At 32.9% G+C, this 57,671-nt stretch carries 74 protein-coding genes (1 of these 74 running past the window's edge); 10 read left to right on the forward strand and 64 right to left on the reverse strand.

Annotation, left to right across the window (positions count from 1 at the left end; genetic code table 11):
• The coding region (locus tag LQ668_RS02675) for a transposase (RefSeq protein ID WP_182476979.1) at positions 1-148 on the forward strand (148 nt) is incomplete at its 5' end.
• Between the two features lie 461 nt (positions 149-609).
• On the opposite strand, the gene LQ668_RS02680 is transcribed toward LQ668_RS02675, so the two are convergent.
• From LQ668_RS02680 to LQ668_RS02700, 5 genes are all read right to left on the reverse strand, one after another.
• Positions 610-1,071: a DinB family protein gene (locus tag LQ668_RS02680; RefSeq protein ID WP_107510187.1), complete on the reverse strand. Its 462-nt coding sequence runs from the start codon at positions 1,069-1,071 to the stop codon at positions 610-612.
• Positions 1,072-1,087: 16 nt separating this feature from the next.
• Complete coding sequence (locus LQ668_RS02685) at positions 1,088-1,459, reverse strand: VOC family protein (RefSeq protein ID WP_078357091.1); 372 nt, start codon at positions 1,457-1,459, stop codon at positions 1,088-1,090.
• A gap of 81 nt (positions 1,460-1,540) precedes the next feature.
• A complete protein-coding gene (locus tag LQ668_RS02690; protein WP_078356926.1) occupies positions 1,541-1,750 on the reverse strand; it encodes a helix-turn-helix domain-containing protein in 210 nt (69 codons plus the stop codon).
• 10 nt (positions 1,751-1,760) lie between these two features.
• On the reverse strand, positions 1,761-2,240 hold the full coding sequence (locus tag LQ668_RS02695; RefSeq protein WP_239775894.1) for a hypothetical protein: 480 nt from the start codon (positions 2,238-2,240) through the stop codon (positions 1,761-1,763).
• Positions 2,241-2,348: 108 nt separating this feature from the next.
• Positions 2,349-3,173, reverse strand: coding sequence for a PhzF family phenazine biosynthesis protein (locus LQ668_RS02700; protein ID WP_107510169.1), 825 nt, complete (start codon positions 3,171-3,173; stop codon positions 2,349-2,351).
• A 449-nt stretch (positions 3,174-3,622) separates the two neighbouring features.
• On the opposite strand from LQ668_RS02700, the gene LQ668_RS02705 reads away from it, so the two are divergent.
• The gene (locus LQ668_RS02705) at positions 3,623-5,341 is read left to right on the forward strand and encodes an ABC transporter ATP-binding protein (protein ID WP_239700587.1); all 1,719 of its coding nucleotides are present in this window, start codon (positions 3,623-3,625) and stop codon (positions 5,339-5,341) included.
• A gap of 292 nt (positions 5,342-5,633) precedes the next feature.
• Here LQ668_RS02705 and rpsI read toward each other — a convergent pair whose 3' ends face one another.
• The 35 genes from rpsI to rpsJ all read right to left on the reverse strand — a co-directional run bounded on the left by rpsI (position 5,634) and on the right by rpsJ (position 24,399).
• Positions 5,634-6,026, reverse strand: a complete 393-nt coding sequence (gene rpsI / locus LQ668_RS02710; protein ID WP_078356937.1) for a 30S ribosomal protein S9 — start codon at positions 6,024-6,026, stop codon at positions 5,634-5,636.
• A gap of 19 nt (positions 6,027-6,045) precedes the next feature.
• A complete protein-coding gene (rplM, locus tag LQ668_RS02715; protein ID WP_078356938.1) occupies positions 6,046-6,483 on the reverse strand; it encodes a 50S ribosomal protein L13 in 438 nt (145 codons plus the stop codon).
• Between the two features lie 211 nt (positions 6,484-6,694).
• Positions 6,695-7,498: a tRNA pseudouridine(38-40) synthase TruA gene (gene truA / locus LQ668_RS02720; protein ID WP_107509255.1), complete on the reverse strand. Its 804-nt coding sequence runs from the start codon at positions 7,496-7,498 to the stop codon at positions 6,695-6,697.
• 10 nt (positions 7,499-7,508) lie between these two features.
• Entirely contained in the window at positions 7,509-8,306 is a 798-nt protein-coding gene (locus tag LQ668_RS02725) for an energy-coupling factor transporter transmembrane component T family protein (RefSeq protein ID WP_078356940.1), read from the reverse strand.
• Complete coding sequence (locus tag LQ668_RS02730) at positions 8,299-9,162, reverse strand: energy-coupling factor transporter ATPase (RefSeq protein WP_078356941.1); 864 nt, start codon at positions 9,160-9,162, stop codon at positions 8,299-8,301. The genes LQ668_RS02725 and LQ668_RS02730 overlap by 8 nt, the downstream gene beginning before the upstream one ends.
• Entirely contained in the window at positions 9,159-9,965 is an 807-nt protein-coding gene (locus tag LQ668_RS02735; RefSeq protein WP_107509254.1) for an energy-coupling factor transporter ATPase, read from the reverse strand. The genes LQ668_RS02730 and LQ668_RS02735 overlap by 4 nt, the downstream gene beginning before the upstream one ends.
• A 335-nt stretch (positions 9,966-10,300) precedes the next feature.
• Entirely contained in the window at positions 10,301-10,666 is a 366-nt protein-coding gene (rplQ, locus tag LQ668_RS02740) for a 50S ribosomal protein L17 (RefSeq protein ID WP_078356943.1), read from the reverse strand.
• A 16-nt stretch (positions 10,667-10,682) separates the two neighbouring features.
• Complete coding sequence (locus LQ668_RS02745) at positions 10,683-11,627, reverse strand: DNA-directed RNA polymerase subunit alpha (protein WP_078356944.1); 945 nt, start codon at positions 11,625-11,627, stop codon at positions 10,683-10,685.
• Positions 11,628-11,709: 82 nt separating this feature from the next.
• Positions 11,710-12,099, reverse strand: a complete 390-nt coding sequence (gene rpsK, locus LQ668_RS02750) for a 30S ribosomal protein S11 (protein ID WP_078356945.1) — start codon at positions 12,097-12,099, stop codon at positions 11,710-11,712.
• A gap of 22 nt (positions 12,100-12,121) precedes the next feature.
• Positions 12,122-12,487: a 30S ribosomal protein S13 gene (gene rpsM, locus LQ668_RS02755; protein ID WP_078356946.1), complete on the reverse strand. Its 366-nt coding sequence runs from the start codon at positions 12,485-12,487 to the stop codon at positions 12,122-12,124.
• A gap of 20 nt (positions 12,488-12,507) precedes the next feature.
• Positions 12,508-12,621: a 50S ribosomal protein L36 gene (gene rpmJ / locus LQ668_RS02760; protein ID WP_003156543.1), complete on the reverse strand. Its 114-nt coding sequence runs from the start codon at positions 12,619-12,621 to the stop codon at positions 12,508-12,510.
• 32 nt (positions 12,622-12,653) lie between these two features.
• The gene (gene infA / locus LQ668_RS02765) at positions 12,654-12,872 is read right to left on the reverse strand and encodes a translation initiation factor IF-1 (protein ID WP_001118443.1); all 219 of its coding nucleotides are present in this window, start codon (positions 12,870-12,872) and stop codon (positions 12,654-12,656) included.
• Positions 12,873-13,179: 307 nt separating this feature from the next.
• Positions 13,180-13,827: an adenylate kinase gene (locus LQ668_RS02770; RefSeq protein ID WP_078356947.1), complete on the reverse strand. Its 648-nt coding sequence runs from the start codon at positions 13,825-13,827 to the stop codon at positions 13,180-13,182.
• Positions 13,828-13,845: 18 nt separating this feature from the next.
• Complete coding sequence (gene secY / locus LQ668_RS02775; protein WP_078356948.1) at positions 13,846-15,147, reverse strand: preprotein translocase subunit SecY; 1,302 nt, start codon at positions 15,145-15,147, stop codon at positions 13,846-13,848.
• Positions 15,147-15,587: a 50S ribosomal protein L15 gene (rplO, locus tag LQ668_RS02780; RefSeq protein WP_107509253.1), complete on the reverse strand. Its 441-nt coding sequence runs from the start codon at positions 15,585-15,587 to the stop codon at positions 15,147-15,149. Before rplO ends, secY begins: the two co-directional genes overlap by 1 nt.
• 30 nt (positions 15,588-15,617) lie before the next feature.
• Positions 15,618-15,797, reverse strand: coding sequence for a 50S ribosomal protein L30 (gene rpmD, locus LQ668_RS02785; RefSeq protein ID WP_078356950.1), 180 nt, complete (start codon positions 15,795-15,797; stop codon positions 15,618-15,620).
• Between the two features lie 16 nt (positions 15,798-15,813).
• Positions 15,814-16,314, reverse strand: coding sequence for a 30S ribosomal protein S5 (gene rpsE, locus LQ668_RS02790; RefSeq protein WP_078356951.1), 501 nt, complete (start codon positions 16,312-16,314; stop codon positions 15,814-15,816).
• Positions 16,315-16,332: 18 nt separating this feature from the next.
• A complete protein-coding gene (gene rplR / locus LQ668_RS02795) occupies positions 16,333-16,695 on the reverse strand; it encodes a 50S ribosomal protein L18 (protein ID WP_078356952.1) in 363 nt (120 codons plus the stop codon).
• Between the two features lie 28 nt (positions 16,696-16,723).
• Positions 16,724-17,260: a 50S ribosomal protein L6 gene (rplF, locus tag LQ668_RS02800; RefSeq protein WP_078356953.1), complete on the reverse strand. Its 537-nt coding sequence runs from the start codon at positions 17,258-17,260 to the stop codon at positions 16,724-16,726.
• A gap of 29 nt (positions 17,261-17,289) precedes the next feature.
• Positions 17,290-17,688 carry a 30S ribosomal protein S8 gene (gene rpsH, locus LQ668_RS02805; RefSeq protein WP_078356954.1) on the reverse strand — a complete coding sequence of 133 codons (399 nt, stop codon included), beginning with the start codon at positions 17,686-17,688 and terminating at the stop codon, positions 17,290-17,292.
• 29 nt (positions 17,689-17,717) lie between these two features.
• Complete coding sequence (locus LQ668_RS02810) at positions 17,718-17,903, reverse strand: type Z 30S ribosomal protein S14 (RefSeq protein ID WP_016998812.1); 186 nt, start codon at positions 17,901-17,903, stop codon at positions 17,718-17,720.
• 27 nt (positions 17,904-17,930) lie between these two features.
• Complete coding sequence (gene rplE / locus LQ668_RS02815) at positions 17,931-18,470, reverse strand: 50S ribosomal protein L5 (RefSeq protein WP_078356955.1); 540 nt, start codon at positions 18,468-18,470, stop codon at positions 17,931-17,933.
• A gap of 25 nt (positions 18,471-18,495) precedes the next feature.
• Complete coding sequence (rplX, locus tag LQ668_RS02820; RefSeq protein ID WP_078356956.1) at positions 18,496-18,816, reverse strand: 50S ribosomal protein L24; 321 nt, start codon at positions 18,814-18,816, stop codon at positions 18,496-18,498.
• A gap of 43 nt (positions 18,817-18,859) precedes the next feature.
• Positions 18,860-19,228, reverse strand: a complete 369-nt coding sequence (gene rplN, locus LQ668_RS02825) for a 50S ribosomal protein L14 (protein ID WP_016911102.1) — start codon at positions 19,226-19,228, stop codon at positions 18,860-18,862.
• Between the two features lie 33 nt (positions 19,229-19,261).
• Positions 19,262-19,525, reverse strand: a complete 264-nt coding sequence (gene rpsQ / locus LQ668_RS02830) for a 30S ribosomal protein S17 (protein WP_016911101.1) — start codon at positions 19,523-19,525, stop codon at positions 19,262-19,264.
• A 23-nt stretch (positions 19,526-19,548) separates the two neighbouring features.
• Positions 19,549-19,764, reverse strand: coding sequence for a 50S ribosomal protein L29 (gene rpmC / locus LQ668_RS02835; RefSeq protein WP_016998808.1), 216 nt, complete (start codon positions 19,762-19,764; stop codon positions 19,549-19,551).
• Positions 19,754-20,188: a 50S ribosomal protein L16 gene (gene rplP / locus LQ668_RS02840; RefSeq protein WP_016911099.1), complete on the reverse strand. Its 435-nt coding sequence runs from the start codon at positions 20,186-20,188 to the stop codon at positions 19,754-19,756. Before rplP ends, rpmC begins: the two co-directional genes overlap by 11 nt.
• 2 nt (positions 20,189-20,190) lie before the next feature.
• On the reverse strand, positions 20,191-20,844 hold the full coding sequence (gene rpsC, locus LQ668_RS02845; RefSeq protein ID WP_025906790.1) for a 30S ribosomal protein S3: 654 nt from the start codon (positions 20,842-20,844) through the stop codon (positions 20,191-20,193).
• A 28-nt stretch (positions 20,845-20,872) separates the two neighbouring features.
• Positions 20,873-21,232: a 50S ribosomal protein L22 gene (gene rplV / locus LQ668_RS02850; RefSeq protein WP_078356957.1), complete on the reverse strand. Its 360-nt coding sequence runs from the start codon at positions 21,230-21,232 to the stop codon at positions 20,873-20,875.
• A 25-nt stretch (positions 21,233-21,257) separates the two neighbouring features.
• Complete coding sequence (gene rpsS / locus LQ668_RS02855) at positions 21,258-21,536, reverse strand: 30S ribosomal protein S19 (protein ID WP_078356958.1); 279 nt, start codon at positions 21,534-21,536, stop codon at positions 21,258-21,260.
• Positions 21,537-21,600: 64 nt separating this feature from the next.
• Positions 21,601-22,434, reverse strand: a complete 834-nt coding sequence (rplB, locus tag LQ668_RS02860; protein ID WP_078356959.1) for a 50S ribosomal protein L2 — start codon at positions 22,432-22,434, stop codon at positions 21,601-21,603.
• Between the two features lie 31 nt (positions 22,435-22,465).
• Positions 22,466-22,744 (reverse strand): 50S ribosomal protein L23, encoded by a 279-nt coding sequence (rplW, locus tag LQ668_RS02865; RefSeq protein ID WP_025906794.1) that lies wholly within the window; start codon positions 22,742-22,744, stop codon positions 22,466-22,468.
• The gene (gene rplD, locus LQ668_RS02870) at positions 22,744-23,367 is read right to left on the reverse strand and encodes a 50S ribosomal protein L4 (protein ID WP_078356960.1); all 624 of its coding nucleotides are present in this window, start codon (positions 23,365-23,367) and stop codon (positions 22,744-22,746) included. The genes rplW and rplD overlap by 1 nt, the downstream gene beginning before the upstream one ends.
• 29 nt (positions 23,368-23,396) lie before the next feature.
• On the reverse strand, positions 23,397-24,059 hold the full coding sequence (rplC, locus tag LQ668_RS02875) for a 50S ribosomal protein L3 (RefSeq protein WP_078356961.1): 663 nt from the start codon (positions 24,057-24,059) through the stop codon (positions 23,397-23,399).
• A 31-nt stretch (positions 24,060-24,090) separates the two neighbouring features.
• Positions 24,091-24,399 (reverse strand): 30S ribosomal protein S10, encoded by a 309-nt coding sequence (gene rpsJ, locus LQ668_RS02880; RefSeq protein ID WP_016998799.1) that lies wholly within the window; start codon positions 24,397-24,399, stop codon positions 24,091-24,093.
• A 316-nt stretch (positions 24,400-24,715) separates the two neighbouring features.
• On the opposite strand from rpsJ, the gene LQ668_RS02885 reads away from it, so the two are divergent.
• On the forward strand, positions 24,716-25,084 hold the full coding sequence (locus LQ668_RS02885) for a hypothetical protein (protein ID WP_107509252.1): 369 nt from the start codon (positions 24,716-24,718) through the stop codon (positions 25,082-25,084).
• Positions 25,085-25,570: 486 nt separating this feature from the next.
• On the opposite strand, the gene LQ668_RS02890 is transcribed toward LQ668_RS02885, so the two are convergent.
• Both LQ668_RS02890 and LQ668_RS02895 read right to left on the reverse strand, forming a co-directional pair.
• Entirely contained in the window at positions 25,571-26,905 is a 1,335-nt protein-coding gene (locus LQ668_RS02890; RefSeq protein ID WP_107509251.1) for an NCS2 family permease, read from the reverse strand.
• A gap of 192 nt (positions 26,906-27,097) precedes the next feature.
• Positions 27,098-29,233: a DNA topoisomerase III gene (locus LQ668_RS02895; protein ID WP_078356964.1), complete on the reverse strand. Its 2,136-nt coding sequence runs from the start codon at positions 29,231-29,233 to the stop codon at positions 27,098-27,100.
• 142 nt (positions 29,234-29,375) lie between these two features.
• Here LQ668_RS02895 and LQ668_RS02900 point away from each other — a divergent pair, with 142 nt between their 5' ends.
• The 3 genes from LQ668_RS02900 (at position 29,376) to LQ668_RS02910 (ending at position 32,071) form a co-directional block, all read left to right on the forward strand.
• Positions 29,376-30,242 (forward strand): GNAT family N-acetyltransferase, encoded by an 867-nt coding sequence (locus tag LQ668_RS02900; RefSeq protein WP_107509249.1) that lies wholly within the window; start codon positions 29,376-29,378, stop codon positions 30,240-30,242.
• Positions 30,243-30,398: 156 nt separating this feature from the next.
• Positions 30,399-31,256, forward strand: coding sequence for a GRP family sugar transporter (locus LQ668_RS02905; protein WP_107509248.1), 858 nt, complete (start codon positions 30,399-30,401; stop codon positions 31,254-31,256).
• A 29-nt stretch (positions 31,257-31,285) separates the two neighbouring features.
• A complete protein-coding gene (locus LQ668_RS02910) occupies positions 31,286-32,071 on the forward strand; it encodes a glucose 1-dehydrogenase (protein ID WP_078356967.1) in 786 nt (261 codons plus the stop codon).
• Positions 32,072-32,746: 675 nt separating this feature from the next.
• On the opposite strand, the gene LQ668_RS02915 is transcribed toward LQ668_RS02910, so the two are convergent.
• Together LQ668_RS02915 and ybaK are read right to left on the reverse strand one after the other, a co-directional pair.
• Positions 32,747-33,658, reverse strand: coding sequence for an AEC family transporter (locus LQ668_RS02915; protein WP_078356968.1), 912 nt, complete (start codon positions 33,656-33,658; stop codon positions 32,747-32,749).
• 104 nt (positions 33,659-33,762) lie between these two features.
• Positions 33,763-34,245: a Cys-tRNA(Pro) deacylase gene (gene ybaK / locus LQ668_RS02920; RefSeq protein WP_107509247.1), complete on the reverse strand. Its 483-nt coding sequence runs from the start codon at positions 34,243-34,245 to the stop codon at positions 33,763-33,765.
• A 48-nt stretch (positions 34,246-34,293) separates the two neighbouring features.
• Here ybaK and LQ668_RS02925 point away from each other — a divergent pair, with 48 nt between their 5' ends.
• Positions 34,294-34,461 carry an SE1832 family protein gene (locus LQ668_RS02925; protein ID WP_016911506.1) on the forward strand — a complete coding sequence of 56 codons (168 nt, stop codon included), beginning with the start codon at positions 34,294-34,296 and terminating at the stop codon, positions 34,459-34,461.
• Positions 34,462-34,476: 15 nt separating this feature from the next.
• Positions 34,477-34,797: a membrane stabilizing protein MspA gene (gene mspA / locus LQ668_RS02930; protein ID WP_078356970.1), complete on the forward strand. Its 321-nt coding sequence runs from the start codon at positions 34,477-34,479 to the stop codon at positions 34,795-34,797.
• A gap of 65 nt (positions 34,798-34,862) precedes the next feature.
• On the opposite strand, the gene LQ668_RS02935 is transcribed toward mspA, so the two are convergent.
• From LQ668_RS02935 to LQ668_RS02950, 4 genes are all read right to left on the reverse strand, one after another.
• Positions 34,863-36,023 (reverse strand): aminotransferase class I/II-fold pyridoxal phosphate-dependent enzyme, encoded by a 1,161-nt coding sequence (locus LQ668_RS02935; protein WP_107509246.1) that lies wholly within the window; start codon positions 36,021-36,023, stop codon positions 34,863-34,865.
• Positions 36,024-36,187: 164 nt separating this feature from the next.
• Complete coding sequence (locus tag LQ668_RS02940; RefSeq protein WP_107509245.1) at positions 36,188-39,340, reverse strand: efflux RND transporter permease subunit; 3,153 nt, start codon at positions 39,338-39,340, stop codon at positions 36,188-36,190.
• Between the two features lie 114 nt (positions 39,341-39,454).
• Positions 39,455-40,705 (reverse strand): lipid II:glycine glycyltransferase FemX, encoded by a 1,251-nt coding sequence (locus LQ668_RS02945; RefSeq protein ID WP_078357094.1) that lies wholly within the window; start codon positions 40,703-40,705, stop codon positions 39,455-39,457.
• A 437-nt stretch (positions 40,706-41,142) separates the two neighbouring features.
• A complete protein-coding gene (locus LQ668_RS02950; protein ID WP_078356974.1) occupies positions 41,143-42,342 on the reverse strand; it encodes a putative multidrug effflux MFS transporter TcaB in 1,200 nt (399 codons plus the stop codon).
• Positions 42,343-42,491: 149 nt separating this feature from the next.
• Here LQ668_RS02950 and LQ668_RS02955 point away from each other — a divergent pair, with 149 nt between their 5' ends.
• Complete coding sequence (locus LQ668_RS02955; RefSeq protein WP_107509243.1) at positions 42,492-43,532, forward strand: SDR family oxidoreductase; 1,041 nt, start codon at positions 42,492-42,494, stop codon at positions 43,530-43,532.
• Positions 43,533-43,642: 110 nt separating this feature from the next.
• On the opposite strand, the gene moaA is transcribed toward LQ668_RS02955, so the two are convergent.
• The 6 genes from moaA to LQ668_RS02985 are packed head-to-tail and all read right to left on the reverse strand — an operon-like array spanning position 43,643 to position 47,702.
• Positions 43,643-44,665, reverse strand: a complete 1,023-nt coding sequence (gene moaA / locus LQ668_RS02960; protein WP_239775895.1) for a GTP 3',8-cyclase MoaA — start codon at positions 44,663-44,665, stop codon at positions 43,643-43,645.
• Positions 44,666-44,692: 27 nt separating this feature from the next.
• Positions 44,693-45,286: a molybdenum cofactor guanylyltransferase MobA gene (mobA, locus tag LQ668_RS02965; RefSeq protein WP_078356977.1), complete on the reverse strand. Its 594-nt coding sequence runs from the start codon at positions 45,284-45,286 to the stop codon at positions 44,693-44,695.
• Positions 45,287-45,293: 7 nt separating this feature from the next.
• Complete coding sequence (gene moaD, locus LQ668_RS02970) at positions 45,294-45,527, reverse strand: molybdopterin converting factor subunit 1 (RefSeq protein WP_078356978.1); 234 nt, start codon at positions 45,525-45,527, stop codon at positions 45,294-45,296.
• The gene (locus LQ668_RS02975) at positions 45,527-45,976 is read right to left on the reverse strand and encodes a molybdenum cofactor biosynthesis protein MoaE (RefSeq protein WP_078356979.1); all 450 of its coding nucleotides are present in this window, start codon (positions 45,974-45,976) and stop codon (positions 45,527-45,529) included. The genes moaD and LQ668_RS02975 overlap by 1 nt, the downstream gene beginning before the upstream one ends.
• Positions 45,977-45,984: 8 nt before the next feature.
• Positions 45,985-46,446, reverse strand: a complete 462-nt coding sequence (gene mobB / locus LQ668_RS02980) for a molybdopterin-guanine dinucleotide biosynthesis protein B (RefSeq protein ID WP_078356980.1) — start codon at positions 46,444-46,446, stop codon at positions 45,985-45,987.
• Positions 46,443-47,702: a molybdopterin molybdotransferase MoeA gene (locus tag LQ668_RS02985; RefSeq protein WP_107509242.1), complete on the reverse strand. Its 1,260-nt coding sequence runs from the start codon at positions 47,700-47,702 to the stop codon at positions 46,443-46,445. Before LQ668_RS02985 ends, mobB begins: the two co-directional genes overlap by 4 nt.
• Before the next feature lie 68 nt (positions 47,703-47,770).
• On the opposite strand from LQ668_RS02985, the gene moaC reads away from it, so the two are divergent.
• Positions 47,771-48,250: a cyclic pyranopterin monophosphate synthase MoaC gene (gene moaC / locus LQ668_RS02990; protein ID WP_107509241.1), complete on the forward strand. Its 480-nt coding sequence runs from the start codon at positions 47,771-47,773 to the stop codon at positions 48,248-48,250.
• Here moaC and LQ668_RS02995 read toward each other — a convergent pair whose 3' ends face one another.
• The 10 genes from LQ668_RS02995 to LQ668_RS03040 form a co-directional block, all read right to left on the reverse strand.
• Complete coding sequence (locus tag LQ668_RS02995; protein WP_078356983.1) at positions 48,251-48,751, reverse strand: MogA/MoaB family molybdenum cofactor biosynthesis protein; 501 nt, start codon at positions 48,749-48,751, stop codon at positions 48,251-48,253.
• An 11-nt stretch (positions 48,752-48,762) separates the two neighbouring features.
• Positions 48,763-49,764 (reverse strand): ThiF family adenylyltransferase, encoded by a 1,002-nt coding sequence (locus LQ668_RS03000; RefSeq protein ID WP_078356984.1) that lies wholly within the window; start codon positions 49,762-49,764, stop codon positions 48,763-48,765.
• A 105-nt stretch (positions 49,765-49,869) separates the two neighbouring features.
• Entirely contained in the window at positions 49,870-51,030 is a 1,161-nt protein-coding gene (locus LQ668_RS03005) for a nitrate/nitrite transporter (protein WP_078356985.1), read from the reverse strand.
• A 317-nt stretch (positions 51,031-51,347) separates the two neighbouring features.
• Positions 51,348-51,998: a nitrate respiration regulation response regulator NreC gene (nreC, locus tag LQ668_RS03010; RefSeq protein WP_078356986.1), complete on the reverse strand. Its 651-nt coding sequence runs from the start codon at positions 51,996-51,998 to the stop codon at positions 51,348-51,350.
• A 16-nt stretch (positions 51,999-52,014) separates the two neighbouring features.
• On the reverse strand, positions 52,015-53,049 hold the full coding sequence (locus LQ668_RS03015; RefSeq protein ID WP_107509239.1) for a sensor histidine kinase: 1,035 nt from the start codon (positions 53,047-53,049) through the stop codon (positions 52,015-52,017).
• Positions 53,046-53,489, reverse strand: coding sequence for a nitrate respiration regulation accessory nitrate sensor NreA (gene nreA, locus LQ668_RS03020; RefSeq protein ID WP_239775896.1), 444 nt, complete (start codon positions 53,487-53,489; stop codon positions 53,046-53,048). The genes LQ668_RS03015 and nreA overlap by 4 nt, the downstream gene beginning before the upstream one ends.
• A gap of 32 nt (positions 53,490-53,521) precedes the next feature.
• Complete coding sequence (gene narI, locus LQ668_RS03025; RefSeq protein WP_078356989.1) at positions 53,522-54,202, reverse strand: respiratory nitrate reductase subunit gamma; 681 nt, start codon at positions 54,200-54,202, stop codon at positions 53,522-53,524.
• Positions 54,195-54,770, reverse strand: coding sequence for a nitrate reductase molybdenum cofactor assembly chaperone (narJ, locus tag LQ668_RS03030; protein ID WP_239775897.1), 576 nt, complete (start codon positions 54,768-54,770; stop codon positions 54,195-54,197). Before narJ ends, narI begins: the two co-directional genes overlap by 8 nt.
• Complete coding sequence (gene narH, locus LQ668_RS03035; RefSeq protein ID WP_218702857.1) at positions 54,763-56,319, reverse strand: nitrate reductase subunit beta; 1,557 nt, start codon at positions 56,317-56,319, stop codon at positions 54,763-54,765. The genes narJ and narH overlap by 8 nt, the downstream gene beginning before the upstream one ends.
• Positions 56,309-57,671: the 3' end of a nitrate reductase subunit alpha gene (locus tag LQ668_RS03040; protein WP_239738064.1), read on the reverse strand. Its footprint extends 2,309 nt past the window's final position; 1,363 of the gene's 3,672 nt are visible here — the last part of the coding sequence; the start codon falls outside the window, past its right edge; its stop codon occupies positions 56,309-56,311. Before LQ668_RS03040 ends, narH begins: the two co-directional genes overlap by 11 nt.

Genomic DNA, 57,671 nt, shown 5'->3' on the forward strand with positions numbered 1-57,671 from the left:
TATTGAGAACATCAATATGCAAGTTAGAAAAAGAGAGAAAGTCATTAAGACTTTCCCTAATTTAGACTCTGCTTTTAGATTAATTGGTGCTGTACTTATGGATATCCAAGAAAATTTTGATAGTTCAAAACGACCTTTTATTACTTAGAATTACTACTAATTTTTTTAAAATTAGTAGAGATTAACAAAATATATCAGCTAAAAACCAAGCATATATATTTTGTTAATACCATAGAAAAACCAATGGTTGATTACATCTAAAGATATTACACAAAATTATGGACTTGACTGATTTATAAGCAATTTTGCTGAGAACTGCTTTTAATACACCTCTTATCAGCAATTTTGCTGGGAACTGCTTTTTATCCACCTCTTATCAGCAATTTTGCTGGGAACTGCTTTTTACGCATCCCTTATCAGCAAGTTTGCTAGGAACTGCTTTTAATGCACCTCTTATCAGCAAGTTTGCTAGGAACTGCTTTTAATGCACCGTCTTTTTATACCAACTTCTTTAAAAAGCATGCCTATAATAGAAGTTACACAGAAATCTACTGCCTATAATATAACAAGAGGCTGCGACAATAAATGTCACAGCCTCTTTTCTATTTTTTATACGCCTTGATCTAATTTAGTTAACATTGTTTTCATTAAATTAATTTGACCGATATGATAATTTGTATGCGTAATAGCAAATGAAATTGTTTCACCAAATGTAGTCATATTTGCTAATGGTTCTTTTCTTGATTTATCCATTTGAACATCTAAAGCATTTAATATTCTTTCTAACTGTTGATTTAAAATACCTTTCAATTCCTGGAAAGTTGGTTCAACACCCGTGAAACTTTCTGGTGAAGTGCCCGGTGAGAATGATTTACCTAATTTTTCACCAAGTATATTTCCTTCTTCTTTACTACCAAATACGAATGACTCATTCGCCATAATTAAATGACCAAGTTGCCATTTAATATTATTTTTAGCCAATTCTAACTGAAAATCTGCTTGTTTCTCATCAACGTCTTTAATAATATTTGATAGCATATTATATGAAATTTGGAACTGTTGTTCTAACATGTAAATTCCCTCCAGCTTATTCTGTTATAGCAAAGTAATTACCTTGCTTGTCATGAAAGTTGAATACTCTACCCTCAGGCATTTCAATGATATCATGACCTGTTAATCCTTGTTCGTTTAACGACTTGTACAACTCATCAAAGTTTGATGCTTTGAACATTAACGACGGTGTCTCCATACTAACCTCAGGACTGTACTTTTTAATAAATGCTTTATCAAATAATACAAACGAAGTCTCAGCATGTTCATTAGGTGCTATCTCTACAGATTTAAACCCATCAGGTAACTCATCTTCAGACTTAACTACAAAGTTTAATACATCTTTCCAAAATTCTATAGCTTTTTCTTGATTATCAACATATAACATAACTTGATGTAACTTTTCTATCATAAACATCACCTACATTCATTTAATACCTTAAGAATACGCTATATAAAAATGAAGTGCAAAAAATACAAATATAAAATTTCATTCAGAATCTTTCTCATAAATTATAATATCACCAGGTTGGCAATCCAAATATTCACATATCGCCTCTAGCGTACTAAATCTCACAGCCTTTGCTTTACCAGTCTTCAGAATAGATAAGTTAGCAATCGTAATATCAACAGATTGGGCGAGTTCAGTCAAAGATACATTTCTTTGTTTCAAAATTTCATCTAATTTGATTTTTATCATTTTCTCACCCTCAAATAGTTAAATCATTTTCCTTTTTAATGGATTCTGATTCATTGTATATAGATAGAAAGTTTAGCATCATTGACGCAATATTCAATAACAAAATAGTCGTAAAAGGCGCTGTATTTAATAACGCTTTATATGTTACATCAATATCTATAATCCCTTTCATAGAATTCAAAGTAGCATATACAATAATTAATATCGAAGAAAAGAATATCTTATTATAATTCCTTGAATTAAAGAAATCCTTTTTATTTATAACCTTTAAAAATCTTAAAACTATAATAAAAAATGTAATAACTAATAATGTTTGAATAATAAAGCATATCAAATAGAAAAACACACCATTTTTCATATCAAAAACTGTATCTAAAGGTACTTTTTTAAAAAAGGCAACTAGATTCACAACTAAAATTGCAATACTTAATATCATTGTAACTAGTATAAACCAGTAATTTCTTTCTTCATATTTATTGGTCGTATTCATATTTTCCTCTCCTTTTATCGTTATTCAATAAAATTTTAACATCTTATTTATTGTTTATCAATAAAAGTTATTGTTTTTCGATAAATACATTATTATTCATCACTTACCCTACCTGATAACCGCTTGTCCAACTACGCTGTTAGTATTACCATTTGGAGCTACTAATATTTTGCTTGGTCTGTTCATTGCAAATCCTTGGTAAATAGTGATTTCATCATATTTATGATTAAGTACTTGTTCTATATATATCCCTAATGCTGAGGCTGCAACACCTGTTGCTGGATCTTCGTTATATCCATTATTGTTAGGAAATTGCCTTGCATGATATATGCCTTCATCTACTCGAACAAATGGATAAAATCCTGTTGAACCAATTTGAACACATACTTCCCATAAATAATCAAATTGAGGATTTAAATTATTTAATGTTTCAAGTTCATTTAATTCAATAATCGTTTTAAATCTAGATGTTGAAACATTTTTTATTGGATTGTTTGAGACTTCATTTTCTGAAATATTTAATGCTTTTGCTATTGCTGACTTATCAATAATTTGACTACTAACTTTCGCTTCACCTTGTTTTACTTGTACTTTAAAATCAGAGTCATCTCCGATAATATCGATGCTTAACGTTCCAGATAAAGTTTCGACTAATAAATGGTCTTTATTTAATAGTCCTTCTTTTTTTAGAATCGTGACACATGCTATCGTTGCATGCACACACATTTCCATTTCTCTTTTAGGTACAAAGTATTTAAATTGGTAATCGCATGTTGCATCACTATTTTTCAGCACAAAACCAACTTCAACATTATACTCTTTAGCGACATTGATCATTGCATCAAAAGACAAATCGTCTGCATCTAAAATGACCGGACAGGGATTACCACCTTCGTTATTGTATAAGAAAACATCTGTATGATAAATATTCATTTATAGCCTCCTATGTATGTTCTTATTCTTATTATACATCATCATTTGTTCTTAACATTTTAATGATACCTGCATAGAGTAAAGCTATAAAAATACGTACAAAAAAGTACACCTTGATATATCTGCGTACAACTGATTCCAAAATTCATTTTGCTTTCTTTTCTGATCAAATAAATCATCTACTACTTTTAATAAATCATCATTATTTGTAGTCATAACAACAATATTATTCTGACTTTTCAGAAAACTTATTGATTTAATTTGTTAAGTTACATATAATGAAATAGACAAAAATCTTGTTAATAACATATAGGAGGATTTCTAAAATGCCAGTAAACAATAATAAATTAACGGTAACTTCAGCCAACGAGGTCGTTTACCTATAAAACTTAATACTGCTTTTAGGTTTATTGGTAAACGACACCAATAAAACTTAAGGAGTAATTTAATTGAAACTACAAAAATTTATTTCTTATTACAAACCATACAAAAAAATATTTAGCTTAACATTATTATGTTCACTCTTTGTAACGGTTAGCACACTATGTATACCTTTAATTATCAAGTATATTACCGAGAACTTAATTAGTAATTTTAATGATCAAAATGTTAAATATGTTTATCTTCTCGGTGGTTTAATGCTGCTACTCATCTTCATTCAGTTTTGTTGTCATGTCTTTATCGATTACTATGGACATGTTATGGGTGCCAAAATGGAAAAAGATATGAGTGAAGAATTATATGAACATATACAAAAACAACCACATAGTTATTTTGATAACACTAGTACTGGTAGTTTAATGTCTCGATTAACAAAAGATTTAGAGAATTTATCAGAGTTGTATCATCATGGACCAGAAGATTTATTAATGTATATGGTAAGGTTTGTTGGTGCCATTATTATCTTATCTTTTATAGATATTAAATTAACAATAATCCTAATATTTTTCGTTCCTTTATGCATAATAATCTATTTTTATTTTCTAAAAAAATTATCTGCAATATATGAACAAGATAAAGAAAAGACTGGTCAGATACACGGTGAGTTAGAGAATTCTTTATCAGGTATAAAAGTTACAAAGTCATTTACAAGTGAACAATATGAACATGAAAAATATATGACATTAAATGAAGAATCTATAAATATTAAAAAGAAAGTTCACAAATTAGAAGCTTACTACAGTGAAATTGTGGGTTCCTTAATGCAGGCAATGCCTGTTGTCATTATTATTGCAGGTTCTCTATTAATCATAAAAGATGAATTAACTATACCCGCGTTACTTACTTTTATATTATACGTAGGTAATATTACAGCCCCCATCGATGTGTTTGTGCGATTATCAGTACAATATAATGAAGGGATTTCTGGTTTCAATCGATTTCATTCATTAATGGGATTAGAACCGAAGATTCAAAACAATAGTGAATTGAAATTAAATTCTATTGAACAAATTGAGTTTAAAAATATTAATTTTAAATATGATGATATACATGTACTCAATAATTTTAATTTATCTCTACCAAAAGGACAATTTGTTGCATTGGTGGGACCTTCTGGATCTGGAAAATCAACTATTGCTAACTTACTTCCAAGATTTTATGACGTTGATAGCGGTCAAATCTTACTTAATGATCTTGATATTAGAGACATAAATTTAAATTATTTGAGAAATGCGATTGGTCTAGTACAGCAAGATGTGTTTATATTTTCAACTTCAGCTTATGAAAATATTAAATACGGTAATCCAGATGCTACGATGGAAGACATAATTCAAGCTTCTAAACTCGCAAATGCTCATGAATTTATTTCTGATTTACCAGATGGTTATCATACTTTACTTGGTGAAAAAGGTGCTAAATTATCTGGAGGGCAAAAACAACGTATCAGTATCGCTCGTATGTTTCTAAAGAATCCAGAAATCGTTATTTTCGATGAAGCTACGAGTGCTCTAGATAATTTCAGTGAGCAATTAGTGCAGCAGTCCCTTGAACAATTATCCCAAAATAGAACAACCATTGTTATTGCGCATAGATTAACAACAATACAAAATGCTGATATTATCTATGTAATCACTAAAAATGGTATCGTTGAAAGTGGTACTCACAGTGAGCTCATGAATAAAGATGGATTATATAAAAAAATGTATTTACAAAATACAAGCAAGTAAATATTAAAGCACATCTTGGATACATCCCAGATGTGCTTTATACATATATTCAATTAATTATTTTATGATATTACTATTCTTTTCATAAGTTTATCCATTTTCATTCAGAATGAAAAGATGTCGAGAAGCCGCTGAAATACGTTTATATTTATTCATTAAAATTTCAAACAAAAAAGCACTCCTCGAATAATTTCGAGAAGTGCTGTAAACGTATTTTCAATTGAACACAAACTGCACGTGCAATTTGCGGACTCCATCTGTGAGCGAATAAAATCGCAACAGTTTGGCAATATTAACGTTTTGAGAATTGTGGTGAACGACGAGCACCTTTAAGACCAGGTTTCTTACGTTCTTTCATACGTGGGTCACGAGTAAGTAATCCAGCGCGTTTTAAAGAACCACGGTATTCTGGATCTGCTTCTAACAATGCACGTGCAATTCCGTGACGGATAGCTTGTGCTTGTCCTGTGAAACCTCCACCTTGTACGTTAACTAAAACATCATAGTTTCCTTTAGTTTCAGTTACATCAAATGGTTGGTTTAAATCTAAAATTAATGATTCAAATGGTAAGTAGTCACGTACGTCACGTTTGTTAATTGTTACGTTACCTTCACCAGGTACTAAACGTACACGTGCTACTGAATTTTTACGACGACCTGTGCCTTGATATTCAACTTGTGCCAATGTAGTATCCTCCTCTTAATTAACCACGTAACTCGTAGTTTTCAGGTTGTTGTGCAGCATGTGGATGCTCTGCACCAGCATATACGAATAATTTTTTACCTTGTTTTTCACCAAGTTTATTTTTAGGTAACATACCTTTAATAGATGTTTCTAATAAACGAATTGGGTTTTTCTCTTTTAATTCACCAGCAGAAACTGATTTGATTCCACCTGGGTGATTTGAGTGACGGTAGTAAATTTTATCTTGTTCTTTGTTACCTGATAAGTAAATTTTTTCAGCGTTAATAATAATAACGTTATCTCCTGTATCAACGTGTGGTGTATAAGTTACTTTATGTTTACCGCGTAAGATTGTTGCGATTTCTGATGATAAACGACCTAACGTTTGTCCTTCAGCATCAACAACATACCATTTGCGATCGATGTTTGCTTCATTAGCCATAAATGTTTGACGCATTGTAGTGTCCTCCTAAAATTTAAAAAAGTTCTTGGTTAAGATGTATGAATTAACCTGTACCAAAGAAAAAAACATACATCTTAAATTCCGTTATCTGATTCCTGCTTCTATATCTTAAAACACAATAAGATTCCGGGGCTTATCGTGGTGGTGGATATAAAACAATACCGTTAACTATAATATAATTTATTTAGCTTTTTGTCAATTGGTTTTAAACATTTTCTGATGAATTTTTATTATATATTTCGATATTTCTTCCAAATTCATTAATTAGTTCTTCTTTGTCTAAATATATTTTTTCTAAATACAGTCCATGTGCTGGAGCTGTATGGGGTATTTTTTTTCTATCGCGCTCTTCAAGTAAAGTATGAATTTCGTTGCCGCTTCTCTTTTCTTCACCTACAAGTATTAGATAGGCAACCATCACACGGACCATGTTATAAAGAAAACCCGACCCAGTTACGACAAATTCAAACCCATCTTGTGTTTCGTTTACTTCACTTTGATAGATTGTACGAATTTTATTTTGCACTTCCGTTTTTTGAGAACAAAAACTTGTGAAATCATGTGTTCCTAAAAAGTGTTTTGCTGCTTCTTTCATCTCTTGTATATTTACCGGTTTCTTTTGTTGAACTTTTGTATCATGTTCAAATATATGTTTTGCTTCGTCTATATACACTTTGTACCGATATTTCTTACCTACACAATCATATCTACAATGAAAATCATCTTTAATTTGTTCGACACTTTGTACATATATATCTTTAGGCAATGCAGAATTAAAAGCATACATCCATCTATCTGGCGCGATATTTAAATGTGTATCAAAATGAAAATATTGTTCGATTGCATGAACACCTTTATCTGTTCTACTTGAAGGGTGTATTCTAACAAATGTCTGATGCATTCTCTTTAGAATTCTTTCAAATTCATATTGCACGGTACGCTCATGATGTTGAACTTGAAATCCCATAAACTGACCACCGTGATATGAAATTTTAACTAACATCCTCAAAGTTTGCACCTCAATTCCTTAATAAATATAATAATATGGCTATTAGAAGAATAGTTGCTAATGCAAGGCTATCTCGTAATTTCCATTTTAGTTTACGATATGTTGTTCGTTGATTGGAAGCATTATAGCCTCTAGATTCCATGGCCACTGCTAAATCATCAGCTCTTTTAAACGCTGAAATAAACATCGGTATCAATAAAGGTATAATAGCTTTTAGTCTACTAAAAATACTTCCTGCTGTTACATCTGATCCTCTTGAAGTTTGAGCTTTAATAATTCTATCTAATTCATCCATTAAAGTTGGAATAAATCTTAGTGATATAGACATCATCATAGCTAATTCATGTACTGGAAACTTTATTTTTTTAAGTGGTCTTAGCATAGATTCTATAGCGTCTGTTAAGCTTATCGGACTTGTAGTTAATGTCATAATTGTTGAAATCATCACTAATAATACAAGTCTTAATACAATAAACGCACCTTGCTTAATACCGTTCTCTTCAATTGTAAATATCTTTAAATCTAAGACAACAGGTCCACCTTTAGTTACAATTAAATGCATAATAAATGTAAAAATAAATAAAATCATAACCGGAGTTAAACCTTTAATAAGAAACCAAAATCTTATTTTAGATAAATACATAATAACGAATACAGACAAGAGCATAAATGCATATGAAGCCCAAGTGTTACAAAAGAAAATTAATACCATAAATAAAAATACGTATATCATTTTCATTCTAGAATCTAAACGATGAATGATTGTATCTCCAGGTATATAACGACCAATTATCATTTTATCAGTCATAACGTTTCACCTGCTTTTCATACATATCTTTAAACATCTCTTCAGAAGTTGCTATCTGATCAAACTTCATATTGTATTTATTTTCAACTGCTCTTTGAAGTTGAATAATTTTAGGCGCTTGCAGGTGAGTTTGATTAAGTAGTTCTTGATTCATAAATATATTAACAGGTTTATCCTCTGCTACTATTTCACCAGCTTTTATAACTTTAACCTCATCTGCATACTTAAGTACAATATCCATTTGATGAGAAATGAGTATTATTGTAATACCTAGAGTTTGATGAATTTCATTAAACAATTCCATCATGTCATGTTGTCCTCTTGGATCTAAGCCAACTGTAGGCTCGTCAAGGACAAGTATCTCAGGTTCCATAGCTAATACACCTGCGATTGCAATCCTTCTCTTTTGGCCTCCTGAGAGCTCAAAAGGAGATCTCTTTAAAATACTTCTTTCCATTCCTAATAAATCTATTAATTCTTCAGCTTTATTAATAGCAGCTTCTTTTTCTATTCCATAGTTAAGAGGACCAAATATAATATCCTTTTCTACTGTATCTTCAAATAATTGGTGTTCAGCAAATTGAAATACGATACCAACCTTCTTACGAACTGGCGCTAACTTCTTAGACTTTGTCTTTTTAGTAATAATCGTATCATCAATTATAAGTTGTCCTTCAGTCGGCTTTAAAATAGCATTTAAATGTTGAATCAATGTTGATTTACCAGAACCGGTTTGGCCCACTATTGCATAAAATTTAGATTTATCGAATGTTGTTGAAATGTTTTTTAAAGCTCTATATTGAAACGGTGTTTTTATACTATAATCATAAGTTACATTATCAAAGATTATTTTCATAGACGATTCACCAACTGTTCAAAAGTCGTGAATTTATAGTTGTTATGCAACAAATAATTCATTCTCATTGAGAAAGGCAAGTCTAATCCAATTTCATTTAAATATGCGCCGTCTTTAAATATTTCTTGTGGCACATCTTGTTTATATACTTGACCTTTATTCATTACGATAATTTCATCTGCATTGATAGCCTCTTCCAAATCATGTGTGATAGATATTACAGTTAACTGATGTTGATCTTGAATAGATTTAATTAAATTCATGATACTTTCTTTTCCTTCAGGATCTAACATAGCTGTAGCCTCATCAAGAATCATAATATCTGGAGACATTGCCAAAATACCAGCAATCGCTACTCGTTGTTTTTGACCACCAGATAAATGACTCGGCTCAAAGGACTTCATATCAGTCATATCGACTTCATTTAAAACTGAGTCAACAGTTTGATGCATGATGTCATACTCAACACTTTGATTTTCCATACCGAAAGCAACGTCATATTCTACTGTAGAACCAATAAATTGATTATCTGGATTTTGAAAGACTATACCAATATGTTTTCTGACTTCATCTATTGAGTCTTCAGAAAGTGTTAGTTCACCTACATTAATGTTGCCAATATATTTTTGATTAATACCCATCAATAATTTAGCAATTGTAGATTTCCCTGAACCATTATGCCCCACAATTGACGTCCACTTACCTTTTTCGATATCAAATGTAACATCGCGTAGTGCAGCTGGTTCATTTTCATCATATTTAAATGTAACATTAGCGAACCTAATAATTTTTTCCTGCACCATTTAAATTCATCCTTCAACAAGTTAATTACTTCTTTATTTTACAGCATACATACGAAAATGTAATCATTAATTGCCTCAAAAGTATGATGAGTTATAGCAGATAAATTTATGCATAAAAAAAATCCGTATAAACGGATTTGAAAATAAAAAAGCGCGCACTCCACCATAGACGAGTTCACGCGATAAGTCATTCAAATGTGGTGGAGTACTCTGAGCTAGACAATATCTATGTGTGGTAAACATTATCATTGCACTCATTTGCTTTGTGTGTGTTAAATAAACTGTATTTATAAAGAATGATTGAAGTGACTTACGCCACTTCAATAAAGAATAAATTATACTAATTCAATAATTACTGATTCAGCACCGTCACCGCGACGTGGACCAACTTTCATGATACGAGTATATCCACCTTGACGCTCTTCATAGCGTGGCGCAACATCATTGAATAATTTTTGTAATACTGTAATTGTTTTGTCATCTTCTAAGATTTTAACGTCACGTAAAGTTTCAGCTGCTCTACGACGTGAAGCTAAATCACCTTTTTTACCTAAAGTAATTAAGTTATCAACAACTTTACGTAGTTCTTTTGCACGAGCTTCTGTAGTCTCAATGCGTTCAGAAACGATAAGTTGAGTAGCTAAGTCACGTAACATTGCTTTACGTTGATCAGAAGTACGACCTAATTTTCTGTAACCCATGAATTAACCTCCTTTATTAGTCTTCTTTTCTTAAACCAAGACCAAGATCTTCTAATTTATATTTAACTTCTTCAAGAGACTTACGACCTAAGTTTCTAACTTTCATCATATCTGCCTCAGATTTGTCTGCTAATTCTTGTACAGAGTTAATACCTGCACGTTTTAGACAATTATAAGAACGTACTGATAAATCTAATTCTTCAATAGACATTTCAAGTACTTTTTCTTTTTGATCTTCTTCTTTTTCAATCATGATTTCAGCATTTTGTGCTTCATCAGTTAAATTAACAAAAATGTTTAAGTGTTCAGTCATGATTTTAGCACCTAAAGAAACTGCTTCTTGAGGAGATAAAGATCCATCTGTCCAAACATCAAGTGTTAATTTATCATAATCACTACTTTGCCCTACACGCGTATTTTCAACTGTGTAGTTAACACGATTTACTGGAGAATAAAGTGAATCAATTGGAACGACACCAATTGGCAAATCACTTGTGTTATTTTTTTCAGCTAAAGCATATCCGCGACCTTTATTAGCAATTAAGCGCATCTTTAGGTGTCCACCTTTAGAAACAGTTGCAATTTTTAAATCTGGATTTAAAATTTCAACATCACTATCATGCATGATATCTTTCGCAGTAACTTCACCTTCATCTTTAATATCGATTTCCAGTGTTTTGTCTTCTTCTGAATATATTTTAAGAGCTAATTTCTTGATGTTCATAATGATAGTTGTAACATCCTCAACTACATTTTCAACTGCTGAGAATTCGTGAAGAACACCTTCAATTTCGATATTTTTAACTGCCGCACCTGGTAATGAAGATAATAGGATACGACGTAAGGAGTTGCCTAGTGTTGTACCATAACCACGTTCTAGCGGTTCAACAACGAACTTACCGAATGTAGAATCATCACTAACTTCTATTGTTTCAATTCTAGGTTTTTCGATTTCAATCATTTAAATATATCCTCCTTATAAACGTCGATTAAACTTTATTAATTTCTATCCAGTGACTCTTGAACGTTAGAACTAACAAAAATTATACACGACGACGTTTTGGTGGACGACATCCGTTATGAGGAACTGGTGTTACGTCTCTGATAGCTGTAATTTCTAATCCAGCAGATTGTAACGCACGGATCGCTGATTCACGACCTGGGCCAGGACCTTTAACTGTAACTTCTACAGTTTTCAAACCATGTTCCATAGCAGCTTTTGAAGCTGTTTCTGAAGCCATTTGAGCTGCAAAAGGAGTTGATTTTTTTGAACCTTTGAATCCTAACGCACCTGCTGAAGACCATGATAATGCATTACCAAACTCATCAGTGATCGTTACGATTGTATTGTTGAATGTTGAGCGAATGTGAGCCATTCCACTTTCAATATTCTTTTTCACTTTACGTTTACGAGATACTTGTTTACGTGCCATTTATATGTGCCTCCTTTACTTATTATTTTTTCTTGTTCGCTACTGTTTTAACTGGTCCTTTACGCGTACGCGCATTGTTCTTAGTGTTTTGACCACGAACTGGTAAACCACGACGGTGGCGAATTCCACGATATGAAGCGATTTCCATTAAACGTTTGATGTTTAAGTTTCTTTCACGACGAAGGTCCCCTTCAACTTTGTAACCATCTACAACTTCACGGATACGACCTAATTCGTCATCAGTTAAATCACGAACACGTGTGCTTTCAGATACATTTGCTTCTTTAAGAATTTTTTGTGCTGTTGTTTTTCCGATACCATATACGTAAGTTAACGAAATTACTACGCGTTTCTCACGTGGTACGTCAATACCTGCAATACGAGCCATTTATTTACACCTCTCTTTTATTAGCCTTGTTTTTGTTTGTGTTTTGGATTTTCACAAATCACCATTACTTTACCTTTACGACGAATTACTTTACATTTTTCGCAAATTGGTTTTACTGATGGTCTTACTTTCATCTTTGTATACCTCCTTGTATTTGGAGTGACGATTATTTATAACGATAAGTGATTCTTCCGCGTGTTAGGTCATACGGAGACATTTCAACTGTTACTTTGTCGCCAGGTAGAATTCTAATATAGTTCATACGGATTTTACCACTAACGTGTGCTAAAATTTCATGTCCATTTTCTAATTCTACTTTAAACATAGCGTTTGGTAAAGTATCTAATACAGTACCTTCTAATTCGATTACATCTTGTTTAGCCATGATCATTTCCCCCTTTTTCTATTCATTCTCGTGAAATACGGATGTATTTCATGTTATAAAACCTGGTCCAAAATTAGAGACATACTTTAGGTGATTAAATCACATAGAATAAGCACAGGTTTATAAAATTGGGATGATTTAATACTTAAGATTTGCATTCGACAACACTTCAAATACTTATCGCTTCTCGTAATCACTCCGATTGTATTTCAAAAACCTAAATACTATCTTGATTCTTAAAATTGAACGCATTCACGCGTTCAAGAACCACCTAAAGTTAGGCGAATTCGGGGTGAAAGCGTCATTACTATAATGATTCAAGAATTTGAATAACATCTTCAGTAACATTATCAATTTGTCGAGAACCATCGATGTTTTTAAGGACACCTTGATTTTCATAGAAATCTAAAAGTGGTTTTGTTTGTTTAACGTTAACACTTAAACGATTTGCTACTGTTTCAGGGTTATCATCTTCACGTTGGTATAATTTACCTCCGTCTAGATCACAAACACCTTCAACTTTTGGTGGATTAAATACTAAATGATACGTTGTGCCACATACTTCACAAATACGTCTGCCAGTTAAACGATTCATAAGTTCTTCTTCAGCAACTTCAATGTTAATAACAGCATCTACTTTGCGGTCTAATTCACTTAAGATTTCATTTAATGCATCAGCTTGTTCTACTGTACGAGGAAAACCATCTAGCAAGAATCCTTTTTTTGCATCTTCTTCAGCTAGTCTTTCTCTAACGATACCTATAGTCACTTCATCTGGAACAAGTTCCCCACCATCCATGTAAGATTTAGCCTCTTTACCAAGGTCAGTCTCATCTTTGATAGCTTTACGGAACATATCACCAGTTGAGATATGAGGAATAGGGTATTTCTTAACAATTTCACTCGCTTGAGTTCCTTTACCTGCACCAGGTAAACCCATTAAAATGATGTTCATTAAAACCCTCCTACTTGCTTATCGTCTTCTAAAGCCTCTATATTCTCGTTGATTGAGTTGAGCTTCTAAAGTCTTCATTGTTTCAATTGCAACACCGATAACGATTAGTAAGCTTGTACCACCAACTTGTATTGCTTGAGGCAAACTCATTAACTTAATAGCTAATATTGGAATAATAGAAATTAAAGCTAAGAATATTGATCCCACAAACGTTAAACGATAGAGCACTCTAGTGATGTATTTTTTAGTTTGTTCTCCAGGTCTAATACCCGGTACATAACTACCTTGTTTTTGTAAGTTTTCTGCCATTTTCTCAGGATTAACCTGAACAAATGCATAAAAGTATGCGAACGCTATAATTAAAATAACATAAACAATCATACCGATATTATGAGATGGATCTGCGTAAGTCGTAACTGTTTGCGCCCAATCTTGATCAGGGAAGAACAATGTTAATGTCTTCGGAAGCATGAAAAATGCCATCGCAAATATTACAGGAATTACACCAGCTGCATTAACTTTCAAAGGTAAATATGTTGCATTTGCAGATAATGAACCACCTGTACCTTGTTGTTGACGCTTAGCATATTGGATAGGAATTTTACGAATAGCTTGAAGTACATAAACTGCACCGACTGTAAGTAAGATCATTCCAACAAATAAGCCAACCGCTTTTAACCAAGCCATAGTTGTATCATCTGCACCAACAAAACTCTGTTGGTAAAATTGAATTAATGAGTTTGGCATAGAAGATAAAATACCAGCGAAGATAATAATAGAAATACCATTACCAACTCCGAATTGAGTTATCTGCTCACCTAACCACATTAAGAAAGCTGTTCCTGCAGTTAAAACTAATGCTATTAACAAATAATTTAACACTGAAGTATTTTGAATCAAATTACCACCCAGCATATTATTAAATGAATACGACATACCTAAGCCTTGAACGAATGCTAAAACAATCGTAAAATAACGCGTAAATTGATTAATCTTTTTACGACCAACTTCACCTTGTTTAGCCCATTCAGTAAACTTAGGTACAACATCCATTTGTAATAATTGCATTACGATTGAAGCAGTAATATAAGGCATAATACCCATTGCTAATATAGAGAAGTTCTGCAAGGCACCTCCACCGAATGTATTAAACAAATCGGTAATACCTTGCGAACCTTTATTTTGATTAAAAGCTTCTGGATTAACACCAGGTGCTGGAATATAAGTTCCAACTTTAAATATAACGAGCATTGCTAGTGTGAATAATATCTTGTTACGAATATCTTTAGTCTTCAAAAAACTAACGATCGTTTCAAACATTAGATCACCTCATGCGTTCCGCCCTTACCTTCGATTGCTTCAATTGCTGAAGCTGAGAATTTATGAGCTTTTATTGTTAATTTCTTTTCTAATGAACCGTTTCCTAAAACTTTAACACCTGATTTTTCAGATTTAACAACACCTGACTCTACTAATAAAGCTGGAGTAATTTCAGTTCCATCTTCGAAACGATTTAATTGATCAAGATTAACAATTGCATATTCTTTACGGTTGATGTTAGTGAACCCACGTTTTGGTAAACGACGGAATAATGGTAATTGTCCACCTTCGAAACCTAAACGAACACCGCCACCTGAACGTGCTTTTTGTCCTTTAGTACCACGACCACTTGTTTTACCATTACCTGTAGCCATACCACGACCAACACGGTTACGTTCTTTACGAGCACCTTTAACTGGTTTCAACTCATGTAATTTCATTTTGGCACCTCCTTAATACTTTAGATGAATTTATTTTTCAGAAACTTTTAGTAAGTGACTTACTTTTTCGATTTGCCCACGAATCGCAGGATTATCTTCAACTACTACAGTTGAGTTTGTTTTTTTAAGTCCTAGCGCTTGAACTGTCTTGCGTTGTGTTTCAGGACGACCAATAACGCTACGAGTGAGGGTAATTTCTAATTTAGCCATAGTCTTTGTTCCCTCCTTAATTTAATAATTCTTCTACTGATTTACCGCGTAGACTAGCTACTTGTTCGGCATTTTTAAGTTCTTTAAGTCCTTCAATTGTAGCACGAACCATATTAATAGGTGTGTTAGAACCTAATGATTTACTTAAGATATCAGTGATACCAGCAAGTTCTAATACCGCACGAACTGGTCCACCTGCAATAACACCTGTACCAGGTGCTGCTGGTTTAATTAATACACGACCTGCACCAAAACGTCCAATAACTTGGTGAGGAGTAGTTCCTTCAACACGTGGAACTGTTACTAAATCTTTCTTAGCATCTTCCACTGCTTTTTTAATTGCTTCAGGTACCTCTTGAGCTTTACCAGTACCGAAACCTACGCGACCATTTTTATCTCCAACAACTACTAAAGCTGTAAAACGGAAACGACGACCACCTTTAACTACTTTAGCTACACGGTTAATCGTAACTACGCGCTCTTCAAATTCTTTAACTTCTTGTTCTTTACGACGCATGAGTGTCCCTCCTTTAAATTAAAATTGAAGTCCGTTTTCACGAGCTGAATCAGCTAATGCTTTGATACGTCCGTGGTATAAATATCCCCCACGATCAAATACTACAGCTTCAACGCCTTTTTCTGACGCACGTTTTGCAACGATTTCGCCTATTTTAGCTGCTGCTTCTACATTACCTGATTGCTCTAGGTTTAATTCTTTATCTAAACTTGATGCTTGAGCGATTGTTACGCCATTTAAGTCATCAATAATTTGAGCATAAATATGTTTGTTTGAACGATATACATTTAAACGTGGTTTTTCGCTTGTTCCAGCTAATTTTGAACGCACGCGAGCATGTCTTTTCAAACGAACTTTATTTTTGTCGATTTTAGCGATCATGTTAGTGCTCCTTTCTTAATGTTAATGATTACTTACCAGTTTTACCTTCTTTACGACGAACATATTCGCCTTCGTAACGAATACCTTTACCTTTATAAGGTTCTGGTGGACGGATTGAACGAATGTAAGAAGCAGTTGCTCCAACACGTTCTTTTGAAATACCTTCTACTTTAACTTTAGTGTTTTTGTCTACTGATAATGTAATTCCATCTTCAGCAACGATTTCTACAGGATGAGAATAACCAACATTTAAGATGATATTTTTACCTTGCATTTGGGCACGGTAACCAACACCAATAAGTTCTAAGTTTTTCTCGAAACCTTTAGATACACCTTCAATCATGTTAGCGATCAATGCACGAGTTGTACCATGTACAGTTTTGTGCTCTTTAGAGTCAGATGGACGTACAACTTCTAAGCTGTTGTCCTCTTGTTTATATGTCATTTCTTCATTAAAAGTACTAGTTAATTCACCTTTTGATCCTTTAACTGTAACTGTATTATCTTTGATAGTAACAGTAACATCAGCAGGGATCTCAATTATTTTCTTACCAACACGGCTCATTATGTGGGCACCTCCTTATAATTTTATAATTACCAGATATAAGCTAATACTTCTCCACCGATTCCACGTTGTCTAGCATCTTTATCAGTTAAAACACCTTCAGATGTAGAAACAAGTGCAACACCTAAACCGTTAAGAACTTTTGGAAGTTCGTCAGCTTTAGCATAAACACGTAAACCTGGTTTAGAAATACGTTTTAAACCTGTGATAACTCGCTCGTTGTTTTGACCATATTTAAGGAACATACGGATAACACCTTGCTTATCATCTTCGATATATTCTACGCTTTTTACAAATCCTTCTTTTTTAAGGATTTCAGCGATTTCTTTTTTAATGTTTGATGCAGGTAACTCTAATTTTTCGTGACGTACCATGTTTGCGTTACGCACGCGAGTTAACATATCTGCAATTGGATCTGACATTGTCATTTGTGTTTCCTCCTTTCATTCTTTTGAGTTTACCAGCTAGCTTTACGTACGCCAGGAATCTGGCCTTTGTATGCTAGTTCACGGAAACAAATACGGCAAAGTTTGAATTTACGATATACTGAGTGTGGACGTCCACAACGTTCACAACGCGTGTATTCACGAACACCGAATTTTTGTTTACGTTGTTGTTTAGCGATCATTGATTTTTTAGCCACTTAATTAGCCTCCTTTATAATTAGAGATTACTTTTGAAATGGCATACCGAATTGTGATAACAATTCACGAGCTTCCTCGTCAGTGTTAGCAGTTGTAACGATAACGATATCCATTCCTCGTACTTTACTTACTTTATCATAGTCGATTTCAGGGAAAATTAATTGTTCCTTAACACCTAAAGTGTAATTTCCACGACCGTCGAATGCTTTTTTAGAGATACCACGGAAGTCACGTACACGTGGTAATGAAACTGAGATTAATTTATCAAAGAATTCATACATTCTTTCTCCACGTAATGTAACTTTCGCACCGATAGGCATGCCTTCACGAAGACGGAAAGTCGCAATAGATTTTTTAGCTTTAGTTACTAATGGTTTTTGACCTGTGATTGTTTGAAGTTCTTCAACAGCAGAATCTAAAACTTTAGAGTTTTGAACTGCATCACCGATACCCATGTTTACAACTATTTTTTCGATTTTTGGTACTTGCATAACTGAATCATAGTTAAATTTCTTAACTAACTCAGCAGAAATTTCATTATTAAACTTTTCTTTTAAACGTGTCAAAGTGGATCCTCCTTTCACTTAATAATTATTCTTTTGATGATTTAATTTCTTCGCCAGATTTTTTAGCGATACGAACTTTTTTACCATCTACTACTTTAAATCCAACACGAGTTGGTTCATTTGTCTTAGGATCAAGTAATTGAACGTTTGATACGTGGATAGTACCTTCTGTTTCTAAGATACCACCTTCTGGATTTAACTGAGTTGGTTTTTGGTGTTTTTTAATAACGTTAACACCTTCTACCACTACGCGTTCCTTTTTAGGTAATGCTTCTAAAACTTTACCAGTTTTACCTTTATCTTTACCTGAGATAACGATTACGTTGTCACCTTTACGTACGTGCATGTGTAGGCACCTCCTTAGGAATTTTGTTTTTTATCATTATAGATTAAAGTACCTCTGGCGCTAGAGAAACGATCTTCATGAAGTTACCTTCACGTAATTCACGCGCTACAGGACCGAATATACGTGTACCACGTGGACCTTTGTCATCACGGATGATTACACATGCATTTTCGTCAAATTTGATGTAAGAGCCATCTTCACGACGTACACCTGATTTAGTACGTACAACAACAGCTTTAACAACTTCACCTTTTTTAACAACGCCACCTGGTGTAGCATTTTTAACAGTAACGACGATAACATCACCAATGTTAGCTGTCTTACGACCAGATCCGCCTAAAACTTTGATTGTTAATACTTCACGAGCACCAGAGTTGTCTGCTACTTTTAAACGTGTTTCTTGTTGGATCATCTTTGTTTGACCTCCCTTATCTTTATACTTCTATTAAATAATTACTGATTCTTCAACGATTTCAACTAGACGGAAACGCTTAGTTGATGATAAAGGACGTGTTTCTGCAATCTTAACGATATCGCCCATTTTTGCTGAATTGTTTTCATCATGTGTTTTATATTTTTTTGAATATTTTACACGTTTACCATATAATTTATGAGTTTTGTAAGTTTCTACAACTACTGTAATAGTTTTGTCCATTTTATCTGAAACTACTTTACCAACGTAAACTTTGCGGTCATTTCTTTCACTCACAGTAATGAACCTCCTCTACTTGATTATTTATTATCTGCTGCTTTCTCTTCTTCGATTTCTCTTTCACGTACGATTGTTTTAAGACGTGCAATCGTTTTTTTAACTTTTCGAATGTTAGCAGTCTCTTCAAGTTGACCAGTTGCTAACTGAAAGCGTAAGTTGAATAATTGTTCTTTAGCTTCTTTGATTTCTTTTTCAATTTCAGTAGTGGTTAAATTTCTGATATCCTTAGCTTTCATTTGTGTCACCACCCAATTCTTCACGTTTTACAAACTTAGATTTTACTGGAAGTTTGTGTGCAGCAAGACGTAATGCTTCACGTGCTACTTCTTCTTGAACACCAGCGATTTCGAACAAGATACGTCCTGGTTTAACTACTGCTACCCAACCTTCAACTGCACCTTTACCTGAACCCATACGTACTTCTAAAGGTTTTTTAGTATATGGTGTATGTGGGAATATTTTGATCCATACTTTTCCGCCACGTTTCATATAACGTGTCATTGCGATACGAGCTGATTCGATTTGACGAGATGTAATCCAAGCTGCTGTTTGAGCTTGTAAACCATATTCCCCAAATGTTACTTCATTTCCGCCTTTTGAACGACCAGTTGTTTTAGGACGATGTTGACGACGGAATTTAACACGTTTTGGTAATAACATTATTATTTTCCTCCTTCACTAGACTTCTTTGTAGGAAGAACTTCTCCACGGTAGATCCATACTTTTACACCTAATTTACCGTAAGTAGTGTCGGCTTCTTCATGTGCGAAATCAATGTCTGCACGTAGTGTATGAAGTGGAACAGTTCCTTCTGAATATTGTTCTGCACGAGCGATATCTGCGCCACCTAAACGACCAGATACTTGTGTTTTGATACCTTTAGCTCCCAATTTCATTGCACGTTGGATAGCTTGTTTTTGAGCACGACGGAAAGATACACGATTTTCTAATTGACGAGCAATGTTATTTGCTACCAATGTTGCATCTAAATCAACTTTTTTGATTTCAATAACGTTGATGTGTACTTTTTTGTTAGTCAATGCGTTTAATTTGTTACGTAATTTTTCGATTTCAGAACCGCCTTTACCAATAACCATACCTGGCTTACCAGTGTGGATTGCGATATTGATACGGTTTGCTGCACGCTCAATTTCAACACTTGAAACTGAAGCTTCTTTTAATGCTTCTGCGATATATTTACGAACTTTTAAGTCTTCATGTAAAAGTGTTGCGAAGTCTTTACCAGCATACCACTTTGCTTCCCAGTCACGAATTACACCGACACGAAGTCCGATTGGATTAATTTTTTGACCCACTATATTCCCTCCTTAATGATTTAGTTAATTATGCTTCTTTAACTTCTTCTTTAGCTTCTTTTTCGCCAACTACGATTGTAATATGACTAGTACGTTTGTTGATCGCACTTGCACGACCTTGTGCACGTGGACGGAAACGTTTTAATGTAGGTCCTTCATTAGCATAAGCTTCTTTTATAACTAATGTGTCAGGATTTAAATCATAATTATGTTCTGCATTTGCTAATGCTGACATTAATAATTTTTCAACTACAGGTGATGTTGCTTTGTTAGTTAATTTTAAGATGGCAATTGCTTCTGCCACTTCTTTACCTCTAATAAGATCTAAAACTAATCTCACTTTACGAGGTGCGATTCTTATTGTTCTAGCAACCGCTTTTGCTTCCATTGTGACTTCCTCCTCTATTTAGAAATTAGCGTTTAGTCTTCTTGTCGTCTGCAGCATGACCTTTATAAGTACGTGTAGGTGCAAACTCTCCTAATTTGTGTCCAACCATATCTTCAGTAATGAATACTGGTACATGTTTACGACCATCATATACTGCTATTGTATGTCCGATGAAGTCAGGAAATACTGTTGAACGACGAGACCATGTTTTAATAACTGATTTTTTTTCACCTTCGTTTTGAGATTCAATTTTTTTCATTAAATGATCATCAACGAAAGGTCCTTTTTTAAGACTACGAGCCATTATGGCGCCTCCCTTCTTATTTATTGCGCGCGGCATCTAAGCCGCACACGTAAATAAGGTATTATTATTTTTTCTTACGACCACGAACGATGAATTTAGATGAACGTTGGCTTTGTTTACGAGTTTTCTTACCAAGTGTTGGTTTGCCCCATGGAGACATTGGTGATTTAAGACCGATTGGTGTACGACCTTCACCACCACCGTGTGGGTGATCGTTAGGGTTCATTACAGAACCACGAACTGTTGGACGTTTGCCCATCCATCTAGAACGACCTGCTTTACCAATTGTGATTAATTCGTGTTGTTCATTACCAACTTGACCGATTGTTGCACGACAAGTAGATAAGATCATACGAACTTCACCTGATTTAAGACGAACTAATACGTATTTACCTTCTTTACCAAGTACTTGAGCACTTGTACCAGCAGAACGGACTAATTGTCCACCTTTACCTGGTTTTAATTCGATATTGTGAATTGTAGTACCAACTGGGATATCTGTTAATGCTAATGCATTACCAACTTTGATATCTGCTTCTGAACCATTGAAAATTTGTTGTCCTACTTTTAAGCCTTTAGGCGCAAGTATATATCTTTTTTCACCATCTGCGTATACAACTAATGCAATATTAGCTGAACGGTTTGGATCATACTCGATAGTTGATACTTTAGCAGGAATTCCATCTTTATTACGTTTGAAATCAATTACACGGTATTGACGTTTATGACCGCCACCTCTGTGACGAACTGTCAATTTACCTTGGTTGTTACGTCCCGCTTTTCTCGGAAGCGGTTGTAATAGTGACTTTTCAGGAGTCGTTGATGTAATTTCAGCGAAATCTGAAGATGTCATATTACGACGACCATTTGTAATTGGCTTATACTTTTTAAGAGCCATTGTCGTTTTACCTCCTTAGTGGTAATTGTTTTTAGTTAAATAGGTCTATTGAAGAACCTTCTTTTAGAGTTACGATTGCTTTACGACGTTTGTTAGTGAAACCATTGTAACGACCAACACGTTTAGCTTTCGCTTTAACGTTCATGATGTTTACTGTGTCTACTTTCACGTCGAAAATTTCTTCGATTGCGATTTTAACTTGTGTTTTGTTGGCACGTGTATCAACATCAAATGTGTATTTATCTAAAGCCATATCTGATGAAGATTTTTCTGTGATTACGGGGCGCTTAATAACATCTCTTGCTTCCATTATGCGAGCACCTCCTCTACTTTATCCACTGCTGCTTTAGTTATTACGACTTTGCTAGAACCTAAAATATCTAATACGTTTAAGCTTTGAGCGTCAATAACTTTAACACCTGGAATGTTACGAGCTGATAATTCAACGTTACTTTCAACAGTATCAACGATGAATAAAACTTTTTTAGAAAGCTCTAAATTGCTCATTACATTTTTGAATTCTTTAGTTTTAGGCGCATCAAAGTTGAATGCTTCTAAAACAGTTAATTCGTTATCACTTACTTTTGCTGATAATGCAGAACGTAATGCTAAACGACGCATTTTCTTAGGCATTTTGTAAGAATAACTTCTTGGTGTAGGACCGAATACGATACCACCACCACGCCATTGTGGCGCACGGATTGTACCTTGACGAGCACGACCTGTACCTTTTTGTTTCCAAGGTTTACGTCCACCACCACGAACTGCTGAACGATTCTTAACTGCGTGAGTACCTTGGCGTAATGAAGCACGTTGTAAGTTGACTGCTTCGAATAATACGTGTTGGTTTGGTTCGATACCAAATACACTATCATTTAATTCGATAGATCCTGATTTAGAACCATCTACTTTTAATACATCAATATTAGCCATAATGTTGTTTCCTCCTTTCACCTAAATAATTATTTATTACCTTTTTTAATTGAAGTTGTAAGTTTTACTAAACCTTTTTTAGGGCCTGGAACGTTACCTTTAACTAAAATTACGTTATTTTCTGCATCAACTTTAACTACTTCTAAGTTTTGCATAGTAACTGTGTTTCCACCCATACGGCCTGGTAATTCTTTACCTTTAAATACTTTAGAAGCATCTGAAGCCATACCCATTGAACCAGAACCTCTATGATAACGAGAACCGTGACTCATTGGTCCACGAGAGAAACCGTGACGTTTAATTGAGCCTTGGAAACCTTTACCTTTAGAAACGCCTGTTGCATCAATAATGTCTCCTGCTTGGAAAGTATCTACAGTGACTTCTTGACCTACCTCGTATGCTGAAACATCAATGTTTCTGAATTCACGAGTGAAGCGCTTAGGTGCTGAACCTGCTTTTTTAGCATGTCCTTCAGCAGCTTTAGTTGCATATTTGTTAGATTTACGATCTTTTTTATATGCTTGTTTGTCTTCAAAACCGATTTGAACAGCGTTGTAGCCGTCTACTTCATCAGTTTTTGTTTGTAATACTACGTTTTGACTAGCTTCTACTACAGTAACTGGTATTAATTCACCATTTTCTGCGAATACTTGAGTCATTCCAATTTTTCTTCCTAAGATTCCTTTGGTCATCGAAAGTCGCACCTCCTGTTATTTTAATGAATTATAATTTGATTTCGATGTCTACACCAGATGGTAAGTTTAAGCCCATAAGAGCATCAACTGTTTTAGGTGTAGGGTTAAGAATGTCGATTAAACGTTTATGCGTACGTTGTTCGAATTGTTCACGTGAGTCTTTATATTTATGAACGGCACGGATAACAGTATAAACTGATTTCTCAGTTGGTAATGGAATCGGACCAGACACTTGAGCTCCAGAACGTTTAGCTGTTTCAACAATTTTTTCTGCTGATTGATCGATCATACGGTGATCATACGCTTTTAAACGGATACGAATTTTTTGTTTTGCCATAATTTTCCCTCCTTGTTCGTCTACTTTATAGTGATAGACTTCTCCACGAAAACTCTCTTACACACCGCCATGGCAAAGCGGCCGGGTGTGTCAGTAACCTCTCGCTTCATCGCTTCTTAAAGTCCAACATTAGATATGATACATGATTTATACCTATTATGCAATAGATATCCATATATTTTTTCTAAATCCATCTAACACATACCCAAGTATTATAACGGATATTACCACCTATTTCAATAGATAAAATTTAATTAGATAATTTGTAATCTAAATGTTATAATATAACAAGCAATTTTCAATAGGTGGTGAAGTCATGAAAAGAGGAATTAAGTCTGTGTTACTTGTTCTTTCTATTATATTAGTGATATCTGAATTAATATTAGCAATACCATTTCTCGGCGGTGGAATTATACTATCGACTGGTTACAACGCCCTAGTACTTAACGGTACGCTTTATTTTATTGCTACACTTATTTTATTAATAGATAATCAAAACTCTGTGAAGGTCATTTTTGTTATACCATTAATAGGGTTAATAGCTAGTTTCGTTGCAGTTATCCCAATTATTGGATGGTTATTACATATTGTAATGGTCGTCTTAATGATTATATTCTTATTCACTATTATAATTGCACCTGTTTATATACCATCTAAATATTACAAGACAACATATAAAAGTTAATATATAAAACGAGGCTGGACATAAATTCTAACTCAAAATAAATAAGCATATCACTTAACTGAATTCTTCAGTTTTATAGTGATATGCTTATTTTTTTAATATCTTACGATTTTGCACGTGCATGCTTGCCTAGTAACTCTTATCAGCAGTTTTACTTTGAACTGCTTTTAATTCTACCCTTATCAGCAGTTTTACTTAGAACTGCTTTTAACACTACCTTTATCAGCAGTTTTGCTTAGATCTGCTTTTAATTCTACTCTTATCAGCAATTTTGCCTAGAACTGCTTTTAACACTACCTTTATCAGCAGTTTTGCTTAGATCTGCTTTTAACACTACGCTTATCAGCAGTTTTGCCTAGATCTGCTGATAACGTACCTCTTGTATGCCCGCGGAAAGCATGCGTATTAAAAAATGCCAACAAAGTTCTAAGACTTTGCCGACACTCTGTTGGTAGTTCTAAGAGCTACCAACATGATTTTTATATTTTAACCATGAACAAATACGAAATATGCGACGAATACAAAGAATAAACCATACATTATAGGATGAATCTCTTTATGTCTTTTTGCTACTATCATTGTAATAGGATAGAAAATAAATCCGCAAGCAATACCTGTCGCAATTGAATATGTTAAAGGCATCATAATCATTGTTAAGAAAGCAGGTACTGCGATCTCAAATTTTTGCCAATCAATCTTACCTAAGTTACTTACCATCAACACACCAACGATCACAAGTGCTGGCGCTGTTACTGCACTGGTAACAACTGCCATTAATGGAGAGAACAATAATGCTGCTAAGAAACAAGCACCTGTTACAACACTTGCAAATCCAGTTCTTGCCCCTACTGCTACACCTGCACTTGATTCAATATAGCTTGTAGTTGTAGACGTCCCGAAAATTGCACCTACAATTGTTGCTAATGAATCTGCGAATAAAGCCTTCCCTGCTCTTGGTAATTTATTATCTTTCATTAAACCTGCTTGATTTGCTACTGCAACTAATGTACCTGCAGTATCAAAGAAATCTATAAACAAGAAAGTTAATACAACTATTAAGAATTGTACATTAAATATAGTAGATAAATCTCCAAATGCTTCAAAAGATGCTCCGAATGTTGGTGCTACACTTGGTACTTTTCCAATAATACTATCTGGCATAGCGATTAATCCTGTAATTAAACCTGCTACAGCAGTTAATACCATACCTACAAATATTGCACCTGGTAATTTTTTAGCCATCAAAATAACAGTGATAATAATACCAAATACTGCGAGTAATACTTCTGGGTTATGTATTGAACCTAGAGTAACTAATGTAGAATCTTCTTTTTGTACAATACCTGCTCCTTGTAATCCTACAAAAGTAATAAATAAACCTATCCCTGCTGATACAGCCATCTTTAATTCAAATGGAATTGCATTTATAATCACTTCTCGCAAACCACTCATCGTTAATACTGCAAATATAAGTCCAGAGAATAGTACTCCTGTTAATCCAGTTTGCCAAGGTATTCCCATAGTTAATACTACTGTAAATGCAAAAAATGCATTCAATCCCATACCTGGTGCCAATGCAATCGGGTATTTAGCGATAATACCCATAAACAAACAACCTACTAAAGCAGCTAAAGCAGTAGCAACAAATACAGCACCTTGATCCATTCTCATTGAATCAGGTATGTTCTCAACACTTGCTAAACTCAGCATTGATGGATTTATGGCTAATATGTATGCCATTGAAAGGAAAGTTGTTAAACCACCTAATATTTCTCTTTTATAATTAGTTCCCAATTCATCAAACTTAAAGTAACGTTTCATAGTAAGACTCCTTTTTTAATTTCAACACTGTACATTGTATTACTCAGTACATTAAAAATCAATACTTTTTACGAACATTTATTAAAATTAAATTATCTATGTTCGTGTTATGTACCCTACAAAGCTTTTGTGCTCTAATTTCATAATATGAAAAACACCCGTACTTATGTTTAAAAGTACGGGTGAACTATATTAGAATTTCAAATCCTTTAATGCATCTTTAAACGGATTGTTTTCTACTTCTTCATTCTTCATGTATTGTTTCATTTCTCTCTTGCCTATTTTGCCAGTCTTTTTATTTTTCAGTCTTTCATCCATGTGTTCTTGTGTTTCTGTATGACCACATACACAACGATAAGTTGCTTTCTTTCCTGTACCATATAAAGTTAATTTCTTTTTACAATTTGGACATCTTGCGTTTGTTTGTCGTTGTTGATTCTTTTTAGTTTTACAAGTTGGATCTTGACATACGAGCATTTGACCATTTTTAGTTTTTACTTTAAGCATGAATTTTCCACAAGTTGGACACTCTGTTGTCGTAATATTATCATGTTTAAATTTATCATCACTATTTTTAATATCTCCAATAATTTCTCGAGTAAACCCTCGCATTTCTTTCATGAAAGTTTCTTTTGAATACTTACCCTTTTCAATTTGGTTTAATTTCATTTCCCAATTTGCAGTAAGTTCAGGTGAAGTCAGTTGTTCTGGAGCTAAGTTTAATAATTGTTTACCTTTAGGCGTAATTTTAATTTTTCCTTGAATTGCTTCTATAACATTAGAGCTATATAACTTTTCTATAATATCTGCTCTTGTTGCTACAGTTCCAATACCACCTGTTTCATTTAAAGTTTGAGCCATCTTTTTATCTTTAAGTTTGAAGAAAAGTTGTGGTGATTCCATAGCTTTAAGTAACGTTCCTTCATTAAAGTATGCTGGTGGCTCTGTGTCCTTGCTTGTAATGTTCAAGTTCTGAATTTTAACTCGTTGTTGTTCATCAAATGGTAATTCCTTAACAATTGCTTTTTCTTGGTGAATTGCTTTATAGCCTAATTCAATTGCTACTTCTTGAACAAGTTTAAACTTCTCACCTTCACAAGTTAATTCTACTGTAGTTTCTTCATATTGATATGGTGGTAATAATACTTCTAAAAATCTTTCAGCAACTATCATGTAGATTTTTTCTTCTCTAGGTGATAATTGATCCATGTTAGGTCTTACCTCAGTTGGTACAATAGCATGGTGATCAGACACCTTATTATTATCTACAAAATGTTTTCCAGCTTTTATTTGTTTTTTAAGTAGTGGTACTGCGTAAGACTTTAATGATGTTGCACTTAGAGAAGAGACTCTCTCTTTTAATGAAGAAACCATATCATCAGTTAGATAATTTGAGTCAGTTCTTGGATAAGTTAATACTTTATGCTGCTCATATAAAGACTGCATAGTATTTAATGTTTCTTTTGCACTCATTTTATATCGTTGATACGCTGTTTGTTGCAAACTTGTTAAGTCATATAATTTTTGTGGATACTTTGTTTTCTTTTTCTTATAAACATTTTCAATTGTTCCCGTATTATTTTGTACTTTTTGTTTTATTTGTTCTATTAATTCTGAATCAAATGTTTTATCTCCATTTTGAGTTACCCATTTGAATTTATATCCATCTATATCAACATTCATTTGATAGTATTTTTTCGGCTTAAATGACTGTATTTCATTTTGTCTCATTTGAACAAGATTCAATGTTGGTGTTTGAACTCTCCCACATGACAATTGTGCGTCATATTTAGTTGTTAATGCTCTCGTAGCATTTATTCCAACTATCCAATCTGCTTCACTTCTACACAGTGCAGCTTGGTAAAGATTGTTGTAAGCTGCCCCAGGTTTTAAGTTTTGAAAACCTGCCTTAATCGCTTTTTCAGTAACTGAACTAATCCATAAACGTTTCAATGGCTTTTTCACTTTAGCTTTCTCAATAATTAATCTAGCAACAAGTTCCCCTTCTCTACCAGCATCTGTCGCAATAATAATTGAATTTACATCATCACGTTTCATAAGATGTTGAACTGTATTAAACTGACTTCTTGTCTTCTTAATAACAACATGTTTCATATAGTCTGGAATAATAGGTAAGACATTTAAATTCCATTCTTTGAACTTTTTATCATATTCTTCTGGTGTTGCATTTGTTACTAGATGCCCTAATGCCCATGTTACGATATATTGTTTATTCTCAAAATATCCTTTCTTTTGATCGTGCACACCTAATGCTTTAGCTATGTCACGACCAACTGAAGGTTTTTCTGCAAGAACTAATGCTTTCATATTCATTTCACCCATTCTTTTTTCATTCGTGTCATTATAACATGAATAAAAACTGTTCTAAAGCTATCAAAAACTTTTATAATTTTTCGTTTAATCGTATAATAGAATAAAATAATCGTTGAAAAATAAAGGAGTGACTGTCATGCAAATATTGCCACTTAAGCAAATAGACCCTATCACCTCTTACTTATATGAAAAAAATCTTCAAAATAATTATTACATTGAGTATATACCTACAGATATAGAAGAGATTAAGTCTGCTTTAACAAGTAAATTTAATGAACAATCTTTCTACTATATCGAAGACAACAATAATATTATTGGAATTTTAGGATTTGAAAAAATTGATGATGAGACTGTCAATGTTTGGGGACCAATTGTTAATGATACAACAGAAGAAACTTTAAATGCGTTAAAAGAAATTTGGGAAATGTTACTCAATAATCATCGTGATATAAAATATTGTCATATATCACTACATAAAGACCACATTCTTAACAATAGTAAACTTAAAAGACTTCATGCTGGATATGTAGAAACGCAGTACACATTAGAAATTCAACAACCACCTCTTCCAATAGATAAACAACATCAAATGACACCTTATAGCAAACCCTATTATTATTCATTTGATAAGTTGCACTCTAATAATTTTAAACATAGTGATATTAGTTCAAGAGATATTGTTAACTCTCTTGGTGAAAATCATGCTCTATATTTATATATTGCAGAAGGCCTTGTTAAAGGTTATATATATTTATCTATTGATATACCTAAAAAATTAGCAACAATACCTAATTTGGCATCTCATCACGATTATAGGAAGCAAGGTATTGCCTTTCAAATGATTCATTTTGCGACAAATAAAGCTTTCACGCATGATGATGTTGAAACTGTAAGAATATATGTAGATAGTAAAAAACATGAACAAATACAACTTCTTTATGAAAAAGTTGGTTTTAAAATTGTTAATGAAACACATCATTTTAAATATGTAAGACCTTTTTAAAGGACATATGAAGAAGCTGAGACATAAAAAATGATCTCAGCTTCTTTCCTTTATTAATATTTAGTGAGCTGTATGTTTTACAACTAATTTGTTTCGCGCGTATAATACACGGGTACTGTTTAAAATACAAATAAATAGAGAAAGCGAGTCGTGTGTATGGAATATCTTATAGCTCTGTTACCAGCATTGTTCTGGGGAAGTGTAGTATTAATCAACGTAAAAGTTGGTGGAGGTCCTTATAACCAAATATTAGGTACTACTATCGGGGCGTTCATCATTGGATTATGCCTATTTGCATTTGGTGATGTCCAATTTACTGCTACTACAGTTATTATCGGTATGGTTTCTGGTGCTTTCTGGGCATTAGGACAAGGATTTCAACTTAGAAGTGTTGAATTAGTTGGTGTTTCAATTACAATGCCTATTTCCACAGGTTTACAATTACTTGGAACAACATTATTCAGCGCAGCATTTTTAGGAGAATGGTCTACAGGAACTCAAGTAGCACTTGGTTTATCAGGCTTAGCCTTATTAATAGTCGGTGTAATCTTTACTTCTGTTCAGAAAAAAGGTTCTGGAAACAGTGGTAATTCTAAAAAAATCGGTAAAGCTATTCCAATTTTACTTATCTCAACAGTTGGTTATGTTGTCTATGTTGTAATTGGTCAAGTATTTGGAGTTGAAGGTTGGGATGCATTGTTCCCTCAATCAATTGGTATGGTAATTGGTGGTATTATTTTATCATTCAAACATAAGCCTACAGTGAAATATACAGCATTTAATTTATTACCAGGTATTGTTTGGGCATTAGGTAATATGTTCTTATTCATCTCACAACCAAAAGTTGGTGTGGGTACAAGTTTCTCATTCTCACAAATGTTAGTTATTGTATCTACTTTAGGTGGAATATTCTTATTAGGAGAACAAAAAACAAAACGTCAAATGACATTTATCTGGATCGGTATAGTGTTAATTATAATAGCAGCATTCATTATTGGTGCAGCTAAAGGGTAGATTCAATTAAAAATATAGGAGTGTTTAATATGTATGAAGATTTAAAAGATAAAGTTGTCATTATTACTGGTGGTAACAGTGGTATTGGTAAAGCAACTTCAGAACGTTTCGGTAAAGAAGGTTCAAAAGTCGTGATTGGTTATCTAGATCATGTTGAAGAAGCTGAAAAAGTTGTTCAATCAATTAAAGATTCTGGTGCTGATGCAATCGCAATTAAAGCAGACGTTTCAGTAGAAGAAGATATTAAGAACTTAATACAACAAACACATGAAAAATTTGGACGCATTGATGTACTCATTAATAACGCCGGTTTCGAAAAACCAATCCCATCACACGAAATGAGCTTAGCTGAATGGTCTAAAGTTATTGATATCAATTTAACTGGTGCATTCATCGGAAGTAGAGAAGTTATTAATTATTATTTAGAACATGATATTAAAGGTCAAATCATTAATACTGCTAGTGTGCATGACGTTATTCCATGGCCAAACTATGTCAATTATGCTGCAAGTAAAGGCGGTTTAAAATTGATGATGGAAACAATGTCTATGGAATATGGTAAAAATGGAATAAGAATTAATAATGTTTCTCCAGGTGCAATTGTTACAGAACATACACGCGAGAAATTCTCTGACCCAGCAACTAGAGAAGAAACATTAGGAATGATTCCTTTAAATGAAATTGGTGAAGCGGATCAAGTAGCTAACATCAATGCATTTCTTGCTTCAGAACAAGCAAGCTACATCCATGGTACAACACTTTATGTTGATGGTGGTATGACTAACTACCCTGCATTTATGGGCGGTAAAGGTTAATTCATTAATACGTAACATTATAATGCCAACAAAGTCTAAGACTTTGTTGGCATTATTTTATGCGCATGCTTACACTTCTACTGACTTGTGTTAACATAGGTATCCTTACTTACACTTCTTTCCACTTATGTGAAAATGGATACCCTTGCTTACACTTCTACTGACTTGTGTTAACATAGGCATCCTTACTTACACTTCTCTCTACTTGTGTGAATACAGATATCCATACTTACACTTCTACTCACTTGTGTGAATACAGATATCCATACTTACACTTCTACTCACTTGTGTGAATACAGATATCCATACTTAAACTTCTCTCTACTTGTGTAAATATAGACACTTAAGATTAATTGCCTTTGACATAAATGTCCTAGTATTTTAATGTTAATCATTTAACTAACTCTTAGAGACGCCTGTTTTCTATATAAAAATAAATATTTCTAACGATTTTGTAGTGCGGACGCCTGAGGGAATAGTATGCGTGAGAGACTACAGGCTCGAACCATACCCTCTGGCAAATGTACGTACAAAATCGTAAAATTGTATAAAAAATAAGCATATCACTGTAAAACTGAAAAGTTCAGTTAAGTGATATGCTTATTTATTTTAAGTTAGGATTTATATCCCAAGTTGTTTACTATTTTTTAATTTACCAAATATTTGTTTTCAATATTAAACAAAGAAAAATTGATATACATACAATATAACGATGGAAATAACGATACTTAAATTTGTTGCCATTCCTACAATTGGCAATGTCTTATATTTAAATGTAATAGCATATGATAATACTGAAACACCAATAGGTAATAACCAACCAATTAATAACGTTGTTTTAATCATTGGATCATCAACTGGTAAGAAGAAATGCACGAGTAAGCCCATTAATAATCCAAATCCATAATGGAATAATAAGTACTTAACAACGATTGGCAAGTATGCTTTTTCTATTTTAAAGTTTAAAAATAAACCAAGTAATATCATAGAAAGCGGCATATTCGCATTTGCAATCACTTCAAAGAAATCTATCGCTTTTCCAGGAATTTTAATACTCATTATATTTAATATAAACATAAGCATATATGTCATGAGTGGAACTGTCTTAAATAAATTCAACACCATTTTTTTGAAATCAAATTGATCTCCACCATCATTAAAGTAACTTCCTACAAAGTAAGTTACACCGAACATAATAATTGCTGTACCAATGTCTAACATACCAAAGTATAGCAACCCGTTTTCTGGCCAAATTTGAGCTACAAGTGGATAAGCAAATAATCCTATGTTTACAGATGCTGCCATCATGCCAACTGTACCTCGAATTTGGTTATTATACTTTTTCTTGAACATCCATATAACTAAAAGCTTTGCGATAACTCCATATAAGAGCATCAATATAGGCAACCAACCTAGAGATAAATCTAAATCAGACCCATTTAAATTTACTATTACTAATGAAGGTAAAGTAACATTTAATACAAGTGTTGCTAGCACATTGCCATCCGAGGCTTTAAAGAATTTCATTTTCTTTAATACGTAACCTAAAGCAATTAATAAAATTATCATTATAAATTTTTCTGTCACTTTATCACTTCTTTCATCAAACTCACATTTATATATATTAACAATTGTTTAAATTCTATGCACACTTTTTGTTTGAAATATTAATAATTTATACTAAAATTAGTTTAGTTATCCTTAACAATATTATCAAAGCTTACGTTCAAAACTTTGTCTAAATCATGTGGATTTAGTTCTATTTGATATCCTCGCTTACCTGCACTTATTATAATCGAGGATAGTGATTCAGCACTTAAATCAATTACAGTTTGAAATGATTTTTTCATGCCTATTGGTGAACATCCACCTCTTACATATCCAGTTACTTTTGTAAGTTGTTCTAATGGTAGAAGCTCAATTTTCTTCTGTCCAACAGCTTTGCTTGCTTTTTTAATATCTAAATGTTCAACTACAGGTATAACAAAGACAAAATATTCACTTTTGTTGTTCATAAATATAAGTGTTTTAAATACTTGGTTTTCTGGCTTCTGAATTAAATTAGCCACTTGATGACCATCTAAATGTTTTTTTCCTATTTTAAATTCATGAGTATGATAAAATATATTATATTGATCAAGAATACGCATTGCGTTAGTTTTTACTTTTTTCAATTTATCACCTACTTCAATGATAATTTTAATTTAAAAGGAGTGTTTAAAATGGATTTAAACCAACAACTTTCTGAACTAAAATATGATTACGTACGTATACAAAATGATTTAGAAAAAAGAGAGTCTACTGGTCATGCAACTGATTTATTAGAAAAACAACTTGTTCAAATAGAAGAAGAAATCAGCAAAGTACGCTCTCAATTAAATCAAGATTAACGAAAGGAAAACATTATGTTAATTCTCATACTTTTATTATTTACCCTTACTTATCTTATTATAAGTTATTTAAGTATATATCAACTACATACAATGCTTACTCAAGCTTTAAGATTCATAATGGGACTCATGCTTATAGTATTTCTTGGAAGTATCGTGTTTGGATTCTCCATACAAATTTGGTGGATTGTAGCAGTTCTTGTTTGTTTAGTCATTAACATAGAAATTACAGCATTCAAATATCGAATTAAAGATAAAAAAGCAACCAAGTTATTGAATTATATGACAATATTCATACTTATTATTTATGTCATATTATTATTTATTACTTTTTAGAATGACATTGTGAGTGGGACAACGAAATCTTTTTTATAAAATTAGATTTCTGTTCCACTCCTTTTTTATTTATATAAATGAGCAAGTTCTTGTAACCTTGAAGCACCTTCTGACAATGCTGAATCACTTAAAGCTAATGATATTCTTACATAGTTCTTCCCATTATCACCAAACGGAATGCCTGGTGCCACTAAAATGGATTGTTCTTTCAAGAGATATTCGACGAACACTTCTCCATCATAATTAGGAGGAGTCTGTAACCATAAGAATATACCACCTTTCATTGGTTCAAAAGGTAAATTGGCTTCTCTTAAAGATGCTTCAAATTTATTTCTTCTGTTTTTAAAAATTTCATTTTGCTTAATAAGAAAATCATCACATTCATTTAAAGCGACCGTACTAGCATCTTGTAAAGCACCAAACATACCAGCATGAGTATGTGTTTGATACTTTTTCAAGGCAGCTATCATTTCTTTATTACCTACTGCAAATCCAACCCTATAACCTGACATATTATAACCTTTAGACAGCGAATATACTTCTATTGCAGTGTCTTTTGCACCTTCTGACTGAAGAATACTTGGATTTTTCTTATCAAATCCAAATGCACTATACGCAAAGTCATGTACGATATTCGTTTGACTATTCTTAAATCTATTGATAGTATCATCAAAAAATTGTTTACTAGCTACAGAACCAGTCGGATTGTTTGGATACGTTAAATAAATAAGTTTTGTCTTATCTATAATTTCATCCTCTACATTATCCCATATAGGTAAGTAGTGATTTTCAGAAGTTAATTCTAAAGAATACGGCTTGGCTCTAGCAAGTAATACACCAGCTAAATAATCTGTATATCCTGGATTTGGCAATAATACATAATCATCAGGTTCAACAACACAAAGAGGTAATTCAACTAATCCATTTTTCGTACCAAACAAAATACATACTTCCTCTTCTTTATCTAACGTCACATCATAATGCCTTTTATAAAAATCAACGATAGCTTGTTTAAAAGCATCTTTACCATGAAATGCACCATATTTTTGATTTTCAGTTTTTTGAATAGCATTAATAAACTCATCAACAATAACTTTAGGTGTTTCACCATCAGGTATTCCTACAGCCATATTTATAAGAGGTAGTGGACCATGTTCAACCTTACGCCCCATTGTCTTTCCAAAGTAACTGTCTGGTATTTCTGATAATAGTTTTGATATCGGCACAGTAACGACTCCTCAAAATTAAAATTTTCTGACTAAAATTGTATATGAATATATTCTATCAAAGTATGAAAGTCGTACAAGCTTTTTCTTATTAACGTACTAAGAAATAAATAATAGAAAATATAAAACCTCTCAATCCAGCAAGCGGATTGAGAGGTTAAAGTTTAGTCTATTTGTTCTTTAGAACCTTTAAATATTTTCTTTTTAAATTTCATAATAATTTCATAAGAGATTGGTACTACAAGTAAAGTTAAAATTGTAGATGAAATTAATCCACCGATTACTGTAATTGCTAATGCTTTAGAAATTAATACTGAACTACCTCCACCAAATAATAGTGGCACTAGTGCTCCTATTGTAGCGATTGCAGTCATGAGAATAGGTCTTAAACGGGTACCAGCCGCTTCAATTAATGCTTCCCTTGTTGACATTCCTGCTTGTTCCATATTAATTACTCTATCAATTAATACAATAGCATTGGTTACAACGATACCGATTAACATCAACATACCGATCATACTTGGTACTGAGATCGTTTCTTGAGTTACTAATAGTCCGACGATTACACCAATTATAGATACTGGTAATGAGAATAATATAGCAAATGGTGCTAATCCACCTTTGAATGTTAATACAATAACTAAGTAGACAATAAGAATTGCTGCCGCCATTGCCAATACTAACTGTTCTATTGCTTCATTAATATCATCATTCGTACCACCAACATTTAAATCTACATCAGAAGGTGTATCGATATTTGATACTTTTTGATTTACATCTGTTGTTACTTTTGCAACATCATCTGCTGTAATTTTAGCATCTACAGATACTGAGATTTTATCATTTTCTCTAGTAATTGTATCCGGTGAAGTTGTTTTTTCTAGTGTTGCGATATCACTCAATGTAACATCTTTTCCTAATGGTGAAGTGATTTTTGTATCTTTCAACTTCTCTTCTGACCAATCTGTTTCTTCTTTCTTAGTCAGTTTTACATCAATAGACTTACCATCATCATTTAATTTAGTTACAACTTTATCTTGAGTTGTTTGATTAAGCGTCATTGCTATTTGACCTGCGGATAGTCCTAGCTTACTCGCTTTATTTTGATCCACTTTTACATCGTATTGCTCGTATGACTCTGAAAGGTTTGAACTAACATTTTCAACACCTTTAACTTTCTTCATTTCATTTTCAACATCTTTAACTGTTCCTTCTATTGATTCTGTAGATGGTCCAGAAACATTCACTGAAACTTCATTAGCTGTTCCACCAGTTGAAAAGTCTTGTTGTTTCCATTCACCTTTATGGTTTAATGAGCCTACATGGTCCATTACATCTTTACCAACTTTATCCCAATTAGGTGTGTCTTTATCATACTTCACCATTAAAGCCATATCATTTTTAGCAGATGGATTGAATGGATTTTCCCCACCTACACTGTATTGTACAAACTCTACATTTTTATCTTTTGATAAATATTTCTCAGCTTGTTCTCCATTTTTTATTACTTGTTCTTCTTTCTCACCTGGAGATGGTTTATATGTGAGAGCTAACATTTTGTCTTCGCCTGTATCAATGAATGATTTACCTATATAAGGTGTAAATACAAGTGCAATACTTGCAACTACAAGTACTATACTCAATAAGATAACTAACCATTTATGATTTAAATTCCATTTCAAAATACCTTTATATTTATTCGCTAACCACTGACCTTTTTCTTTCTTCGCCTTTTTAATACCATTTCTAAAGAATATGTGTGATAACACAGGTACAATAGTTAATGCTATAAGCAGTGAAGCTAATAAACTAAATGCAACTGCTAAAGCAAATGGTCTAAACATTTCACCTATTTGACCTGTTACAAATGCTAATGGTAAGAACACAACTATTGTAACGATAGTTGAAGACATGATTGGAATAAACATTTCTTTTGTTGCACTTGTTATGAGTTTACTACCTCTTAATGTTTCACCTTTATCTGACATTCTCCGATATATATTTTCTATAACAACAATGGAATCATCTATAACTCGTCCAATTGCAACTGTTAATGCTCCTAATGTTAAAATATTGAGCGAAACATCCATTGCCTTTAATCCTATTAATGCCATTAATAATGACATTGGAATTGAAACCATTGCTATAATGGTAGACTTAATATCTCTTAAGAAGAATAAGATAATAATAACTGCCACGATTGAACCAATTAAAGCTTTTTCTACCATGGTAGACACTGAATCTTTGATCGTAGATGCTGTTTCCATTAACTGAACAGATTCTATATTTTTATGATCTTTTTTATATGCTCCTACTTCTTTATCTACGTTATCTACTACGTCTACTAAGTTTGCATCAGTTGCCTTTGTAACTTGTAATGCTAATGCATCTTTACCGTTTGTTTTAGAGATTGAGTCACGTTTTTTCTCTTTTTTCACGTCTGCAATGTCTGATAATTTAACAGATGGGATACTTGGAGATGCGCTTGATTCTTCATCACCTGATTGACTAGCTTGTTGTGCTTGACCTGCATCACCTTGTGAAGCTTGTTGGCCTCCACTAGACGCGCCACCAGTCATTGGAATTTCTAAATCATTTAATGCTTTTATTGAAGTAAATCTACCATCAACTACAATAGATTTTAAATCATCACCAAAAGTATATAAGCCCAGTGGTGATTCTTTTGTCGCACCATCAATATATTGTAGTACTTCATCTTCACTCATGCCGCGTTTTGTTAATTCATTTTGATCAAATTCTAAATTGACTTCTTCTAAAGTTTGACCAGATAATGAAACACTCTGTACACCATCAACTTTTTCAAGCTTCGGAATTAAGTCTGATTGCATTTGTTTTGTAGCTTTTTCTAAATTATTGTTCTTATCAGAAATAGAGTAACTTACGACTGGGAATGAATACATAGACATTCTACTCATGTCAGGGTCTTGTACACCTTCTGGTAAATCAAGTGCCTCTAATTTCTTTCTTAATTCTGTTTCTGCTTCATCCATGTCTGTTTGGTATGTATATTCTAACGTAATTGCTGAAGCATTTTCTAAAGATTGACTTGTTACATTTTGTACACCTTCCAGATTTTGTACTTCTTTCTCAACTGGTTCAGTTACATTCTCCAAAACACTTTCAGGCGTTGCTCCTGGATAAGGTGTTGTAACTGTAATAACAGGTGTCGTTACATCCGGTAATAACTCTAGTTTCATTTTAAAAGCTGAATATATTCCACCAAGCAATATAATAATCGTCATTAACAAAATTGCGAACTTATTATTCAGCGAAAACTTAATCATTTTTTGGACCACTCAATTTCCTCCTATTTCTACTTTTGTAAATTATTTTATATTAAATTTCATTGTAATAACACCTTTACAGAAAGAAAGCACTAAAATTTAAAGTTTTAGTGCTTTTAATCTATATTAGTTTCTTTTGATTTTCTTTTCTATTTTTCGCTTATAAGTTGTAAAAGCTGGCTTAACCTTTTCTATTGCTGTATATAATGGTCTGTTCAGTACATAATCGAACTCACCAATCTTCTCACTTAAGTATGTTCCCCATACTCTCTTGAATGCCCATAAACCATAATGTTCGTGATCTTGATCTGGGTCGTTGTCTGTACCACCAAAATCAAATTTATCAGCACCTTTTTCTTTAGCAAAACGCATCATTTCGATTATCATACGGTGATTTGGTAAAAACTCACGATATTCATTAGATGAAGCTCCATATAAGTAATACGATTTCTTACCGGAGAAGATAAGTATTCCACCAGATAAATAAACACCATCTGGCTTTTTCTCTTTTAATTCTTCCATTTCTTGAATACGCTTTTCGTAATTACCTAATTTTTCATCAGCATCATTCAATTGGTTAACAACTTTTTTAGTTTGTCTTCTACCTTCAAGTTTTTCTTTTTCTTCTAATAATGCATCTCTTTCTTTAAATAAATCCTCCAACACATTATCAGGTACAACTTTCACTAAAAATAGTTCACAGTCTCCATCAGGATGTAAGTGATCATAAATATTCTCAAAATAAGACACATCTCTCGTTAAGAAGTTGTCTCTTTCTCCTGTTTCTTCCATGATTTGAGCGAAGATTTTTAAATCATCACGATTCCCGATAATTAACTCTGTTCCTCGTTTTAAAGAGTTTCTTACACGTGAGCGATTTCTTTTATCAAAACTTTGCATTAAATCTTCTTCAGATTGATCAATTTTAGTAATCATTGTCATACGTGGTTGAATATAAGTCTTACTTAATCCATCTTCAAATCCTTTATGTTCAAATCCTAAAGAAGTTAAATACTCAAGTACGCCTTCTGATTGGTCCACTTCTATATCTGGATCAATTTTGATTGCATAACTTTTTTCATGTCTTGCCATCTCTTTAGACAATTCAAAAAGTACTTTAACAGAAGTTTCGTCTTTATAATCCACAACAAATCCTCTAGATATATAACATAAAGTATATGGTAATTTTGGTACTTTTTTAAATAATAGTTGTGCAACTCCTGTTAACGTTTCGCCGTCACCAACAGCAATACGACGAGAATACCAACCTGTAAGCTTTTTGGATTCTGCCCACTTTGTAAGTTGCAACATATCACCATTTGGATGTTGCTTTACAAATTCATCATGTTGCTCATGAGTGATATTCATTTTCTTTATCGTCATTTATAAATCTCCTTTTTATCAATTCGTCTCTCAATTATACAATGAAACATACTACAATTTCACGCAAAAGCCCATTATTTGTTATACTTGTTTCATAAACCATACAGTTAGGATTGAAATACATGAGACAATTATTTCTATCATTTTTTATTATCCTAAATATTATATTGATTATCATTAGCCTTAACTTTGATGTCACTATTAATTATTTAAGTTATCGTATTATAGTTGTAGCTTTTACATTCTTATTAAGCATCGTATTTATACTTGAAAATGCTCGAAAATCCGTTTTATTTATAGCCATTCTCAGTACTATTATAGCATTAATCCATTTATCACTAATTATTCAAAGTGTTTACGTTAATGTTTATGCAAATTAAGTTTAAATAAATAATACGCGCCTTTTAAAAAATGCGCGTTTCTTATCTCTATTACGTTGTTCTAAAAACTCTACTATTTATGAAATATAATATTATCAATAAAATAGACACAATAATAATCGTAAACACATAAGGAAATACATCCTGTTCTCCTCTAATCCCTACTAACGGTGATACTAAGCCACCAAATAAGAATTGAGATAATCCTAATAAGCTAGCTGCACTACCTGCCCCGCCTTTATTGTTAGCCATAGCAATCGAAAATCCAGTCGTCCCAATTGCTGAAACCGGACTAACTAGAATAAAGAATCCAATTATTAACAGCCATAGTGGCCATCCATTTATCAAAGTTATTGACACAATGACAACACCTACTATTTGTATCATACCGAATAAACGCATTAATAAGTGTTCATCATAATAATCAACTAGTTTATTAATGACTTGTCCTGATAATATTAATCCAAGTCCGTTAAAAGCAAACATCCAACTAAATGCGAGTGGTGAAATATGATATACAGACTGTGTGATAAATGATGAAGCGGATATGTAACTAAAAAGTAATGCATATGTACAACCTTGAATAAATAAAGGTAATAAAAACTTTGGACTTTGTAACAAGTTTTTAAAATCATTTAAAACTTCACTTATTCTGCCTGATGAACGTTTCTCTTCCGGTAAAGATTCCGTTAATTTGATTGATGACAAACTAAACATAATTAATCCAAACACTGTCAAAAGAATAAACACCATTTTCCAAGTTGAAAATGATAAAATAACGCCTCCTAATACTGGCGCTAATATCGGCGCTACACCATTCACTAACATCAATATAGCTAAAAATTTCGTCAGTGCTTTACCTTTATATAAGTCGCTTGATATTGCCCGGGAAATAACCGCTCCAGCTCCACCTGTAAATCCTTGAATAAATCTAAGTGCCATCATGATGTATATATTCGGTGCAAACACACATAAAACTGATGCAATCGTATAAACAATTAAAGCAACCATTAGTGGTTTTTTTCTTCCAATAAAGTCTGAAAGTGGTCCGACAAAGACTTGTCCAATCGCTAGACCAATCATAAATAATGTTAATGTTAACTGAGTATTAGAAGTTGTCGTATCAAAGTCGTGACTAATTTCAGGTAACGCTGGTAAATACATATCAATCGAAAATGGCCCAAATGCTGTTAATAAACCTAAAATCACTATTAAAAATAGTGAGGGCTTTGTCATCTTTTGTTCATTCATGAAATACGCTCCTTTTATCACTCTTACCTTTCATTATATGCTTATCAAAATTCAAAAGGCAATGTAAATATAATCAATTATTAAATTGCTTTACTTTCACTATGTCATCATTCAAAATATAATAAGAAACTTAGAATCGGAGTGGAATCATGAACATCTTTTTAACTGGTGCAACGGGTTTTGTAGGTGCTGAATTAATAAAATCACTTTCAAAAGATGCACAGAAACATTTTTACATTTTATACAGATCTGAACAGAAAAAAACATTACTATTAGAAAAATTAGACCCTCAATTTCATTCAAGAATCCATTTTATTCACGGGGACATTACAAATGAATTTTGTGGAGTTAATGATCAAGTCATAAGTAATTTACCTCAAATGGATAAGTTTTATCACTTAGCTGCATTAGTCAAATTCAACTTTGAATTAGCAAATGAACTTTATCAAATCAACTACATTGGAACAAAACATGCTTTGGATTTAGCTGAACGATTACATACTAAACATTTTATTTATGTATCAACAGCCTATACAGTCGGAGAGAAAAACAAAGCCGAAGAAACATTACATTCACTTGAGTCACCTACACATAATCCATACGAAGCTACAAAAATAAGAGCAGAACATATCGTAGCACAACGAGAAACGATGGCAACTTCAATTATTAGACCAGCCATTGTTATAGGAGACTCTAAAACTGGAGAAGCAGATTCAAACTTTACTTTATATGGCTTTATGAAAGCATTAAAAGTTTTCAAAAGAAAAATAGAAAGACAACATGACAACAAAATTTATAGACTGTTTGGAAATGCGAGCCATACTTCAAATTTTGTGCCAGTCGATTATGTTGTTGACGTATTAACTGTAGCTAGTGATTACGCTGAAAACCATAAAATATATCATGCTACAAATAATCATCCACCATCGAATGAATTTATATTCCAAACAATAAAAAAACATTTAGACTTTCAACAATTAGAAGTTGCCCCACTTTCTGAAATCAACACAATCACAGATGATGAAAGAGTGCTTAATAGTTTTATTGATGTATTTGCGCCATATTTCTCGAAATCAATAGAATTTAATGATGATAATACAGCAGCAATGATGCAAAAAGCAGGACAAAGCACTTTAAAACTTTCTGAAGATACATTAGATATGATAATAGGAAAGTATTTTAATAAGTAGTCGTTGAAGATATCAGACAGAATGATATATGTATTGAACAAAAAGCTCGCCAATCCGTTATTTACAGTATACGGATTGGCGAGTTATTTATAATGTAAATTATATACTTTTTATCCACCTATATAATTCATATTAATTTTATTATTTTTACGTCTTGCAACAGTGGCTTCTGTACGTTCATCTGAATATTTATCAGCTCTTATATTCCACAAATGTTTCAAAGTAGCCAATAATTCAACATCTGTTTTATCGCTGCGTAGTTCCGACTTAATGTCATATCCATTTTTCTCAGCGAATAGACATCCATAAAATTTACCGTCTGAAGAAATTCTTGCTCTCGTACAAGAGGAGCAGAATGATGCTGACACACTTGTTATTAGCCCAAATTGGGCATGATTGTCTTTATGACGGTAGTAAGTTGCAACTTCACCGAAATAACTTGAATCAACTGGTTCAATATCAAATGATGATTCAATTTTATTCAGCATTTCTTTTTTCGTCACCACTTTATCAAAGTTCCATCCATTATCGTTTCCTACATCCATAAATTCAATAAATCTCACAATGATATTTTTATCTTTAAAATATTGTACAAGTGGCAATATTTCTTGGTCATTAACACCTTTTTGAATAACAACATTAACTTTGACTTTCAGACCAATACTTGTTGCGTAATCTATTTGTTCAAGTATTTGAGAAGCGGATATATTACGATTATTTATTGATTTAAACAAGTTATCATCTAATGCATCAATACTAACATTGACCCTTCTTAATCCCGCATTATACAAATTCAAACCATGTTTTTTTAACAAAAGGCCGTTTGTCGTTAACCCAATATCTTCAATGCCCTCTATGTTGTTTAATTCTTGAATCAATTTATATAAATTACGTCTTAGCAGTGGCTCTCCACCAGTAATTCTAATTTTTTGAACACCTAAAGAACTATACAATTTAGAAAGACGTACAATTTCTTCAAAACTTAACAATTCTTGTTTAGGTAAAAATACAAAATCATCACCAAAAATTTCTTTTGGCATACAATAATCACAGCGGAAATTACAACGATCAGTAACGGAAATTCTTAAATCCCTAATCGGTCTTCCTACTTTATCTTTGATAGGTTGATTCATCGTAACGCCTCCTTACCTAAACAATAGCTAAAGTTCGTTTTTTTCTAGGTCTTCAATGTAATTAATATTTTGATACCAGTTTGTTGGATCATTAACAAATTCTACATTTAACCACTGTGAAGGCTTATTTTGATATATTTTTTTCATTCTAAATTCTTCTTGATCTAGAGCATCTTTAATATCCTCTTCTACACGGTGACTGTAAAATGCTAATGTCGGCATCTTTTTACCATCAACTTCATATCCAGCAATATCTAACTGTTCTTCCATTACGCGCGAAATAAAAAATTGATACAAATAACTTATTGCTTTTTCTGTTATTTTTGGTGTATCACATGCAATAACAAAGTAGCATTCTGTATCATACTTCTTCATCACGCTGTAAATACCTCCTAAAGGTCCATTGTTCTCATACTCAGGCAAATCTACTACAATGTCTTGATAGTTGTTAAAAGAATCTTTTAAATCATCACTAGAACTTATGACAACTTTTTCGAATAAATTAGTTTGATTTAAAGTTTGAATGATTTTTTCGTAAAAGACTTCTCCTTCTATTGTAGCTAATGCTTTTGGTGAACCAAATCTACTGGATTTTCCTCCAGCTAGAATTATTGCTATCATTTTCTTTTTACCCTCCACTGACTGGTGGAATAAGTGCAACGATATCTTTATCAGATACAATAGCAGTATCTTGCACAAATTCCTCATTTACAGCAAGTTGAAAAGTTTCAGTTTCTAGTTCAGGATGCTTTTCAACTAAATATTGCTTAAATTTTAACACAGAGTAGTCATTGTTAAGAGAGATTTGCTCCTCATTTGTGTTTACTATTTCTTTTAAATGAGCAAAATACAATACTTTCATCATTCACCCTCCATTTTAATTGAAGAATGGTATTTTTTTTGACTTCCTTGCCATTCTTCTCCATCTTCCCATATTTCTTTCTTCCAAATGGGTACAATTTCTTTAATTCTTTCAATCGCATATTCATTTGCTTCGTACGCATCTTGTCTATGCGGTGAAGAAACGCTAATGACAACAGCAATATCAGAAATTTGTAACTCCCCAATTCTATGTGCTATCGCAACAATCGTTCCTGGCCATTTTTCATATATTTCATCACCAATTTGTGACAATTTCTTCTCAGCCATTGGTATATAAGCTTCATATGATAAATATTCTGTTTTAATACCTTTAGTCCATTCTCGAACGTGACCTGTGAATACAACTACTGCGCCTTGCTTCTCATTTAACGTCCATTCTCTATATTGTTCAGGATTGATAGGATCGTTAACAATTTCAAACTGCTTCATTTGTTCACCTACTCTTTTTCTATCCAATTTTGAAACCAGTCAATAAATGATTTGTTTTCCTTTTTATCAAAAGCATTTAGTATATAAATGACATTTTGCAGTTCATGCTCTAACCCATTTTCCCCATTTTGTAAAAGTACTTTTGGAAATTTCTCGTGTTTAAATCCCTCAATCAACAGTATATCTGGTTCAATAGATAAATCCTCATCTATTATCTGTTGTAGTGATTTATCTACTTTAGTAACTCTTTCTATTAATTGTTTACCTAATACAATGCTTTCCTCTGCACCACTTGATATGAATGATAAACTATCAACTTCTTTATGGTTCATTGAAATATCTTCTATACCATGGCCATGATGTTTGATAGTAGATACAGTCATTTTATTTTCATGACAAACTTTAATTAATTCATTTATTAAAGTTGTCTTACCACTATTTTTATATCCTACTACTTGTAATTGTTTCATAGATTTAATTCACTTTCATATGATAGATGATCGGTTAGTAATACTTTTACAGTATCACCTTTAGCATACCCTCTTGTTCCACTAGGTAAAATAATCATACCGTTACTATTTGCAATAGCGACAATTGCATTAGATTTATTGAAACCAGATGGCTCTACATATACACCTTCATTAGTGAAATGAGCCTTACCTCTTATAAATCTCGTAAACGGGTTAGCTTTCTTAAAATCTTCAGCAAGTATAGCATCAATAATAACCGGGTAAACTTCTTGAGCTGCCATCATTTTCTGGATAGTCGGCTTTGTAAACAATTGAAACCCTGAATAACATGCAGATGGATTACCAGACAAACCAAATAATATATTATGGTCTTTATAAGCTACTGTTGTTACGCTTCCCGGTCTCATTTGTACTTTGTTAAATAATACATTTGCACCGATAGCTTCATAAACTTTAGGTAAGTAATCAAAATCTCCTACAGATACACCACCAGTTGTAATCACAATATCATGCTCTGACATTGCTTTTTCAACTATATCTATACATCCTTTGAGATTATCTTCTTGTATTTGATATGTAGTTGCTTCAATGTTAATCCCTCTACATAATGATTCAATCATTGGACCGTTTGAATTTCTTATCTTTCCAGGTTCTAAAGGTTCATTTGGACCTACTAATTCACTTCCAGTTGCAATAATGGCAACTGTTGGTTTTTGATAAACTTTCACATTTTGATATCCAAATGTAGCTAAGACAGCAATGACTCCACTATTAATAAGTTTACCCTTGTTTAATACAATGTCATTTTCTTTACATTCTTCACCTTTAAATGCGATGTTTTCACCTTGTTTAAAAGACTTGCGTATCGTAAATCCTTTTTCATTTTCTGTCGTTTGCTCGAACATTACAACTGCGTCAGCACCATTTGGTATCGGTGCTCCAGTCATAATTCGAACTGCTTCGCCATTTTTTATTGTGACATCTGAAGCTGTTCCTGCTCCAATATGATCTATAACTTTAAATTGAATTCTATTATTACCATTAGCTCCTTGTGAATCTTTACTATTAATAGCAAAGCCGTCATAAGGTGATTTATCAAATCTAGGTATATCATACCTCGCTTTTACATCTTCAGCTAATATAGAATTTAAACTTTGTTCAATTGGTAACGTGCTTACTTCTTTATGTTTCACTATTTTTATAACACGTTCTATCGCTTCTTTAACAGGTATTGGTGTTCGCATTTCAACAGCCATTTATTAGCACTCCTTGTCATTTTTTCTTTGCTTACATGTTATAATATTTTTAAGAAAGGATGATTATAGTGTCTGATTTTACACATTTTAATGAGCAAGGCCATGCAAAAATGGTTGATGTCTCTAATAAAGAAACAAGCACGCGTATTGCAATTGCAAACACTAGTATTAAAGTTAATCAAACAATTTATAACCAAATACAAAACGCAACAAATAAAAAGGGCGATGTACTCGGTACTGCACAAATTGCAGGTATTATGGCTGCTAAAAATACGAGCCAACTTATACCGATGTGCCATCCACTCCAATTAACCGGCATTGATATTTCATTTGACTGGGATAATGATAAGACATACACATTAAACATCTCTGCTACTGTTAAGACCAAAGGCCAAACAGGTGTAGAAATGGAAGCATTAACTGCTGCTAGTGTTACTGTTTTAACAATTTATGATATGTGTAAAGCTGTTGATAAAGGTATGATAATCGGCGAAACATATCTATCACATAAATCTGGTGGCGTTAATGGCGACTTCAACCGACAATAATTACTTATTAAGCTCATGTACTAAATGATTGATTTCTTTAGTGATGAGCTTTTCCATTGCCAACTTGACAGCACCTGTTGATCCTGGGATGGATATAATGACTTGTCTTCCTTTAGTTCCAGCAATTGCTCTCGAAAGTAATGCTCTAGATCCTACATCTTCTGTATAACTTAAGTATCTAAATATTTCTCCAAAACCTTCAATTTCTTTATCTAATAATGGTTTAACCGCTTCTATCGTTACATCTCTTTGACTTATACCAGTTCCACCAGTAGTTATGATGACATCAACATCTGTATTCAACCACTTATTAATTTGATTTTGAATTTGTATGATATCATCTTTAACAATTTTATAATGATCGTTATGAACCTCAACGTTTAAATTTTTCAAATGTTGCTGAACAAGCTGGCCACCTTTATCAGTCTCTTTCGTTCTCGTATCACTCACAGTCAAAATAGCTACATTTATATTTCCGTCTATTCTATCAATGACACTCATCCCAACATCTCCTAACCAAACATATTCTCTACAAATTGTCTTCCGTCTTCTACTGAATCAATATCATGAATTAATAATCTCCCATTATTAAAAGCGACTACTCTATGATCATCATATAAATATTGAATCATATATGCATTTGATCTATGCAATAATCCATTCTTTGCTATAAATTTCTCAATTGCTGGACGGTTTAGCTTTTCATTAATATATTGAACCGTATGACGTCCACATAATTCAGTAATTTGTTGTTCTGATGCAGAAAGTTTAGAATATGTCGGATGATCACCACAAGTTTCACAATCATTCCGTCTCATTTGATCAAAACCAAATGTTTGATGCTCTCCATACCATACGTCTCCGTATGTGATTTTAGGTGTAAATTCAAATCCTGATAATATTTTTAAACCATCTGCGACTTGTAAGCTCGTAGCCATCGTTACAGCAGGATTTATTACGCCCACTGTGTCGCATGTTCTATTGATAACAGGTAATTGAGGGAGTACACAATCAAAGCAAGGTGTAACGCCTGGTATAAATGTAGCTTGAACATATGTTGATTCTAAACATGCACCGTATATCCAAGGTATGTTCATTTTATAAGCAAAGTCATTGATTATCAGTCTAGTATTAAAATTATCTGTTGCATCGATAATGATGTCAGAATATCTCGCTACTTCTTGTAATAACTTTGCATCACATTGAGCGATATAAGTTTTTATTTGAATGTCTTCACGTATCTTTTTTAAATGTCTTTCTGCAGCAACAACTTTAGGTAACATTTCTTTAATATCTTTTTCGACAAATAAAGTTTGTCTTTGTAAATTAGATGATTCTACATAATCTCGATCGATAATGTTTAATCTATTTACGCCTGATCTTGCAAATTGTTCCGCAACATGTGTGCCTAAAGCACCCATTCCTACTATAGTGACATTACTCTTTTCTATTTTTTCTTGTCCTTGTTCTCCAATTTTATCGAATAAAATTTGACGAGAATAACGTTCGTTCATTTTTATCAACCTTTCACGAATCTCTTTAACTCTATTATAGAATGAAAGCACTTTATCCTCAATTAATAGAGAACCTACTCTTACTTAAAAGAGCAGGTTATACTATTATAATATCCTTTTTTCTATTTTTGTCATATGCATCATTGAGATAAGTGCAATTATTCCAGTTAAAGCTAACAAGAAAAATGCTAAATGATTTGAACCCATAAAGCTTGTAACGAACGAAATGATTAAAGGCGGGAAGAATCCACCAAGCCCTCCCATCATAGATACGACACCATTAACAACGCCTGCTTCTTTATTGAAATATGTAGGTACAAGTTTGAAAATCAAACCATTTCCAATACCGGCACAAATACTGATAGTTAAACATCCAATCGTAAATAGTAAAATATTATGTGCTATCGAAAGTATTAAAGCTCCTGAGATCATTCCAATGAAGAAAATTTTAAGAACATTTAAAGCGTTAAATTTATCGCCTAACATTCCCCCTATTGGTCTTAATAAAGTTGCTATAGCTATGAATACACCTGTTCTAATACCTGCGTCTACTTTATCTATTTCAAAATGATCAACTAAAAAGTTTGGTAAAAATAATCCAAATGCTACAAACGAACCAAAAGTGATAAAGTACCAGAAACTAAAGTAATGAAGCTTATAATTATTTATAACTTGTTTAGTTTGTGACACCATTGGTATTTTAACTTTAGGTTCATCTTTATCACCAAAAATAAACATTAACACTGCAAATAGAGCCATAATGATTAAATATAATTGCACAGTATGTTGCCAACCTATCGTACCAGCAATAGGTGGTGCTAAAAATGAAGAAACAGCTGTTCCTAAATTCCCCATTCCATATATACCATTCGCAAAACCATGTTTTTCTTTAGGATAATATTTAGGAATAGAAGTTACACCAACTGAAAATACTGCTCCACCAAGACCGATGAAGAAACCAGCCACCATTAAACCAGCTGTTGATTGCGCTTGACTCAAATAAAATACTGGAAATAATAAAATAACAAAACTGATTAAAAAGACTAGTCTAGAACCTAATAAATTTGTATAGTATCCAATTGGTATTCTCAAAAAGGAACCTAATATAACTGGTATCGCTAAAATAATTGCTTTTTGTCCTTCTTGCACATTAATGTCTTGCGTAATGTAAGGCATTAAAGGTGCTAATATACTCCAAACCATAAAACCTGCCATTAAACTCAAAGTTTGAAGCGGTAACTGAACTTTGCCTATGTTGTTTCTCATCTCTTTTCACCCTTTTTTTCATTTGAACTTTATTAACGTACATTTCATGCTAATTGTAGGCCATTTGTGAAAAGATGCACATAAGGATATACCCTTAGAAAAATAAGTAAAATCCCTATATTACAAATGAGGTAAATTTCGTAATTTAAGCAAGGTTAAATTCATAACTTCTTTTGAGTTTATATTATATGGCCTGCGTGCTTATCTGCAATTTTGTCTAGATTTGTTAATTATAAAACTACATAATTTATTAATAAAAAAAGCCAGACGACTATGACGATATTAAATCGTTAGTTGTCTGGCTTATTCAATACTTTTTAAAAGTCTAATAATTTTTTCTTCATAGCATATTCAACGAGTTCAGGACGAGATTTTAAATCTAGTTTGTCCATAATGCGTGCTTTGTGTGCTTCTATCGTTTTGACTGAAACAAATAGTTTTTCAGCAATTTCTTTATTTCCAAATCCTTTTGCAATTAAAGGAAGGATCTCTAATTCTCTTTGAGATAATATTTTAAATGGATCAGAATGATGCACGCCATCTTGTTTAGGATTAACTAATTCATTTACTAATGAACTTGTAACTTTTGAATCTATATACATGTTTCCTCTATGAATTGTTCTGACTGCATTTATTAATTCTTCATCTGGCGCATTTTTTAATATATAGCCTTTTGCACCACTTCTTAGAACATGGAATAAATATTCTTCATCATCAAACATCGTTAATATTAATATTTTTGTATTTTTAAAATCATCCGAAATCTTTCCTGTCGCTATTAGACCTGATTCTCCTGGAGGCATGCTCAAATCCATTATTAGGACGTCTGGTTCATGTTTTGCCACCATTTGATATGCTTCTATCCCGTCAGCAGCTGTAGCTACTACTTCCATATCTTCTTGATAATTTAATATCATTGAAAAACCAGTTCTCACTACTGCATGATCATCTGCAATTACGAGTTTCATGTTTCTTCCCCCACTGTTATCCTATTGGCACATTTAATTTTACATTCGTGCCTTTTCCCAGTTTACTTTCGATATTAATTTTACCACCAACAATTTCAGCACGTTCTTTCATGCCATAAATACCAAGTCCTGAACCTTTTGGCTCACTACCCAATACAAAGCCATTGCCTTGATCTGCAATTTCAACTTCAATCATTTGACCATCACATGTCATATGGACATCCACACTATCTACATTAGCATATTTTAATGAATTAAATACGGCTTCTTGCACAATTCTATAAACGACAGTCTCTATTTCTGGATTAAAGCGTTTAATTGATGAATCATAATGATAAAGAACCGAAAATCCAAAATTTTTCTCAAGCTGTTTAAAGTATGATTTAAATGCTGCATTTAAACCTAAATCATCTAGAGACGATGGTCTTAATTCTAATGATAAATTTCGAATGTCATCAATCAATCTAGACATTAAACTTTCAATTTGTTGTGACTGTAACTTTAATTGGTCAATGTCATCTTGATACTTGAGTAATCTTAATTCAACACTAACATTTAATAATTCTTGGACAACTCCATCGTGTAATTCTCTTGAAATACGTTTACGTTCATTTTCTTGTGCTGAAATTGTTTTTTGCATCATTGTTTGTTGATGAAGTTTTTGTTGTCTCTCAATTTGTGGTGATACATTTTGTAAAGTATAAACTTTAACATCATCTTCTTGGCTAATTGTTTGGTAAGTTGCTGTAAATGGTTCAACTGTGCCGCTATTTGTTTGCATAAATACTTGGAAACTCGTGCTACCAATTTTTGAAGATTCTAAAAAACAATCTTTACATGATTGAAGCGCATACTCATTAGAATAACCTTCACAACGACTACATATCGCATGCGTTAACGATGGTTGATTATCTTCTGAGATCACTCTTCTAGCAGCTTGATTCATATTTATAATTTGGCCATTACTATTTAAAAACACGATCATCTCGCTCGTTTTCTCGTAGTACTGTTTTAATATATTCGTCAAGATGGATGAATCTTGTGAACTCATGAATTAATCATATCCTTTCCATAAAATGGTCCAAAACGTGTGAACTGGTCAATATCAATTTCAGGTAATGGTTTGTTGTCTCGTTGCCCAGATAAGAGGACACCACACACTCTATTGTGTTTCCATAAAGGCATGGCTATAAGTGCTGTTAGTTGTTCACTTTGAATTATTGGATAGTTGAACAATTGATCGTTATATGGACTTTCTTCTATATTATTAATAATGATTGGTTTCCCACTTTTCATTACTATTCCCGCTATGCCTCTGCCCTTTCTTAATTCGATGTTTTTATATCTATGATTCAGATTTCCAGACACATATTGCCACTTTATGTGACATAGCGCAGACTGTTCTGAAGACATGGCTAATCCTACAAAATCAAAATCATATGTATTACGAATTTGATTAAGTTGTTCCTGAAAATTAAAATCATTAGACATATTATCACACCTCTATCCATTTTAAGTATATTTTAATTCGTTTTATGTTTTCTGTAAATGATATAGCTTCTACTAAAGTAGTTTAAAGGCACACTCCAAACATGTACCAATCTAGTGAATGGCCAAATACTTGTAATTAATAAACCTAAAATAATATGCGCTTTAAATGTCAACGGTACATTTGTCATTAATGAAGCATCAGGATTAAAAATTAATAATCCTCTAAACCACACTGATATCGTTTGTCTGTAATCAAATTCAGGCGTTGTTGCATTTGTCCATAGTGTTGCAACACAGCCCATCACTACGATTACTAACAATAATATATTTACAATAATATCTGATGCTGAGCTTAACCTTCTTACATTATCTTTTGTTATTCTTCTAGAAGTTAACAAAAACATTCCAATTAAAGTTGCAATTCCGAATAAACTTCCGATATATACTGCACCAATATGATACATATGGTCACTTACACCAATAGCATTTAACCATTCAGCAGGTATACCCAATCCAACAATATGACCACAAATGACAGGAATGATACCTAGATGAAACAGAATACTTCCCCACATTAAATGTTTTTTCTCTATAAATTCACTTGATTTTGCTGTCCAAGAAAATTGATCATATTTAAACCTAAAGATATGACCTACAATAAATATCGCAACACATAAATAAGGAAATATAACCCATATAAATTGATTAATCACAATTTGTCACCTTCTCTTGTTCTACCACACATGATTTTAAAGTTTCTCGTAATGCTTTTATAAGGTGGAAATATGGACTATTTTGTTCTCCTAATGCTTTTAATAATTCAAAAGTACCATCCTCTATTACCATCACTACAAGTGTTAAACTTCCTTGTGCTCTACTGTCACCTCTCCATTCTGCAGCATATAAAAACTCCAGCATAAGAGGCAAAAAGTCTGACAGTTCACTTTTAGGCATTTCTAAGCCAAACATTTCATACAAAACTTTCAATCTCGCTAACATCTGACCTCTTTCTTTTTGTTCAGTTAATTTATTATATGTCATATATAAAGTTGTCTTCTTTTCAAAATCAAAAGTTCTTGTATACACTTCTTGAATATCATCTAACGATATATCGTGCATGTTTGTCCAATATTGTTGAACTTCTTCATATCCTGGATGTTGTTCATTAAATGCTTTTTCAAATGCTTTAGGATGGAAATCTAATTTTTCTGGATAAGTTAATTGATTACTGAAGAATCCAAAGCTTTCTTTTAATTGATATAAGGCATTTAAATTAATCACGGAAAATCCCTCCATAGAAGTTTTCGTTATAAATCTCTTGTCCAGATTTATTTTCTGGTAAGCTCTGAACACCACAACCATCACAATTAGAACCGAACATTTCGTCTCCATACCCTTGACTTCCTTGCGCTCTATACGTATCCATGTATCCCTCTTTATGAGAAGTCGGAACTACGAAACGGTCTTCATGTTTCGCAATAGCAAGCAATCGATACATATCATTCGTTTGTCTTTCTGATAGGCCAACACGACTTAATCTAGAAGTATCGAATTCTTTACCACTTGATTTAGCTCTCATATAGCTACGCATCATTGCCATTTTTTGCAATGCATTTTTAACTGTTTTCGTATCTCCAGCAGTTAACATATTAGCTAAATACTGAACTGGCAATCTCATTTCTTCAATTGCAGGGAAGATCATATCTGGATTTCTAATAGAATCTTTACCTTCAAAGTAATTCATAATAGGACTTAATGGTGGGCAATACCAAACCATTGGCAACGTTCTATATTCTGGATGTAAAGGAAACGCTAATTTATATTCAATAGCTAATTTATATACTGGTGAATTTTGAGCCGCTTCAATCCAATCTTGAGATATGCCATCTTTTTCAGCTTGTTGTATAATATCTTCATCATATGGATCTAAAAATAAATCAAGTTGGTTTTGATATAAATCTTGTTCATTCTCAGCTGAAGCCGCTTCTTGAACTTTATCTGCATCATAAAGTAGCACACCTAAATAACGCATACGTCCAGTACAAGTTTCAGAACATACAGTTGGTAAGCCAGCTTCAACTCTAGGGAAACAGAATGTACATTTTTCAGCTTTATTTGTCTTCCAATTAAAATACACTTTTTTATATGGACAGCCTGTCATACAATGTCTCCAACCTCGACATGCATCTTGGTCTACCAATACAATTCCATCTTCATCTCTTTTATACATTGCGCCTGAAGGACATGATGCAACACAACTCGGATTTAAACAGTGTTCACATAATCTAGGTAAATACATCATAAAAGTTTGATCAAAATTAAATTTAATTTCTTCTTCTATTTTTTGAATGTTAGGATCAGTAGGGCCAGTTACATGTCCACCTGCTAAATCATCTTCCCAGTTAGGACCCCATTTAATATCTAATTTTTTACCTGAAATAACTGATTCTGCTTTTGCAACTGGTGAATGTTTACTTTCTTTAGCTGTTGTTAAATGATTATAATTGTATGTCCAAGGTTCGTAATAATCTTTCATTTCTGGCATATCTGGGTTATAAAATATTTTACCAAGTGCCATTTTAGACAATTTGCTACCTGATTTTAATTCTAATTTCCCTTTTCTATTAAGCGTCCAACCGCCTTTATATGTTTCTTGGTCTTCCCATCTTTTTGGATAACCTATTCCCGGTTTCGTTTCAACATTATTAAACCAAATATATTCAGCACCAGGTCTGTTCGTCCATGTACTTTTACACGTTACACTACATGTATGACACCCTATACATTTATCTAAATTCATAACCATAGCTACTTGAGCTTTAATCTTCAAGCCAATCTACCTCCTTCATTTTTCTAACTGCAACATATACATCTCTTTGGTTACCGATAGGACCATAGTAATTAAAACCGTAACTAATTTGAGCGTAACCACCGACTAATTGCGTTGGTTTTAAATGTATGCGGGTTGGTGCATTATGTGATCCACCACGAGTATCAGTTATTTCTGAACCTGGTGTTTCAATATGTTTGTCTTGTGCATGATACATAAACATTGTTCCTCTAGGCATTCTATGTGATACAACTGCTCTTGCTGTTACAACACCATTTCTGTTATATACTTCAAGCCAATCATTATCATTAATGTCATTTGCTATTGCGTCTTCTTTAGAAATCCAAACTGTTGGACCACCTCTAAATAATGTCAACATATGCAAGTTATCTTGATAAGTTGAATGTATATTCCACTTCCCGTGAGGTGTTAAGTATCTTAATACAAGTGTATCCACGCCACCTTTTATTTGTTTGTCTTTCGTTCCGAATACCATTGGCGGTAATGTCGGTTTATAAACTGGTAAGTTCTCACCAAACTGTAAAAATACTTCGTGATCAATATAGTAACTTTGTCTACCAGTTAATGTTCTAAATGGTACATATCGTTCAATATTAGTTGTAAAAGGAGAATATCTTCTGCCTAGTTTATTAGACCCCGGAAAGACTGCTGTTGGTATAACTTCTCTTGGTTGAGCCGTAATATTTTGGAATGTGATTTTTTCAGAAGCTCGTTCTGCTGAAATATCTTTTAAAGGCATACCAGTTTGTTCTTCCAAGTCATCATATGATTTTTGCGATACTTTACCATTCGAAGCTGATGAAACGTTTAATATAACATCTGCTACTTTTCTTGCTGTATCCATTCTTGGTAAACCATTCTTAACTGTGTCATCTTCCCACGTATCTAACATAATTTTTAATTCATCATATTGTTCTTTAACTGAAAAGCTTACGCCATGAGCACCTATTTTTCCTTTTTCTAATAATGGTCCCACTGAAACGTACTTATCATAAATTGCTGTATAGTCTCTTTCTACTACTGCAAATCCTGGCATCGTTTTGCCTGGTATCGGTTCTATTTCACCTTTTGACCAGTCTTTTACAATACCGTATGGCGTTGAAATCTCTTGTTTAGAATCGTGTGCTAAAGGTGTTGTAACAACATCTTTAAATGTGCCTTTCATATGCGTCTTAGATAATTCTGAAACGGATTTAGACAATGTTTTAAAGATATCCCAATCCGTCTTAGATTCCCATAATGGATCTACTGCTGGATTAAATGGATGAATAAATGGATGCATATCTGTTGATGAAATATCATGCTTTTCATACCATGTTGCAGCAGGTAAA

This window comes from Mammaliicoccus sp. K-M42, assembly GCF_022386375.1.
Lineage (GTDB): Bacteria > Bacillota > Bacilli > Staphylococcales > Staphylococcaceae > Mammaliicoccus > Mammaliicoccus fleurettii.

Coding starts and splice junctions, on each gene's coding strand:
- LQ668_RS02680 (WP_107510187.1), bottom strand. CDS start 1,071: ATGTTAGAACAACAGTTCCAAATTTCATATAATATGCTATCAAATATT.
- LQ668_RS02690 (WP_078356926.1), bottom strand. CDS start 1,750: ATGATAAAAATCAAATTAGATGAAATTTTGAAACAAAGAAATGTATCT.
- LQ668_RS02695 (WP_239775894.1), bottom strand. CDS start 2,240: ATGAATACGACCAATAAATATGAAGAAAGAAATTACTGGTTTATACTA.
- LQ668_RS02700 (WP_107510169.1), bottom strand. CDS start 3,173: ATGAATATTTATCATACAGATGTTTTCTTATACAATAACGAAGGTGGT.
- rplM (WP_078356938.1), bottom strand. CDS start 6,483: ATGCGTCAAACATTTATGGCTAATGAAGCAAACATCGATCGCAAATGG.
- LQ668_RS02725 (WP_078356940.1), bottom strand. CDS start 8,306: ATGACTGATAAAATGATAATTGGTCGTTATATACCTGGAGATACAATC.
- LQ668_RS02730 (WP_078356941.1), bottom strand. CDS start 9,162: ATGAAAATAATCTTTGATAATGTAACTTATGATTATAGTATAAAAACA.
- LQ668_RS02735 (WP_107509254.1), bottom strand. CDS start 9,965: ATGGTGCAGGAAAAAATTATTAGGTTCGCTAATGTTACATTTAAATAT.
- rplQ (WP_078356943.1), bottom strand. CDS start 10,666: ATGGGTTACAGAAAATTAGGTCGTACTTCTGATCAACGTAAAGCAATG.
- LQ668_RS02745 (WP_078356944.1), bottom strand. CDS start 11,627: ATGATTGAAATCGAAAAACCTAGAATTGAAACAATAGAAGTTAGTGAT.
- rpsK (WP_078356945.1), bottom strand. CDS start 12,099: ATGGCACGTAAACAAGTATCTCGTAAACGTAAAGTGAAAAAGAATATT.
- rpsM (WP_078356946.1), bottom strand. CDS start 12,487: ATGGCTCGTATTGCAGGTATTGACGTACCACGTGAGAAACGCGTAGTA.
- rpmJ (WP_003156543.1), bottom strand. CDS start 12,621: ATGAAAGTAAGACCATCAGTAAAACCAATTTGCGAAAAATGTAAAGTA.
- infA (WP_001118443.1), bottom strand. CDS start 12,872: ATGGCTAAACAAGATGTAATCGAATTAGAAGGTACTGTATTAGATACT.
- LQ668_RS02770 (WP_078356947.1), bottom strand. CDS start 13,827: ATGAACATCATTTTAATGGGTTTACCTGGTGCAGGTAAAGGAACTCAA.
- secY (WP_078356948.1), bottom strand. CDS start 15,147: ATGTTTGAAACGATCGTTAGTTTTTTGAAGACTAAAGATATTCGTAAC.
- rplO (WP_107509253.1), bottom strand. CDS start 15,587: ATGAAATTACATGAGTTGAAACCAGTTAAAGGTGCTCGTAAAGAACGT.
- rpmD (WP_078356950.1), bottom strand. CDS start 15,797: ATGGCTAAATTAGAAATTACCCTCACTCGTAGCGTTATTGGTCGTCCT.
- rpsE (WP_078356951.1), bottom strand. CDS start 16,314: ATGCGTCGTAAAGAACAAGAAGTTAAAGAATTTGAAGAGCGCGTAGTT.
- rplR (WP_078356952.1), bottom strand. CDS start 16,695: ATGATCGCTAAAATCGACAAAAATAAAGTTCGTTTGAAAAGACATGCT.
- rplF (WP_078356953.1), bottom strand. CDS start 17,260: ATGAGCCGTGTTGGTAAGAAAATAATTGAGATCCCTGCTGATGTTACT.
- rpsH (WP_078356954.1), bottom strand. CDS start 17,688: ATGACAATGTCAGATCCAATTGCAGATATGTTAACTCGCGTGCGTAAC.
- rplX (WP_078356956.1), bottom strand. CDS start 18,816: ATGCACGTACGTAAAGGTGACAACGTAATCGTTATCTCAGGTAAAGAT.
- rplN (WP_016911102.1), bottom strand. CDS start 19,228: ATGATCCAACAAGAAACACGTTTAAAAGTAGCAGACAACTCTGGTGCT.
- rpmC (WP_016998808.1), bottom strand. CDS start 19,764: ATGAAAGCTAAGGATATCAGAAATTTAACCACTACTGAAATTGAAAAA.
- rplP (WP_016911099.1), bottom strand. CDS start 20,188: ATGTTATTACCAAAACGTGTTAAATTCCGTCGTCAACATCGTCCTAAA.
- rplV (WP_078356957.1), bottom strand. CDS start 21,232: ATGGAAGCAAAAGCGGTTGCTAGAACAATAAGAATCGCACCTCGTAAA.
- rpsS (WP_078356958.1), bottom strand. CDS start 21,536: ATGGCTCGTAGTCTTAAAAAAGGACCTTTCGTTGATGATCATTTAATG.
- rplB (WP_078356959.1), bottom strand. CDS start 22,434: ATGGCTCTTAAAAAGTATAAGCCAATTACAAATGGTCGTCGTAATATG.
- rplW (WP_025906794.1), bottom strand. CDS start 22,744: ATGGAAGCAAGAGATGTTATTAAGCGCCCCGTAATCACAGAAAAATCT.
- rplD (WP_078356960.1), bottom strand. CDS start 23,367: ATGGCTAATATTGATGTATTAAAAGTAGATGGTTCTAAATCAGGATCT.
- rplC (WP_078356961.1), bottom strand. CDS start 24,059: ATGACCAAAGGAATCTTAGGAAGAAAAATTGGAATGACTCAAGTATTC.
- rpsJ (WP_016998799.1), bottom strand. CDS start 24,399: ATGGCAAAACAAAAAATTCGTATCCGTTTAAAAGCGTATGATCACCGT.
- LQ668_RS02885 (WP_107509252.1), top strand. CDS start 24,716: ATGAAAAGAGGAATTAAGTCTGTGTTACTTGTTCTTTCTATTATATTA.
- LQ668_RS02890 (WP_107509251.1), bottom strand. CDS start 26,905: ATGAAACGTTACTTTAAGTTTGATGAATTGGGAACTAATTATAAAAGA.
- LQ668_RS02895 (WP_078356964.1), bottom strand. CDS start 29,233: ATGAAAGCATTAGTTCTTGCAGAAAAACCTTCAGTTGGTCGTGACATA.
- LQ668_RS02900 (WP_107509249.1), top strand. CDS start 29,376: ATGCAAATATTGCCACTTAAGCAAATAGACCCTATCACCTCTTACTTA.
- LQ668_RS02905 (WP_107509248.1), top strand. CDS start 30,399: ATGGAATATCTTATAGCTCTGTTACCAGCATTGTTCTGGGGAAGTGTA.
- LQ668_RS02910 (WP_078356967.1), top strand. CDS start 31,286: ATGTATGAAGATTTAAAAGATAAAGTTGTCATTATTACTGGTGGTAAC.
- LQ668_RS02925 (WP_016911506.1), top strand. CDS start 34,294: ATGGATTTAAACCAACAACTTTCTGAACTAAAATATGATTACGTACGT.
- mspA (WP_078356970.1), top strand. CDS start 34,477: ATGTTAATTCTCATACTTTTATTATTTACCCTTACTTATCTTATTATA.
- LQ668_RS02950 (WP_078356974.1), bottom strand. CDS start 42,342: ATGAATGAACAAAAGATGACAAAGCCCTCACTATTTTTAATAGTGATT.
- LQ668_RS02955 (WP_107509243.1), top strand. CDS start 42,492: ATGAACATCTTTTTAACTGGTGCAACGGGTTTTGTAGGTGCTGAATTA.
- moaA (WP_239775895.1), bottom strand. CDS start 44,665: ATGAATCAACCTATCAAAGATAAAGTAGGAAGACCGATTAGGGATTTA.
- mobA (WP_078356977.1), bottom strand. CDS start 45,286: ATGATAGCAATAATTCTAGCTGGAGGAAAATCCAGTAGATTTGGTTCA.
- moaD (WP_078356978.1), bottom strand. CDS start 45,527: ATGAAAGTATTGTATTTTGCTCATTTAAAAGAAATAGTAAACACAAAT.
- LQ668_RS02975 (WP_078356979.1), bottom strand. CDS start 45,976: ATGAAGCAGTTTGAAATTGTTAACGATCCTATCAATCCTGAACAATAT.
- mobB (WP_078356980.1), bottom strand. CDS start 46,446: ATGAAACAATTACAAGTAGTAGGATATAAAAATAGTGGTAAGACAACT.
- LQ668_RS02985 (WP_107509242.1), bottom strand. CDS start 47,702: ATGGCTGTTGAAATGCGAACACCAATACCTGTTAAAGAAGCGATAGAA.
- LQ668_RS02995 (WP_078356983.1), bottom strand. CDS start 48,751: ATGAGTGTCATTGATAGAATAGACGGAAATATAAATGTAGCTATTTTG.
- LQ668_RS03000 (WP_078356984.1), bottom strand. CDS start 49,764: ATGAACGAACGTTATTCTCGTCAAATTTTATTCGATAAAATTGGAGAA.
- LQ668_RS03005 (WP_078356985.1), bottom strand. CDS start 51,030: ATGAGAAACAACATAGGCAAAGTTCAGTTACCGCTTCAAACTTTGAGT.
- nreC (WP_078356986.1), bottom strand. CDS start 51,998: ATGAAACTCGTAATTGCAGATGATCATGCAGTAGTGAGAACTGGTTTT.
- LQ668_RS03015 (WP_107509239.1), bottom strand. CDS start 53,049: ATGAGTTCACAAGATTCATCCATCTTGACGAATATATTAAAACAGTAC.
- nreA (WP_239775896.1), bottom strand. CDS start 53,489: ATGTCTAATGATTTTAATTTTCAGGAACAACTTAATCAAATTCGTAAT.